General features: G+C 72.9%; 39 protein-coding genes, 2 pseudogenes and 5 riboswitches. Of the genes and pseudogenes, 16 read left to right on the forward strand and 25 right to left on the reverse strand.

All coding sequences use genetic code 11. The features are described from left to right. A pseudogene (locus ACIO9K_RS33685) lies at window positions 1–293 on the forward strand (hypothetical protein); the annotation flags it as partial. 36 nt (window positions 294–329) lie between these two features. Here ACIO9K_RS33685 and asnB read toward each other — a convergent pair. Together asnB and ACIO9K_RS33695 are read right to left on the reverse strand one after the other, a co-directional pair. Continuing rightward, the gene (asnB, locus tag ACIO9K_RS33690; protein WP_400335495.1) at window positions 330–2,177 is read right to left on the reverse strand and encodes an asparagine synthase (glutamine-hydrolyzing); all 1,848 of its coding nucleotides are present in this window, start codon (window positions 2,175–2,177) and stop codon (window positions 330–332) included. Window positions 2,178–2,405: 228 nt separating this feature from the next. Beyond that, complete coding sequence (locus tag ACIO9K_RS33695) at window positions 2,406–3,845, reverse strand: short-chain fatty acyl-CoA regulator family protein (protein WP_400335589.1); 1,440 nt, start codon at window positions 3,843–3,845, stop codon at window positions 2,406–2,408. A gap of 60 nt (window positions 3,846–3,905) precedes the next feature. On the opposite strand from ACIO9K_RS33695, the gene ACIO9K_RS33700 reads away from it, so the two are divergent. The 4 genes and pseudogenes from ACIO9K_RS33700 to ACIO9K_RS33715 form a co-directional block, all read left to right on the forward strand. Beyond that, window positions 3,906–5,132: a hypothetical protein gene (locus ACIO9K_RS33700; protein WP_400335497.1), complete on the forward strand. Its 1,227-nt coding sequence runs from the start codon at window positions 3,906–3,908 to the stop codon at window positions 5,130–5,132. 277 nt (window positions 5,133–5,409) lie between these two features. Beyond that, the gene (locus tag ACIO9K_RS33705; RefSeq protein WP_363619710.1) at window positions 5,410–6,915 is read left to right on the forward strand and encodes an MmgE/PrpD family protein; all 1,506 of its coding nucleotides are present in this window, start codon (window positions 5,410–5,412) and stop codon (window positions 6,913–6,915) included. Further along, complete coding sequence (prpB, locus tag ACIO9K_RS33710; protein WP_400335499.1) at window positions 6,915–7,820, forward strand: methylisocitrate lyase; 906 nt, start codon at window positions 6,915–6,917, stop codon at window positions 7,818–7,820. The genes ACIO9K_RS33705 and prpB overlap by 1 nt, the downstream gene beginning before the upstream one ends. Before the next feature lie 20 nt (window positions 7,821–7,840). Then, window positions 7,841–8,334: pseudogene (locus tag ACIO9K_RS33715) on the forward strand (citrate/2-methylcitrate synthase); the annotation flags it as partial. Here the strand turns inward: ACIO9K_RS33715 and ACIO9K_RS33720 are convergent. Together ACIO9K_RS33720 and folP are read right to left on the reverse strand one after the other, a co-directional pair. Beyond that, window positions 8,301–9,767, reverse strand: coding sequence for a short-chain fatty acyl-CoA regulator family protein (locus ACIO9K_RS33720; protein ID WP_400335501.1), 1,467 nt, complete (start codon window positions 9,765–9,767; stop codon window positions 8,301–8,303). The pseudogene ACIO9K_RS33715 and the gene ACIO9K_RS33720 overlap by 34 nt on opposite strands. Before the next feature lie 17 nt (window positions 9,768–9,784). Then, window positions 9,785–10,645: a dihydropteroate synthase gene (folP, locus tag ACIO9K_RS33725; RefSeq protein ID WP_363619702.1), complete on the reverse strand. Its 861-nt coding sequence runs from the start codon at window positions 10,643–10,645 to the stop codon at window positions 9,785–9,787. 114 nt (window positions 10,646–10,759) lie between these two features. On the opposite strand from folP, the gene metF reads away from it, so the two are divergent. Beyond that, window positions 10,760–11,677 (forward strand): methylenetetrahydrofolate reductase [NAD(P)H], encoded by a 918-nt coding sequence (gene metF, locus ACIO9K_RS33730; protein WP_400335505.1) that lies wholly within the window; start codon window positions 10,760–10,762, stop codon window positions 11,675–11,677. Between the two features lie 107 nt (window positions 11,678–11,784). Here the strand turns inward: metF and metE are convergent, their stop codons facing one another. From metE to ACIO9K_RS33760, 6 genes are all read right to left on the reverse strand, one after another. Beyond that, complete coding sequence (metE, locus tag ACIO9K_RS33735; protein WP_400335508.1) at window positions 11,785–14,100, reverse strand: 5-methyltetrahydropteroyltriglutamate--homocysteine S-methyltransferase; 2,316 nt, start codon at window positions 14,098–14,100, stop codon at window positions 11,785–11,787. Window positions 14,101–14,264: 164 nt separating this feature from the next. Next, a riboswitch (cobalamin riboswitch) is annotated at window positions 14,265–14,487 on the reverse strand. 29 nt (window positions 14,488–14,516) lie between these two features. Continuing rightward, window positions 14,517–15,398, reverse strand: coding sequence for an ECF transporter S component (locus ACIO9K_RS33740; protein ID WP_400335511.1), 882 nt, complete (start codon window positions 15,396–15,398; stop codon window positions 14,517–14,519). After that, a complete protein-coding gene (locus ACIO9K_RS33745) occupies window positions 15,395–17,068 on the reverse strand; it encodes an ABC transporter ATP-binding protein (RefSeq protein WP_400335514.1) in 1,674 nt (557 codons plus the stop codon). Before ACIO9K_RS33745 ends, ACIO9K_RS33740 begins: the two co-directional genes overlap by 4 nt. After that, a complete protein-coding gene (locus ACIO9K_RS33750; RefSeq protein ID WP_400335517.1) occupies window positions 17,065–18,294 on the reverse strand; it encodes a CbiQ family ECF transporter T component in 1,230 nt (409 codons plus the stop codon). The genes ACIO9K_RS33745 and ACIO9K_RS33750 overlap by 4 nt, the downstream gene beginning before the upstream one ends. 10 nt (window positions 18,295–18,304) lie before the next feature. Beyond that, complete coding sequence (locus ACIO9K_RS33755; protein WP_400335520.1) at window positions 18,305–19,480, reverse strand: hypothetical protein; 1,176 nt, start codon at window positions 19,478–19,480, stop codon at window positions 18,305–18,307. Then, entirely contained in the window at window positions 19,477–22,455 is a 2,979-nt protein-coding gene (locus ACIO9K_RS33760; RefSeq protein WP_400335522.1) for a prenyltransferase/squalene oxidase repeat-containing protein, read from the reverse strand. The genes ACIO9K_RS33755 and ACIO9K_RS33760 overlap by 4 nt, the downstream gene beginning before the upstream one ends. 103 nt (window positions 22,456–22,558) lie before the next feature. Further along, window positions 22,559–22,702: riboswitch (cobalamin riboswitch) on the reverse strand. 77 nt (window positions 22,703–22,779) lie between these two features. Beyond that, window positions 22,780–22,856: riboswitch (cobalamin riboswitch) on the forward strand. Between the two features lie 133 nt (window positions 22,857–22,989). On the opposite strand from ACIO9K_RS33760, the gene ACIO9K_RS33765 reads away from it, so the two are divergent. Next, window positions 22,990–24,417, forward strand: coding sequence for a hypothetical protein (locus tag ACIO9K_RS33765; RefSeq protein WP_400335524.1), 1,428 nt, complete (start codon window positions 22,990–22,992; stop codon window positions 24,415–24,417). 108 nt (window positions 24,418–24,525) lie between these two features. Then, on the forward strand, window positions 24,526–24,873 hold the full coding sequence (locus tag ACIO9K_RS33770) for a hypothetical protein (protein WP_400335527.1): 348 nt from the start codon (window positions 24,526–24,528) through the stop codon (window positions 24,871–24,873). Between the two features lie 66 nt (window positions 24,874–24,939). Here ACIO9K_RS33770 and ACIO9K_RS33775 read toward each other — a convergent pair whose 3' ends face one another. After that, on the reverse strand, window positions 24,940–25,419 hold the full coding sequence (locus ACIO9K_RS33775; protein WP_350875822.1) for a flagellar hook-length control protein FliK: 480 nt from the start codon (window positions 25,417–25,419) through the stop codon (window positions 24,940–24,942). A 41-nt stretch (window positions 25,420–25,460) separates the two neighbouring features. Beyond that, window positions 25,461–26,534, reverse strand: coding sequence for a prenyltransferase/squalene oxidase repeat-containing protein (locus ACIO9K_RS33780; protein WP_400335531.1), 1,074 nt, complete (start codon window positions 26,532–26,534; stop codon window positions 25,461–25,463). 99 nt (window positions 26,535–26,633) lie between these two features. Continuing rightward, a riboswitch (cobalamin riboswitch) is annotated at window positions 26,634–26,773 on the reverse strand. 136 nt (window positions 26,774–26,909) lie between these two features. On the opposite strand from ACIO9K_RS33780, the gene cobF reads away from it, so the two are divergent. Next, window positions 26,910–27,668, forward strand: coding sequence for a precorrin-6A synthase (deacetylating) (gene cobF / locus ACIO9K_RS33785; RefSeq protein WP_400335534.1), 759 nt, complete (start codon window positions 26,910–26,912; stop codon window positions 27,666–27,668). A 46-nt stretch (window positions 27,669–27,714) separates the two neighbouring features. On the opposite strand, the gene ACIO9K_RS33790 is transcribed toward cobF, so the two are convergent. The 5 genes from ACIO9K_RS33790 to ACIO9K_RS33810 are packed head-to-tail and all read right to left on the reverse strand — an operon-like array spanning window position 27,715 to window position 33,121. Further along, a complete protein-coding gene (locus tag ACIO9K_RS33790; RefSeq protein ID WP_400335536.1) occupies window positions 27,715–28,491 on the reverse strand; it encodes an enoyl-CoA hydratase in 777 nt (258 codons plus the stop codon). Further along, window positions 28,488–29,405 carry a 3-hydroxyisobutyrate dehydrogenase gene (mmsB, locus tag ACIO9K_RS33795; protein WP_400335538.1) on the reverse strand — a complete coding sequence of 306 codons (918 nt, stop codon included), beginning with the start codon at window positions 29,403–29,405 and terminating at the stop codon, window positions 28,488–28,490. Before mmsB ends, ACIO9K_RS33790 begins: the two co-directional genes overlap by 4 nt. Continuing rightward, window positions 29,402–30,475: an enoyl-CoA hydratase/isomerase family protein gene (locus tag ACIO9K_RS33800; RefSeq protein ID WP_400335540.1), complete on the reverse strand. Its 1,074-nt coding sequence runs from the start codon at window positions 30,473–30,475 to the stop codon at window positions 29,402–29,404. Before ACIO9K_RS33800 ends, mmsB begins: the two co-directional genes overlap by 4 nt. Next, window positions 30,475–31,614, reverse strand: a complete 1,140-nt coding sequence (locus tag ACIO9K_RS33805) for an acyl-CoA dehydrogenase family protein (protein WP_400335543.1) — start codon at window positions 31,612–31,614, stop codon at window positions 30,475–30,477. The genes ACIO9K_RS33800 and ACIO9K_RS33805 overlap by 1 nt, the downstream gene beginning before the upstream one ends. Window positions 31,615–31,621: 7 nt before the next feature. Continuing rightward, complete coding sequence (locus tag ACIO9K_RS33810) at window positions 31,622–33,121, reverse strand: CoA-acylating methylmalonate-semialdehyde dehydrogenase (RefSeq protein ID WP_400335545.1); 1,500 nt, start codon at window positions 33,119–33,121, stop codon at window positions 31,622–31,624. A gap of 215 nt (window positions 33,122–33,336) precedes the next feature. Beyond that, window positions 33,337–33,528, reverse strand: a riboswitch (cobalamin riboswitch). A 254-nt stretch (window positions 33,529–33,782) separates the two neighbouring features. Here ACIO9K_RS33810 and ACIO9K_RS33815 point away from each other — a divergent pair. Then, a complete protein-coding gene (locus ACIO9K_RS33815) occupies window positions 33,783–34,727 on the forward strand; it encodes a nitrilase-related carbon-nitrogen hydrolase (protein WP_400335547.1) in 945 nt (314 codons plus the stop codon). Window positions 34,728–34,841: 114 nt separating this feature from the next. Here the strand turns inward: ACIO9K_RS33815 and ACIO9K_RS33820 are convergent, their stop codons facing one another. Beyond that, a complete protein-coding gene (locus ACIO9K_RS33820) occupies window positions 34,842–35,168 on the reverse strand; it encodes a hypothetical protein (protein ID WP_400335549.1) in 327 nt (108 codons plus the stop codon). Between the two features lie 675 nt (window positions 35,169–35,843). Here ACIO9K_RS33820 and ACIO9K_RS33825 point away from each other — a divergent pair. After that, window positions 35,844–36,557: a TNT domain-containing protein gene (locus tag ACIO9K_RS33825; RefSeq protein WP_400335551.1), complete on the forward strand. Its 714-nt coding sequence runs from the start codon at window positions 35,844–35,846 to the stop codon at window positions 36,555–36,557. A gap of 134 nt (window positions 36,558–36,691) precedes the next feature. Here the strand turns inward: ACIO9K_RS33825 and ACIO9K_RS33830 are convergent, their stop codons facing one another. Continuing rightward, window positions 36,692–43,030 (reverse strand): AAA family ATPase, encoded by a 6,339-nt coding sequence (locus tag ACIO9K_RS33830; RefSeq protein ID WP_400335553.1) that lies wholly within the window; start codon window positions 43,028–43,030, stop codon window positions 36,692–36,694. Continuing rightward, a complete protein-coding gene (locus tag ACIO9K_RS33835) occupies window positions 43,027–43,962 on the reverse strand; it encodes a hypothetical protein (protein WP_400335555.1) in 936 nt (311 codons plus the stop codon). Before ACIO9K_RS33835 ends, ACIO9K_RS33830 begins: the two co-directional genes overlap by 4 nt. Window positions 43,963–44,153: 191 nt before the next feature. Here ACIO9K_RS33835 and ACIO9K_RS33840 point away from each other — a divergent pair, with 191 nt between their 5' ends. The 3 genes from ACIO9K_RS33840 to ACIO9K_RS33850 all read left to right on the forward strand — a co-directional run bounded on the left by ACIO9K_RS33840 (window position 44,154) and on the right by ACIO9K_RS33850 (window position 48,849). Further along, window positions 44,154–46,253, forward strand: coding sequence for a hypothetical protein (locus ACIO9K_RS33840; protein ID WP_400335557.1), 2,100 nt, complete (start codon window positions 44,154–44,156; stop codon window positions 46,251–46,253). 521 nt (window positions 46,254–46,774) lie between these two features. Then, window positions 46,775–48,019: a serine hydrolase domain-containing protein gene (locus tag ACIO9K_RS33845; RefSeq protein WP_400335559.1), complete on the forward strand. Its 1,245-nt coding sequence runs from the start codon at window positions 46,775–46,777 to the stop codon at window positions 48,017–48,019. A 47-nt stretch (window positions 48,020–48,066) separates the two neighbouring features. After that, on the forward strand, window positions 48,067–48,849 hold the full coding sequence (locus ACIO9K_RS33850; RefSeq protein WP_363619673.1) for a MerR family transcriptional regulator: 783 nt from the start codon (window positions 48,067–48,069) through the stop codon (window positions 48,847–48,849). A gap of 19 nt (window positions 48,850–48,868) precedes the next feature. Here ACIO9K_RS33850 and ACIO9K_RS33855 read toward each other — a convergent pair whose 3' ends face one another. Continuing rightward, window positions 48,869–50,350: a CoA transferase gene (locus tag ACIO9K_RS33855; RefSeq protein WP_400335561.1), complete on the reverse strand. Its 1,482-nt coding sequence runs from the start codon at window positions 50,348–50,350 to the stop codon at window positions 48,869–48,871. Continuing rightward, a complete protein-coding gene (locus tag ACIO9K_RS33860; RefSeq protein WP_363619669.1) occupies window positions 50,337–52,154 on the reverse strand; it encodes an acyclic terpene utilization AtuA family protein in 1,818 nt (605 codons plus the stop codon). The genes ACIO9K_RS33855 and ACIO9K_RS33860 overlap by 14 nt, the downstream gene beginning before the upstream one ends. 142 nt (window positions 52,155–52,296) lie before the next feature. On the opposite strand from ACIO9K_RS33860, the gene ACIO9K_RS33865 reads away from it, so the two are divergent. Further along, window positions 52,297–53,214 (forward strand): LysR substrate-binding domain-containing protein, encoded by a 918-nt coding sequence (locus ACIO9K_RS33865; protein ID WP_400335591.1) that lies wholly within the window; start codon window positions 52,297–52,299, stop codon window positions 53,212–53,214. Between the two features lie 110 nt (window positions 53,215–53,324). Here ACIO9K_RS33865 and ACIO9K_RS33870 read toward each other — a convergent pair whose 3' ends face one another. Next, on the reverse strand, window positions 53,325–54,917 hold the full coding sequence (locus ACIO9K_RS33870) for an FAD-dependent monooxygenase (protein ID WP_400335563.1): 1,593 nt from the start codon (window positions 54,915–54,917) through the stop codon (window positions 53,325–53,327). Between the two features lie 98 nt (window positions 54,918–55,015). Here ACIO9K_RS33870 and ACIO9K_RS33875 point away from each other — a divergent pair, with 98 nt between their 5' ends. Further along, the gene (locus ACIO9K_RS33875; RefSeq protein WP_363619665.1) at window positions 55,016–55,738 is read left to right on the forward strand and encodes a TetR/AcrR family transcriptional regulator; all 723 of its coding nucleotides are present in this window, start codon (window positions 55,016–55,018) and stop codon (window positions 55,736–55,738) included. A 140-nt stretch (window positions 55,739–55,878) separates the two neighbouring features. Here ACIO9K_RS33875 and ACIO9K_RS33880 read toward each other — a convergent pair whose 3' ends face one another. Then, window positions 55,879–56,940, reverse strand: coding sequence for a CU044_5270 family protein (locus tag ACIO9K_RS33880; RefSeq protein ID WP_400335566.1), 1,062 nt, complete (start codon window positions 56,938–56,940; stop codon window positions 55,879–55,881). Next, window positions 56,937–57,578 (reverse strand): RNA polymerase sigma factor, encoded by a 642-nt coding sequence (locus ACIO9K_RS33885; protein ID WP_400335569.1) that lies wholly within the window; start codon window positions 57,576–57,578, stop codon window positions 56,937–56,939. Before ACIO9K_RS33885 ends, ACIO9K_RS33880 begins: the two co-directional genes overlap by 4 nt. Window positions 57,579–57,671 lie beyond the last annotated feature (93 nt).

The following is a 57,671-nucleotide window of genomic DNA, read 5'->3' on the forward strand; positions in this document are numbered from 1 at the left end:
AGAGCAACAACATCCGGCCCGTACTCGCCAGCGGCACCCAGCGCTTCCCCCTCCCCGCCGGCCAGAACGCCTACGCCGTCATCGACCTCAACCCCAGCGGCGCCACCACCGGCACCACCCCCGACATCAACGAACTCAACGTCCTCGCCGACCAGGACGACACCAACATGCCCCTCGCCGCCACCCACAACTTCCCACTCCCCAACGACACCCGCGTCCTCAACCCCCACATGGGCAACTACCGCGCCACCATCACCGACGCCGTCACCTCCATGACAGCCGCCGGCAAGTAACCCCGACACCCTCGGCGAGGCGGCGAGGCCGCGAGGTCAGAAGGCCAGGGCGGGGCGGTGGTGGTCGAGCCACAGCGCGAGGTCGACGACCCGCTCCAGGCGGAGCCGGTGGCCCCACGGCAACTGCTCGGCAGGCGTGTCGAGGGCGGCCCCGACGACCGTCTCGTCGGCGATGTCCCGGACGTGCGGTGCGTCCAGCGCCTCGCGGGCCAGCCGCTGCAGACCCGCGTTGTAGTCGGGGTGGTGGGTGGCCGGGTAGTGGTTCTTCGGCCGCCACAGCACCGACTCGGGGGCGATGCCCCGACCGAGGTCGCGCAGCAGGCTCTTCTCCCGGCCGTCGTGGTTCTTCATCGCCCAGGGGGTGTTGAAGGCGTATTCGACGAGGCGGTGGTCGCAGTAGGGCACGCGCACCTCCAGGCCCTGGGCCATGGAGAGGCGGTCCTTGCGGTGCAGGAGTTGGCGCAGCCAGCGGGTGAGCGAGAGGTGCTGCATCTCGCGCAGGCGGTGTTCGGCGGCGCTCTCGGAGTCGAGGCGGGGGACGGCGGCCACGGCGGTGCGGTAGGTGTCGGCGCGGAACTCGGGGATGCGCAGCCGGGCGGCGAGGTCGGGGTGGAGCGGCATGGCGGCCTGGTCCCCGGTCACCAGGAGCCAGGGGAAGGCGCGAGCGGCGAGCGCCTTCGGGTGGTGGAACCACGGGTAGCCTCCGAAGACCTCGTCGGCGGCCTCGCCGGAGAGGGCGACGGTGGAGTGCTTGCGGATCTCTCCGAACAGCAGGTAGAGCGAGGTGTCCATGTCGCCGACGCCGATCGGCGAGTCCCGGGCGGCGACCACGGCGCGCCGGTTGTCCGGGTCGAGCAGGGCGCGGGGGTCGAGGACGACGGTGGAGTGCTCGGTGCCGATGAACGCGCCGGCCTCGGCGGCGAAGGGGGTGTCGTGGCCGGTGCGCAGCACGTCGCCGGTGAACCGTTCGGCCTGGTCGCTGTAGTCGACGGCGTAGGAGCGCAGGGTGGCCTGCGGCCCTTCGCGGAGCCGGAGTTCGTCGGCGATCAGGGCGGTGACGACGGTGGAGTCGAGGCCGCCCGAGAGCAGGCTGCACAGCGGGACGTCGGCCTCAAGCTGGGTGCGGGCGGCGCGGTCGACCAGGCCGCCGATCAGCTCGGTGGTGGTCTGCGGGTCGTCGGTGTGCGGGCGGGCGGTCAGCTCCCAGTAGCGCCGTTCGCGGATGCCGTCGCGGTCGAGGACGAGCAGGCTGCCGGGGTGGACCTCGCGGACGCCGGCCCAGACGGTGGGGCCGGTGTTGAACAGGAGGCTGTAGGCCTCGCGCAGGCCGTCGGCGTCCACGGTGGGGGTCACCTCGGGGTGGGCGAACAGGGCCTTGGGTTCGGAGCCGAAGGCGAGGCCGCCGTCGGTTTCGGCCCAGAACAGCGGCTTGACCCCGAGCCGGTCGCGGACCAGCAGCAGGCGCTGCTCGCGGTCGTCCCAGACGGCGAAGGCGTACATGCCCTCCAGGTGGTCGACCAGGGCGTCTCCCCACTCCTGGTAGGCGCGCAGGACCACCTCGGTGTCGCTCCGGGTCTCGAACCGGTGGCCCTTGGAGGCGAGTTCGGATCTCAGCCGGTGGTGGTTGTAGACCTCGCCGCTGTAGGTGAGCACCACCTGCGGGTGTTCGGGGCGGTCGGTCATGGGCTGGGTGCCGCCCTCGATGTCGATGACGGCGAGGCGGCGGTGGCCGAGCGCGGCGTGGCGGCCGAGCCAGACCCCGCCGGCGTCGGGTCCGCGCCGGGCCATGGTGTCGGTCATCGCCTGGATGACGGAGGCGGCGCCGTGGCCGATGTCCTGGTGGAAGGACTGGTGGAAGGACACCCAGCCGGTGATCCCGCACATGCTCGCGCTCCTGGGGTGAAGGGGTGTGCTCTGCCGGACGCTGTCGGCGACGGCGCCCGGCCCAGAAGTCGGGCCGGACGTCCGGGAAGTTCCGGGCAACCGCAGGATTCCCGGGGCGGGTCGGGCGGTGCCCGCGCGAAGCCCGTCGGGGGTGAACCGTTGGGCGTCGGGCTCGGACGGAGGGGCGTCGGGCTCGGTCGGCCGGGTCGGTACGCCGGCCGGCGGCGTTCAGTTCCGGGGATCGGGCAGCGCGGGGTAGGGGATGAAGGTGCTGGTGTGCTCGTCGAGCGCCAGCGGCCGGCCGATGGCGGGCGCGGCGCGCTGCGGGCACGCCGGGCGTTCGCACACCTTGCAGCCGAGCCCGATCGGGGTGGCGGCCGCCACGTCGCCGAGGTCCAGTCCCGCCGAGTACACGAGCCGTGCGGCGTGGCGGAGTTCGCAGCCGAGGCCGATGGCGAAGGTCTTGCCGGGGCGGCCCCAGCCGCCGGGTGAGCGGGTGACGGCGCGGGCGGTCCAGAGGTAGCGCCGGCCGTCGGGCATGGCGGCGACCTGGACGTGGACCCGGCCGGGGGCGGCGAAGGATTCGTAGACGTTCCACAGCGGGCAGGTGCCGCCGGTGCGGGAGAAGTGGAAGTCGGTCGCGGACTGGCGCTTGGAGACGTTGCCGGCCCGGTCGACCCGGACGAAGGAGAACGGCACGCCGCGCAGCCGGGGCCGCTGGAGGGTGCTGAGCCGGTGGCAGACCGTCTCGTAGCCGACGCCGAAGTGGTCGGCGAGGTGCTCGATGTCGTAGCGCGCCGATTCGGCCTCGGCGTGGAAGGCGGCGTACGGCAGCACGAGGGCGGCGGCGAAGTAGTTGGCCAGGCCGATCCGGGTGAGCGACCAGGCGGTGGAGCCTTCCGGGCTTTCCTGGGCCGCGAGTTCGGACAGCAGCGGATCGTGTTCCAGGTAGGCGAGTTGGGTGGCCATCCGGAACGCCTGCTGGCCCGGGCGCAGCCGGTCCGACAGGCTCAGGACCCTGCTGCGCGGGTCGTACCGGTGCAGGTGCTCGCCTCCGGCGACGGTCCGTACACCGTGGCCGGAGGCGAGCCGGTCGGCCAGCACCGCCCTGACCTCGCCGCGCCGCAGGCCGATGGATCTCGCCAACTCCTCGGCTGCGGTGTCGAGTTCGTGGAGGTAGTTCTGGCGGCGGTAGAAGAACTCGCGGACCTGTTCGTGCGGGGTGAGGGTGTCGGGCGCCGGGCCGCGGTCCCCGGCGAGGACGGCGAGCTGCTCGGCGACCGCCCGTCGGCCGCGGCCCAGGTCCATGAGCAGCCGCGCCACGGCGGGCAGGCGCGCGGCCACCTCGTCGAGGTCCCCGGCGGTGACCCGTCCGGCCGCGAGCTCCTCGCCGAGCGCGTCGCGCAGTTCGGCGGTGAGCCGGGCGCTGTCGGGCGGGGCGAAGTACCCGGCCTCGACGCCGAAGGCCTCGGTGAGGCGCAGCAGGACGGGCACGGTGAGCGGGCGGGCGTCGTGCTCCAGCTGGCACGAGGTGGCGGGCGTAGGCCGCGAGCGCCTGAGCCGCCGGGCCCTGCTGAACCGGACGCCCGGGGCGACGCGTTGTAGCCCGTAAGTGCGTGTACACGAGAAGCGCAATCGTCCCGACAGGCAGGAAAGTTGATGACACATCATGGACGACGGCTGGCCGCGTTGCTCAGCGGGGTTTCCTTGGCCCTCTCTGCGCCGTTGATGTCGGGGCCGGCCTTCGCCGCGTCGGCCGATCCGGCGACCGGCTCCACCGCCGAGGCCTTCGCCGAGGCCCAGGAGCGGATAGTCGAGGCCGCGGACGAGGTCAACCGGCAGGCTCACCTGGACCCGGCCACCGGGTACGGCAACATCGTCGTGTCCGTGAAGGACGAGGGGTACACCCTCTACTGGAAGGGGGAGGTTCCCCAGGACATCGGTGGTCTGGTCGCCGCCCAGCGTGCCCGAGGCGTCGCCGTCTCGGTCGTTCCCTCGCGCTACAACGCCGAGGAGCTGAAGGAACGGGCGCACGCGATCATCACGTCCGACCTCCGCGTCAACGGCGCGGAGATCATCAGCGCGGGGCCGAGCAACGACAGCAACTCACTGAACATCGGCGTCGACGCCGCACAGCTCGCAGCCCAGGACAACGCTCGGGCCTCCCTGCAGAGCACGGCCTCGATCCCGGACAGCCTCACCCACGGCATCCCCGTCACCGTCGCGCCGGAGGAAGCCGCCCACAACACGGGTCTGCGGGAGGCGGACGGCTCCCCCTGGTTCGGCGGATCCCTCATCAAGACCACCGTGGGGGGTCTGAACGCGACCTGCACGTCCGCCTTCGGCGCCAAGTGGCCCAAGGAGCACAACCCCGCGGGATACGACCAGTACTACCTGATCACCGCCGAGCACTGCGTGTCGTCCGGCACCACGGTCAAGAGCGGCAACGGCCTGGTGATCGGCAAGGTGGCGGACGAGATCGTCCGTCACGACAGTGCGTTCATCTCGGTGGACAAGGCCTCGCCGTGGTTCTACACCGGCGGGCCGGTCAAGTCGACGACCCAGACCACGTCGAAGTTCACCGGCCCCGGCACCCTCTACGCCGGCATGGAGTTCTGCGTGAGCGGCGCGCTCATGGGGGAGGTCTGCGGCGGAAGGGCCGTCAGCACGGACCAGGAGAAGAAGATCGAGGGATCCACGCGCGTGGTGAGCGAGCTCGACCAGGTCGCCGGCAAGAACATGGCGGGGAAGGGGGACAGCGGCGGCCCCGTGTACTCGTACGGCACGCAGGGGAACAAGTTCGCCGCGGGAATCCTGTCCGCGAGCATCAAGGGAGAGAACTGCAAGAATCCGCTCGGTGGGACACGCCCGTCCTGTTCGCCCAACATCTACGTGACGGACCTCGCGTCGACCCTGCGCCTGTACAACGGCATGGTGATCGGCAACTTCGTGTAGCCGGATTCCTCCCGCCTGCGTGCGCAGGCCGGTGATCGGGGCGGCGCCGGCACGAAGTCGGCGTCGCCCCTGATCCTCTGGTGCAGGGGCGACGCCTGCCTGGTGCTCCCCTCAGCACCGCCCGGCGTTCCTGCGTTTCGCAGGTTTCGCAGGTTTCGCAGGTTCGCAGGAATCCGCCGTACGGATTCCACCGGTTGGCATGCTGGATCATCGGCCGTCCGACGAGCAGGCTCGGTCATGCAAGACCGAGAGCCGTCGAGCGCCCCCGAGGAGTCCCGTGATCGAGCACCACGTCCGCGTCCACCCCAGCGCCGACCGGCTGCCGCCTGAGGAGCAGCTCGCCTGGAAGCTGGCCGCCGTCGCCACCGGCACCGAGGAGCTGGACCCGGCCGGCGCGGGCATGGCCGTCAACCGGGTGATCGACAACGCGGCGGTGGCCGTCGCGTCGCTGCTGCGCCGGCCCGTGGCGGTGGCCCGGTCCCAGGCGCTCGCCCACCACGGCGCGCCGGGCGCCCGGGTGTTCGGCAGCACCGCCCGGGTCTCGCCGGAGTGGGCGGCCTGGGCCAACGGCACGGCCGTGCGCGAGCTGGACTTCCACGACACCTACCTCGCCGCCGACTACTCCCACCCCGGCGACAACATCCCGCCGCTGCTGGCCGTCGCCCAGCACACCGGCCGCAGCGGGTCCGACCTGCTGCGCGGCATCGTCGCCGCCTACGAGGTCCACGTCGCCCTGGTGCGGGGCATCTGCCTGCACGCCCACCGGATCGACCACGTCGCGCACCTGAGCGCGGCCACCGCCTGCGGGCTCGGCGCGCTGCTGCGGCTGCCGACCGAGACCGTGTACCAGGCGGTGCAGCAGGCCGTGCACACCACCACGGCCACCCGGCAGTCCCGCAAGGGCGAGATCTCCAGCTGGAAGGCCTTCGCCCCCGCCTTCGCCGGCAAGGCCGCGATCGAGGCGGTGGACCGGGCTATGCGCGGTGAGACCTCCCCGTCCCCCGTCTACGAGGGCGAGGACGGCTTCCTCGCCTGGATGCTCGACGGCCCGCGGTCCGACTACACCGTGCCGCTGCCCGCGCCCGGCGAGCCGAGGCGGGCGATCCTGGACACCTACACCAAGGAGCACTCCGCCGAGTACCAGGCCCAGGCGATCATCGACCTGGCCCGGCGGTTGCGCGAGAGGACCGGGCCCCTGGACGGCGTCCGCTCGGTCGTCCTGCACACCAGCCACCACACCCACCACGTCATCGGCTCCGGCTCGGGCGACCCGCAGAAGTACGACCCGACTGCGAGCCGGGAGACCCTCGACCACTCGATCCCGTACATCCTCGCCGTCGCCCTGGAGGACGGTGCCTGGCACCACGAGCGCTCCTACGCCCCCGAGCGGGCCCAACGCCCGGAGACCGTGGCGCTCTGGCAGAAGATCACCACGGTCGAGGACCCGGAGTGGACCGCCCGCTACCACGACCCCGATCCGCAACGCCGGGCCTTCGGCGGGCGCGTGGTGATCACCCTGGACGACGGCACGGTGATCGAGGACGAGCTGGCCGTCGCCGACGCCCACCCGGCCGGCGCCCGCCCCTTCGACCGCCCCGCCTACCAGCGGAAGTTCCGCACCCTGGCCGAGGGCATCGTCTCCCCCGCCGACCAGGACCGCTTCCTGGCAGCCGCCGCCGATCTCGCCGAGCTGAAGGCCGCAGACCTGGACGAGCTCTTCCCGGCCGTCGACACCGAGGCCGTGCGCGCGTTCGACGCACTCCTCCCGAAGGGCCTGCTCTGATGCTGCACACCCGCACCACCCCCGCCCAGCGCCGCCGCGCCCTGCGCGAACGCCTCGCCACCGGGCGGCTGTTGACGATGCCCGGCGCGCTCAACCCGCTCTCCGCCCGGCTCATCCAGGACCTCGGCTTCGAGGCCGCCTACCTCTCCGGCGCCGTCCTCGCCGCCGACCTCGGCCTGCCCGACATCGGCCTCACCACCGCCACCGAGGTCGCCGCCCGCGCCCAGCAGACCACCCGGGTCACCGACCTCCCGGTGCTGATCGACGCCAACACCGGCTTCGGCGAACCCATGAACGCCGCCCGCACCGTCCAGCTGATGGAGGACGCCGGCCTCGCCGGCCTGCACCTGGAGGACCAGGTCAACCCCAAGCGCTGCGGCCACCTCGACGGCAAGGCGGTCGTCCCCCGCGAGGACATGACCCGCCGCCTGCGGGCCGCCGTCGACGCCCGGCGCGACCCCGACTTCCTGCTGATGGCCCGCACCGACGCCCGCTCCGTCGAGGGACTGCGCGCGGCGATCGACCGGGCCAAGGCCTACGTCGACGCCGGAGCCGACGCGGTCTTCCCCGAAGCCCTCGCCGACGAGGCCGAGTTCGAGGCCTTCCGCAAGGCCGTCGACGTCCCGCTGCTCGCCAACATGACCGAGTTCGGCAAGTCCCCGCTGCTCGACGCCCGCACCCTCCAGGACCTCGGGTACGAGATCGCGCTCTACCCCGTCACCCTGCTGCGCCTGGCCATGGGCGCGGTGGAGGAGGGTCTGCGCACCCTCGCCGCCGAGGGCACCCAGGAGTCGCTGCTGCCGCGCATGCAGCCGCGCTCCCGGCTGTACGAACTCCTCGGCTACGAGCAGTACGCGGCCTTCGACTCGGCCGTCTTCGACTTCACCCTCCCGCCCGGCGCCTGACCCCGCATCGGAGACCAGCCATGCCCACCACCGCACCCGGGATCCACCGCGGACTCGCCGGTGTCGTCGTCGACACCACCGGGATCTCCACCGTCATCCAGGAGACCAACTCCCTCACCTACCGCGGCTACCCCGTCCAGGACCTCGCCGCCCAGCGCTCCTTCGAGGAGGTCGCCTACCTGCTGTGGCACGGCGACTCCCGCGTCCCGATCATGCAGGCCGCCCTGGACGCCCTGGTAGCCCGCAGCGCCGACCCCCGGACGGCCCGGCTGGCCGCCCTGCACGCCGCACTGCGCGAGGCGATGCTGGAACGCAAGGGCATCCACCCCAACCTCGACTACCCCGCCGGCCTCGCCTACCACCTGATGGGCTTCGACACCCCGTCTTCACACCCGTCTTCGTGATGAGCCGCATCACCGGCTGGACCGCCCACATCACCGAACAGCTCGCCCACAACTCCCTGATCCGCCCGCTCGCCTGCTACGACGGCCCCGGCCAGCGCCCGGTGCCGGGGCTGTCACCGAGCACGGCGTAGGGAACGCGGCTACGGCGGTCCGGCTCGACCGCCAGGCGCCCGCCCGCCGGCGGGCGGGCGCGCTGGGCGCAGTCGCGGCGCTCGCAGATCCGGCAGCCCAGCCCGATCGGGGCGGCCGCTCCCGGAGCGTCGAGCGCGACGCCCTCGGCATGGACGAGGCGGTGGGCGTGGCGCAGCTCGCAGCCGAGCGCGACGGCGAACTCGCTGCGCGGTGCGCGGTGCCCGAAGCCGCCGTGGGAGACGGTGCGGGCGATCCAGAAGTAGCGCTTCCCGTCCGGCATCTCGGCGACCTGGGTCAGGATCCGGCCGGGTGCGGAGAAGGCCTCGTAGACCGTCCAGAGCGGGCAGGTGCCGCCGAGGCGGGAGAAGTGGAAGTCGGTCGCGGACTGGCGCTTGGAGATGTTGCCCGCCCGGTCGGCGCGCAGGAAGGAGAACGGGACGCCGCGTCGGCCCGGACGCTGGAGGGTGCTCAGCCGGTGGCAGACCGTCTCGAACCCGACCCCGAAGCGGGCCTGGAGCAGCTCGACGTCGTACCGCAGCTCCTCGGCGGCCGTGTGGAAGGCGGTGTACGGCATCAGCAGGGCGCCGGCGAAGTAGTTGGCCAGGCCGATCCTGGCCAGGTCGGCGGCCTGGGGTGAGGTGAGGCCGGGCCCGGCCGCCGCCACGAGCGTGTCGAGCAGCGGCCGGTGCTCCAGCAGGGCCAGTTGGGTGGCGAGTTGGAAGGCACGCCGGCCGTCGGCCAGCCACGGTGAGAGCCGCAGCGTGCCGGCCGCCGGGTCGTAGCGCCGCAGGTCGCCGGGCCGCCGGTGGTCGGCGTCCAGCACCCGCACCCCGTGCCGCTCGCCGAGGCGGGCGGCCAGCGCGGCGGCGGTGCGGCCCGCGGTCGTCGTCGCCAGGCACCGCGCGGTCCGCTCCGCCGCCTCGTCCAGGGCGGCGATGTGGTTGTGATGGGTGTAGAAGAAGTCCCTGACCTCGTCATGGGGTTCGGCCGGGCGGATGCCCGCCCCGGTGCCGGGCTCACCGAGGTCGACGACGCGCGCGAGCGCCTCGCGGTAGCCGCGGTGCAGCGCGACCAGGGCCCGTGCCACCTCCGGGTGGTTCCGGCTCACCTCCGCGATCTCCTCCGTCGGCACGGCTCCGCCACAGGCCTCGTCCGCGAGCGCGGTGCGCAGGTCGGTGCCGAGGCGTTCCTCCTCGGCCTCGGAGAAGAACTCCGGGTCGACCCCGAGCACCTCGGCGATCCGCAGCAGCACGGCGGCGGTCAGCGGGCGCTGGCTGTGCTCGATCTGGTTGAGGTAGCTGGTCGAGATGCCGAGCTCGCGCGCCAGCTCGACCTGGTTCATGCCGTGCTCGCGGCGCAGTCGGCGCAGCTTGGCGTGGGCGTAGATCTTCCGCCCGGTCGGACGTGGCATGGCCCGCACTTCCTCTCTCAGACCCGGTTGGTTCGGATCGCGGCCTCGACCCGGACGGCGTCGGCGGTGTCCCGGACCTCGTGCACCCGCACCGCCCACGCGCCCTGCGCGGCGGCCAGGACGCTGGCCGCCGCGGTGGCCGCGTCGCGTTCACGGGCCGGACGGGCCTCGCCCGTCCGCGGGTCGGCCAGCAGCTCGCCCAGGAAGCGCTTGCGCGAGGCCGCCACCAGGAGCGGGCGCCCCAGCACGCGCCAGGCGTCCAGCGACGCCAGCAGCGCCCAGTCGTCCTGCCGGCGTTTGGCGAAGCCGAGGCCCGGGTCCACGATGACCTGGGCGGGGTCGACCCCGGCCGACACCACCGTGTCCATCTGCCGTGCGACCTCACGGATCACCTCGGCCGCGACGTCCTCGTACGCGGCCAGTTCGTCCATGTGGGCGGACTGCCCGCGCCAGTGCATGACGACGAAGGGCACTCCGGCCCTGGCCGCGGCGCGGGCCATGCCCGCGTCGGCCCGGCCCCCGCTGACGTCGTTGATGATCCGGGCTCCGGCCTCCACCGCCGCTTCGGCGACCCGGGCCCGCATCGTGTCGATACTGACCAGGACGCCCTTGTCGGTGAGCGAGCGCACCACCGGCAGGACCCGGCGCAGTTCCTCCTCCTCGGACACCCTGGTCGCTCCCGGCCGGGTCGACTCCCCGCCGACGTCCACGATGTCCGCGCCCTGCTCGGCCAGCAGCAGTCCACGGTCCACCGCGCGCCCCGGGTCCAGCCAGCGGCCGCCGTCCGAGAACGAGTCGGGGGTCACGTTCACGACTCCCATCACCGCGCACCGATCCCATCCGGGCAGTCCCGACAATACCTGCGAAGGTCTTTTCATGAACTCATTGTGCCGCCCGCCCCACCCGTCTCCCAACTCGCACCCCCGAGAGAATTCGTATCACAGAGTGGACACTTGAGGACTACCGCGAGCCCGGCTGGTTAACCTCCTGCCATGACACTCGGAATTCCCTCCACGCGGACGGATCGGGCGACCTCCATCCGCGAACTCCTCGCGACCGGCAGGCTTTCCTATTCGTTCGAATTCATGCCGCCCCGGAGCGCCGAAGCGGAGGTCGGCCTGTGGAATGCGATCCGGCGCCTGGAAGCGCTGTCCCCCACCTTCGTCTCCGTGACCTACGGTGCCGGCGGGTCCACACGGGAGCGGACGGTGAACGTCACCGGCCGCATCGCGCAGGAGACCACCCTCACGCCGACCGCCCACCTGACCGCGGTCGGCCACAGCGTCGCCGAACTGCGGAACATTCTCGGCCACTACGCCGACCAGGGCGTTCGCAACATCCTGGCGCTGCGCGGCGACCCGCCGGGCGATCCGCTGGGCACCTGGCACCGCCACCCCGACGGAGTGGAGTACGCCGCCGACCTGGTGCGGCTGATCAAGGAGTCCGGCGACTTCTGCGTCGGTGTGGCCGCCTTCCCGGACCTGCACCCGAGGTCCCCCGACTGGGATTTCGAGATCAGGCACTTCATCGAGAAGTGCCGGGCGGGAGCCGACTACGCCATCACCCAGATGTTCTTCGACGTGGACAGCTACCTCCGTTTCCGGGATCGACTGGAATCGGCCGGCTGCACCGTTCCGGTCATTCCGGAGATCATGCCGGTGACCAGTATCCGGTCACTTCGGAGGATTCCGACACTGACCACCGCCGCCATTCCCGACGAGCTTTCCGAAAGCATGCTGAAGCAGCAGGACAATCCGAAGGCCGTCCGGTCGATCGGTATCGATCACGCCACCGGAATGTGCCGACGCCTGCTCTCCGAGGGAGTTCCCGGGCTGCATTTCATGACCATGAACTTCTCCACGGTGACGACGGAGATCTACCAGAACCTCGGGCTTCCCGGGTCCGGGTGAAACGGGCCGGGCCGCCGTTGCGGCAGCCCGCCCGGGGACGGTCCCGGGCCCACCCGGCCGGGCGCCGCACGGCGTGCGGGGCCCGGCCGGGTCGCGTCACCGGGGGGTCAGCCGGCGAGCTCCGCGCGCAGGTGGCGGGCGGCGCCGACGAGGCTGTCGAGCGAGGCGCGGGTCTCGGTCCAGCCGCGGGTCTTCAGGCCGCAGTCGGGGTTGACCCAGAGCCGCTCGGCGGGGATGGCCGCGAGGCCCGCGCGCAGCAGGGCGATGGCCTCGTCGGTGCTCGGGACGCGCGGGGAGTGGATGTCCCAGACGCCCGGGCCGACCTCGCGCGGGTAGCCGGCCCCGGCGAGTTCGCCGGCGACCTCCATGTGCGAGCGGGTGGCCTCCAGCGAGATGACGTCCGCGTCGAGTTCGTCGATCGCCGTCATGATCGCGCCGAACTCGGCGTAGCACATGTGGGTGTGGACCTGGGTGTCCGCGCGGACGCCTGAGGTGGCCAGGCGGAAGGACTCGGTGGCCCACGCCAGGTACGCCGGGCGGTCGGCGGCGCGCAGCGGCAGGGTCTCGCGCAGCGCCGGCTCGTCGACCTGGACGACGGCCGCGCCGGCGGCCTCCAGGTCGGTGACCTCGTCGCGCAGGGCGAGGGCGACCTGGCGGGCGGTGTCGCCGAGCGGCTGGTCGTCGCGGACGAAGGACCAGGCGAGCATCGTGACGGGGCCGGTGAGCATGCCCTTGACCGGGCGGTCGGTGAGGCCCTGCGCGTAGCCGAACCAGTCGACGGTCATCGGGTGCGGGCGGGAGATGTCCCCGGCCAGGACCGGCGGGCGCACGTACCGGGTGCCGTAGGACTGCACCCAGCCGTGCCGGGTGGCGAGGTAGCCGGTGAGCTGTTCGGCGAAGTACTGGACCATGTCGTTGCGCTCGGGCTCGCCGTGCACCAGGACGTCCAGTCCGGCCTTCTCCTGGAAGGCGATGACCTCCCGGACCTCCGCCTCGATGCGCTCCCGGTAGGCCGGGGCGTCGATCCGGCCCGCCGTGAGGTCGGCCCGCGCGACCCGCAGTTCGGAGGTCTGCGGGAACGAGCCGATCGTGGTGGTCGGCAGCAGCGGCAGGCCGAGCCGGGCGCGCTGGGCCTCGGCCCGCTGCGGGTAGGCCTGGGCGCGGCGGGTGTCGTCGGCGGTGACGGCGGCGGTACGGGCGCGCACCGCCGGATCGTGGGTGATCGGCGAGTTGGCGCGCGAGGCGAGGTCGGCGCGGTTGGCGGCCAGGTCGGCGGCGATCGCCCCCGTGCCCTCGCGCAGGCCCCGGGCCAGCAGCGCCACCTCCCTGGCCTTCTGCTTGGCGAAGGCGAGCCAGCGCAGGATCTGCGGGTCGACGTCGCGTTCGGCGGCGGCGTCCAACGGCACGTGCAGGAGGGAGCAGGACGGCGCGACGTCGACCCGCTCGGCGAGGCCCAGCAGGGTCGCCAGGGTGGCCAGCGACTTCTCCAGGTCGTTGATCCAGATGTTGCGCCCGTCGACCACCCCGGCGACCAGCCGCTTGCCGGGCAGCCCGCCGACGGCGGCCAGATCGTCCAGGTTCGCCGCGGCGGGCCCCGTGAAGTCCAGCGCCAGGCCCTCGACCGGGGCCTTGGCCAGCACCGGCAGGGCCTCACCCAGGCGGTCGAAGTAGCTCGCGACCAGCAGCTTCGGACGGTCCGCCAGGCCGCCCAGGTCACGGTAGGCGCGGGCGGCGGCGTTCAGCTCGGCCGGGGTGCGGTCCTGCACCAGCGCGGGCTCGTCCAGCTGCACCCACTCGGCGCCGGCCGCCTTCAGGTCCGCCAGCAGCTGCGCGTAGACGGGCAGCAGCCGGTCCAGCAGGGTGATCGGCTGGAAGTCGTCGGCGACACCGGGGGCGGGCTTGGCGAGCAGCAGGTAGGTGAGGGGGCCGACCAGCACGGGGCGTGCGGTGTGGCCGAGCGCCAGCGCCTCCCGGAACTCCCCGACGGCCTTGGCCGGGTCCGCGGTGAAGACGGTGTCCGGGCCGAGTTCGGGCACCAGGTAGTGGTAGTTGGTGTCGAACCACTTGGTCATCTCCAGCGGCGCGACCTCCTGGGTGCCGCGCGCCATGGCGAAGTAGCCGTCCAGCGCGTCCGCCTCGACGGCCGCCCGGTGGCGGGCCGGGATCGCGCCGACGGCGACCGTGGTGTCCAGTACGTGGTCGTAGAGCGAGAAGTCGCCGGTGGGCACTTCCGAGGCCCCGGCCTGGGCGAGCTGCGCCCAGTTCTCCCGGCGCAGGCCGACCGCCGCCTCCCGCAGGGCGTCGGCGGTGACCGTGCCCTTCCAGTAGCCCTCGATGGCCTTCTTCAGCTCCCGGCCCTGGCCCTGCCGGGGGTAGCCGTACACGGTGGCCCTGGTTGCCGCGGCTGCGGACTTCGTGGTCAAGGGACTCTCCTTCGCGAGTCTGGCTCCTCAAGTACCCGGGGACGGGACGAGAGCGCGAAGGGATGACGAACCGGGCGGCGGCTCACGTCGATGCACGTGCCGGACCCGCCTGGTATGGTCGCCGACCCGCCCGCGAGGTCACCGGGATATCCGCACGCGGAACGGTCCGCGGGCGGGCAACGGGCAGGTCTTCGGACTCGTGGGCGCACCGGGCCTGTCGGCGTCCGGTACCTACTGGCCATCGCTTCCCAGACCCGTCCCGGGTCCAGTGCGTATGACGGCGGTCGTTCCCACTCACCGCTGCGGGGCAGTCCCGGATTCCCACCGGGTTCCCTCTTGCGACGTCCTGCCTGGCGGGCAGGACGAACCAGCTGCGTCGCCAGCTTAGGGGCAAACCGCCGGGGCCGACGCGGAATTCACGGAAGCCGTCCGCATGGTGAGACTCCCTCGCCGCTCGCGGAGCCGTTCGTGGTGCTGCTGGCGGTGCCGTTCGTGGTGACTCGTCGACCGTCCGGGGCTTCGAAGCGCACCACGGGCTCGAAGTTGGCGCGGCGGGCCGCGCGGCGGAGGACGGTGAGGACGGCCGGGCCGACGACGAGCACGGCCGTGAAGGTGGTGACGGCCCGGCCGGTGTCCCAGCCGAGCGAGGTCGCGAGGTCGAAGAGCAGGTAGCGGTGCCACTGCTCGGTGAACGGCAGCCCCGGCAGGTAGGCGATGGAACTGTTCGGGTCGGTGGAGAACGGCCAGAAGGAGAGGTTGAGAAGGAAGCCGAAGAGGTACCCGGAGAAGGCCCCGTACGCCGCCAGCATCGCCACCTCCCAGCGCCGCCGCCGGGTTCTCGGCAGGAGCCCGGCGAGCATGCCGACGAACGCGCAGCCGAACATCTGGTACGGCATCCAGGGGCCGACGCCGCCGGTGAGCAGCGCGGAGGCGAACAGCGAGGTGCAGCCGAGGGTGAACCCGAAGCCCGGGCCGAAGACCCGGCCGGCCAGGACGAGGATGAAGAAGACCGTCTCCACTCCTGCGGTGCCGGCGCCGAGCGGGCGCAGCCCGGCGTTGACGGCGGACAGGACGCCGAGCATGGCGAGGGCCTTGGCGTCGATGCCGCCGGCCGCGATCTCCGCGATGACGACGGCGAGCACCAGGATCAGCAGGGCGCCGAAGATCAGCGGCGGGGCGTAGGAGGAGCCGAACTTTCCCGGGGCGACGACGAACGGCCAGGTGAAGGCGACCAAGCCGATGAAGGCGGCCAGGGCCGCGACGACGCGGGCCCGGCCGGGGATCCGGACGGCGCTCACCGGGCGGTCTCGGCGGGCGCCAGGGCCTCGGCCACCTGCCGGGTAGTCAGGTAGGGCAGCGGGGCGAGGATCTTGGCGGTCTGGGGGGCGAAGGTGGGCGAGGCGACGATGACCTCGGCGGTGGGGCCGTCGGCGACGATCTCGCCCTCGGCCATCACCACCACCCGGTCGGCGGTGGCGGCGACGAACTCGACGTCGTGGGTGGAGACGACGACCGTACGGCCTTCGGCGGCGAGGGCGTCCACGATGCCGGTGAGCGCCTCCTTCGCGTGGTAGTCGAGCCCTCGGGTGGGTTCGTCCAGCAGCACCACCCTTGGTGCGGCGGCCAGTTGGATCGCCAGGACCAGGGACAGCTTCTGGCCCTCGGAGAGGTCCCGGGGGTGGGTGCCGTCGGGGATCCCGGGGGCGAGCCGGTCGAGGATCTGCCGCGCGGTCGGGCCGGCCGTGGTCCGGCCTGCTGCGGTCGGGCCGGCGGCGCCACGGGCCTCCAGGTCGCTCTGGGCGAGTTCCTGGGCGACCGTCTCCAGGTACAGCAGGTCGGTCGGGGTCTGCGGGACGAGCCCGACGAGCTGCCGGGCCCTGGTCGCGGAGAGCCGCTTGGGGTCCGCGGCCGGCCCGCCGTCGGCCCCGAGGACCCGCACGCTGCCGCCCTGTCGCGGGCCCGAGCCCTGGAGGGCCCACAGGAGCGAGGACTTGCCCGAGCCGTTGCGCCCCATCAGCGCCGTGACCTCACCGGCCCGCAGGTCCAGCCCGACCTCCCGGACGGCGGCCACCGGCCCGTACCGGACGACCACCCCCCGGGCGTCCAGCACCCGATCCCCCACCACCGCTGCCCGGCGCGGCGGAGGAACGGGCACGTCGGTGAGCCGCTCCCGCAGCGGGGCGGCGGCGCGCCGGGCGTCCCGGACGGAGAGCGGCAGCGGCCGCCACCCGGCCAGCCGCCCGAGGTCGACGACGGGCGGCGCGATCGCGGTGTGCCGGAAGACCTCGGCGGGCGGCCCGTGCACGACCGTGCCGTCGCCGGGCAGGTAGGCGACGCGGTCGGCGTACTGGACGACCCGCTCCAGGCGGTGCTCGGCGAGCAGGACGGTGACGCCGAGGTCGTGGACCAGGCGGGTGATGGCGGCGAGCACCTCCTCGGCGGCCGTCGGGTCGAGCGCCGAGGTCGGTTCGTCCAGGACCAGGACGCGGGGGTGCGCGGTGAGCACCGAGCCGATGGCGACGCGCTGCTGCTGGCCGCCGGAGAGCTCGTGCAGGGCGCGGTGGCGCAGGTCGGCGAGGCCGAGCAGGTCGAGGGTCTCCTCGACGCGCTTGCGCATCACCTCCGGCGGGACGGCCAACTGCTCCATGACGTAGGCCAGTTCCTCCTCCACCGTGTCGGTGGTGAAGCCGGCCAGCGGGTCCTGCCCCACCACACCCACCACGTCGGCCAGTTCGCGCGGCGGGTGGTGCGCGGTGTCCCGGCCGTCCACGGTGACCCTGCCTCGCAGGGTGCCGCCGGTGAAGTGCGGCACGAGGCCGTTGACGGCGCCGAGCAGGGTCGACTTGCCGACGCCGGTACGGCCGACCACCAGGCAGAGCTCGCCCTCCGGGATGTGCAGGTCGACGTCGCGCAGGACGGGGGTGGTCTCGCCGTCGTACACCACACCGACCTGGTCGAATCGGATCACGTGCTCACCTCGGGGGTCGTACGGTCGGTACCGGTACGGCGGGTACCGGTGTCGGGCTCCGGGGTACGGCCCGGCGGCGGCGCGATCACCCCGGCGGCGCCGGCCAGCAGCAGGGCGAGCACCGGGACGAGCGGCAGGCTCGGCCAACTGAGCGGGTAGAGCGACGGGTTGAGATCCGTGGCGTCGTAGCCGACGGTGGCGAACAGCAGGACGGCGGCGGTCACCCCGCAGCCCGCGACGGCCCACTCGGCGGCCCGCCAGCGGTCCGGCCGGTAGGTGGTGCGCCGTACGCGCCGGCCGCCGAGGACCAGCCCCGCCACGCAGAGCAGGGCGCCCGCGAGGAAGGCCGGAAGCCCCAGGGCAGCGGGGGCGGTCCCGTCCAGGAGCCCGTACACCCCGGCACACAGGCCGCACATGCCGAGCAACATCAGGGCGCCGGTGACGCGACGGGAGCGGCGGGTCGCGGTGCCGGAGCGGCCGTAGCCACGCGAGTCCATCGCGGCGGCCAGGTGCAGCGAACGCTCCAACGCGTCCTCCAGCACCGGGACGACGATGCTGCGCAGCGCGCGGACGCCCTTCCGCTGACCGGCGCGCAACCGCCGTGCCCGGGCGACGCGTTGGACGCTCTGCACCAGCTGCGGGGCGACGCTCAGCGACACCGTCACGGCCACACCCAGCTCGTACAGGGCGCCGGGCAGGACGCGCAGGGCGCGCTTGGGGTTGGCGAGGGTGTTGGCGGCGCCGATGCAGCAGATCAGGCAGGCCAGGCGCAGCCCGTCGAAGGCGGCGGAGAGGGTCGCCTCCAGGGAGACCGGCCCGCCGATCCGGATGCCCGTGTACCAGGCGGGGGTGGGCAGGTGTGGGAGCGAGAAGAGCAGATGGTCGTGCGGGGTGATACCGGTGGCGAAGACGCACCGGAACACCACCCGGATCGCCACCACGGTCAGGGCCAGCCACAGATAGTAGGTGAACCCGCGCGCCCACGGGGCCTCGGTCCGGCGGGCGGTGACCACGTAGCCGAGCACGGCGAGGACGAGCAGGAGCAGCAGCGGGTTGGTGGTGCGGCTGGCCGCCGTCGCCAGGGCCAGCGCCCAGGTCCACCAGGCCAGCGGGTGCAGGTTCCGGGGGCCGCGCCGGCTCCCGGCGTCGCGTCCGGGGGCCGGCTTCGGCTTCGGGTCGGGCTTCGGGTCGGGCTTCGGGGGGACGGCGGCGTGCTGGTCGGGCATGGTCACCGGATCACTCGGCCCGGCGGCGGCGCCGTCGCGCGACGACCACGGTGGCCGCGCCCAGCACCCCCACGAGGGCGGTCGCGATGACGGCGGGGGCCATCGACCCGGAGTCGTGCGGGGCGTCGGCCACCGGGTTGGCGTCCACCACGCCGCCGGGCACGGCGGGGGTGGACATCGGCGCGGCCGCTGCCTCGACCGTCTGCGGGGTCGGCTGATCGCTCGGGGCGTCCGCCGGCGGAGCGGTGGACGGTTCGACCGGCACCGGCGCGGCGGGCACGGGCGTCGGCGCGGGCGCTCCAGGCGGCGTGATGCCCTCCTCGGGGGTGGCGGCGGCGCCGGGCCCCGGGGTGGTGGCGGGCGCGGGCGGACGGGCTCCGCCCGCCGAGGGCTTGGCGGGTGCCGGGGCCCGGCCCGATCCGGTGCCACCGGCCGTGCCGGCGCCGCTGGTGCCGGCGGTTCCGCCGCTGCTGCCGGTTCCGCTCGCGTTTCCGGTGCCGCCGCTCGAACCGGTGCCGCTGCCGCCGGTCGTCCCCGTGGCACCCGTCGACCCGCCGCCGGAACCGTTGGAGCCGCCGGAGCCGCCCGTGGTGCCCTGGCCGGGGTCGGCGGGCTGCCCACCGGGGCTGGAGTTGTTCGCGCGAACGCTGTCCGGTGAGAAGCCCGGCCGCCCCTCGGTGCCCTCGACGTTGGTGCCACCGAAGATCCAGAGGTCGACGCTGCCGGGCTTCGGCTGGTAGCTCATCGCGCCGAGCTGGCTGTAGGACCACTCGTTCTGGCCCGGATCGGCGTGCCAGTACGACCAGTAGGCCGTGGCCGGGGGCGTCAGAACGCACTTCTCCTGGTCCGGGGCCGGGAACTGCTTGCCGCCCTGGAAGCCGCTGTAGCCGATCCGGCAGATGAACGCCGGACCGTCGTGCCCGGTCCCGGTGGTCTGCCAGCCGCCCTGGTTGAGCAGGGTGAAGCCGGTGGTCGGGGTGGTCCCGCAGGAGCGCAGCAGCGGGCCGCCCCACTTGCTGAAGTCCACGGCGAGCACCACGCCGGAGGTGGTGGTGCACTGGTCGATCGGCAGCGGCGCCGCGGACGCAGGGGCGGTGCCCGCGGCGACGCCGCCGAACGCGAGGGCGAAGGTCAGGGCCGCCGCCCCGGACAGCCGGCCGAGCCGCCCGCCGAGTCCCCGGCTCACCGGTGCCGCCCCGGGGCGGCCGCGGCGCGGCGTCGGGCGACGTGGACCGCCGCCGCACCGAGCGCGGTCAGCACACCCGCACCCGCCGTCAGCGTCAGGGCCTGGGTTCCGGTCCCGGCCAGGCTGCCGGAGCCGGTCTGCGCCGCCGCGCCACCGGCGGGCGCGCCCCTGCCATCGGCCGGGGCGTCGATGCCGCCGGCCGACCAGGTGGCCGAACCGTCGCCGGTCGAGGGAGCGGCGGTGTCCGAGGGCCCAGCCGTGGCGGGCAAGCCCGTCGGGCCCGGCGTGTTCGTGGGAATGTTCGTAGGTGTGCCGGTCGGTGTGCCCGTGGGCGTGCCGGTCGGGGTGCTGGTCGGCGAACCCGTCGGGGTCGCCGTCGGGGTCGCCGTCCCGGTGGAAGTCGGAGTGGGCGTCGGCGTCGACGTTCCCCCGAGCTCCCGGAACAGCGTGCCGAACGAGATCCCGGTGGCACCGCCGAGCACCTGCGTGGACGCGCGGACGTCCGATCCCGGCTGCCCGGCGGAGGCCACGTTGAACCCGCCGTCGCCGTTCTGCTGGCCCGACAGGAAGTCGCGCGCCTTGGCGATCTGGGCGCCGTACGTGGACTGGCGCAGTGTCATGCCCTGGATGGCTAGCGCGGCCGAGTTGGTCGAGTCGCCGGCCGCTCCCGGGAAGCCGCCGTCGGGCAGTTGCCGCGCGGCGAGCCAGCCGAGGCCCTGGTCGACGGCCCGCGCGGCTTCGTCGCCCGGCACGAGGGCGAGGGCCATGACGGCCATCGCCGTGCTGTCCACGTCGGAGTCACCGGTGACGGGGATCAGGCTCGGCCACGATCCGTCCTGGTGCTGGAGGCCCTTCAGGTAGGCGATCGCGGGAGCCGCGTTCGTCGAGTCCCCGGCCCGGAGCTGGGCCATGATGCCGAGCGCCTGGGAGAACACCGAGGTCGCGTAGGTGTAGTTGCCGGGCGCCGCGCAGCCGGTGCTCTGGTCGGCCTTGGTGCACACGAGGGCGGCCAGGGCGGCGATCAGGTCGTGGCCGCCGAAGGCGCGCGGGTTGCGGCCGACCGCCTCGGCGAGCAGCGCCTCCTTTCCGATCGAGCCGCCGCCTGCGTACTCGGTGCCGATGCCGGTCCAGTCGTTGACGGTGCGCTCGCTGGCGTCCTTGCCCGGCTGGTCCAGGAAGTCGACGATCCTGCGCAGCGCGGCGTCGTCGGTGCCGGTGGCCGCGAGGGCGTAGGCGCCGTCGATGGTGAGGCCGAAGTCGGCGAAGGCCGGGAAGCCCTCGTAGTAGCGGCCGTTGATCAGGCGGGACGGGTCGGTGAGGTAGGCGCTGCCCTTGGCGGCGTCGGGGGTTCTCCCGGCGGGCGGCGTGGTCGCGGGCGAGGTCGGCGGCGTGCTGGCGGGTGTCGTCGGCGGGGTGGTGGCGTCCGGGTTGTGCCGGACGCTGGTGAGGTCGGTGCCGGTCAGGGCCAGGATCGCCTGCTCGGTGGCCGCCGGGTCCGGGTCGGTGGTCGACGCGTCGGGGCCGAAGCCGCCGTCCGTTCCCTGCCGGGCGGCGAGCCAGGCCGTGGCGGCAGCCCGGCGGGTGTCCTGTCCGGTGGCCCTGAACGCCTGGGCCGCGCTCGCGGTGCTGATGGTGTCACCGGGGGCGCCGAGGTACGGGAGGAGGGAACCGTCGGCCTGCTGTCCGGCCGCGAGCTGGTCCGACGCCTTCTTCGCGGCCGTCTCGTACCCGGGGGCCGTGCGCAGGGCGAGGACCGCGAGGCCGGTGGTGAGCGGGTCGGACTCGCAGTGGTCGCCGGCGACGATCATCGATCCGGCCACCCCGCCGTCGGCGCACTGGAGCACCGTGAAGCGGGCGAGCGCCGGGGCGGGTGGCGTGACGCCGGCGCGCTGGAGGGCGATGACGCCGAGGGACTGGACCCAGGGCGAGGCCGCGCCGAGGAAGTCCCCGGCGGCGGTGCACTTGCCGTTCTCCCCCGCCGCCGTGCAGACGTGGCCGGTGAGCGCGGCGATCAGGTCCCGGCCGCCGAAGGCCCGGGGATCGCCACCGGTGCTCTCGGCGACGAGGGCCAGCAGTGCAGCGGCCTTCGCATCGGGCCGGCCGGCCGGTCCGTCGGGATACAGGAAGGCGTCGGCGTGGGCGGAGAGGAAGGCGGTCGTCCGGCGCAGCGCCGGGTCCTGCGTGCCGGCGGCGGCGAGGGCGATGGCGGTGAGGGCGGTCCGGGGGTAGTCCGGGCCCTCGACGGCCCAGTTCTCCATGTGGTCGCCGCCGACGAGTTGACGGGCCAGCCAGGCCGCGGCGGCCACCGGATCACCGGTGGCGGACGGCCCGGTCGAAGTCGAGGTCGGAGTCGGGCTCGGGGTCGCCGAGGGTGACAGCGAGGCGGACGGCGAAGCCGACGAGCCGCCGCTCTTCGCCCGGACGGAGTCCGGCGTGAAGCCCGGCGCCCCGCTGGTGCCGCCGATGTCGGTGCCGCCGTACACCCAGGCCTCGACCTCGCCGGGCTTGGGCTTCTGCGTCCCGGCGCCGAACCGGCTGTAGGACCACGCCTGTTGGCCGGGTTCGGCGATCCAGTACGACCAGTACGCGGTGGCCTGCGGGGTGTTGACGCAGGGTTCCTCGGCCGGCGTCGGGTACTGGGTGCCGCTGTTGAAGGTCCCGGTTCCGAGTCGGCAGATGAAGGCGGGTCCGTCGTGCTCGGTTCCGGCGGTGGTGAAGCCGGCGGCGTGCAGCAGGTTCATCCCGGTCGTGGGGTGGGCGTCGCAGCCCCGGACGACGCCGCCGCCCCAGTGGGTGAAGTCGACGGCGACGATCGCGCCCGTCGTCGCCGTGCACTGCTCGATCGGGTCGGCGGCCGCGGTACCGGGGCGCCCGAACAGGACGCTTCCGCAGGCGGCGACCGCGACAGCACCGGCGACCACCAAGGAGGCGAGGTCCCGGTTCCTGTGACGTGTGCGACTGCTGCTGACCCTCACGACGACTCCCTGGTCGGTCGACGCAGGACGCAACGGCGCAGCCCACGGTCTCCTGGGCAGGGACCGTCCGGACCGCGTCGTAGTCCGCGACGACGCAAGTGCTCTGTGAACAGGCCCCCGGTCCAGGCATTCCGGCTCACCCACCACAGGTGGGTCCACGGTTGCGGGTCAGCGCCGGAGTTGGACCGGCTTCCCCTGAATGCCGAGGGCAAAAAATCGGTTCATCAGACCACGCCGGTCGAACGGGAGTCAACGGGTCGTCATATCGACTACGTCACCTCGTAGGCCGGTGCGCCGTGCGGTAGCGTCCGCGGTGGCCGAGCGGGGGAACCCGGTGCGAATCCGGGGCTGACGCGCAGCGGTGTGGGGTGGCGATCGCGCCGCCCTGAGCCCGAATGCCCGCCCGGCCACGCACCATGGCGAAAGCCGGCCCACGCGATCCGGGCGGCGACCGCTCCGGCAGTCGCGCGCCCTCCAACGGACGCCGGAACTCCGGGGCAGGGTCGGCGCCCGCCACCCCAAGGAGCCTGTCCCATGTCCCTCCTCGCCCCCTCGCGGACCACACCTTCCCGCGCCGCCTCCGCCGTCACCGTCGCCCTGACGGCCGGCGCGCTCCTGCTCTCCGCCGTCCCCGCCCACGCGACGGCCAGCCCGACCCAGATAGCCACCTCGAAGAGCACCGGCGTCACCTACCTGAAGTCGCTCCAGGCCGCCGACGGCAGCTACGTCACCGGCGGCGGGCTCTCCAACGAGTGGGCGTTCAGCGCACTCGCGGCCGCCGGCACGGCCGCCGCGGACGTCACCCCCGGCGGCGACCCCACCAAGAACGCCCGCCTGGTCTACCGCGGCCAGCTCGCCGCCCCCGGCTGGCCGAGCGCCTCGCCGGTCGTCACGGACTACGAGCGCGGCATCCTCAACGCCTACGCCGCCGGCATCGACCCCGCCCGGGTCGGCCCGGGCCGCAACCTCGTCGCCGACCTCGCCGCCTACTGGCAGACCGCCGAACCCGGCTACTACGGCCCGTCCGCCAACTTCAACGGCACCGTCTTCGGCCTCCTCGCCCTCGCGGGCGCCAAAACCCAGGCCGGCAGCCCTCGCGTCCCGCAGCCGCTGCTCGACGCCTCCGTCACCGCGGTGCGCGCCAACCAGCACAACGATGGCGGCTGGAACTTCAGCAAGGCCGCGGGCGACCCGAACGCCCTCGCCCAGGGCAGCGACATCGACATGACCGGCGCCGCCATGGCCTCGCTCTGCACCGGGGGCGTCGCCGCCACCGACCCGGCGATCGTCGCCGCCAAGAACTTCCTCAAGGGCAAGCTCACCGCCTCCGGCGCCTTCAACGCCATGTTCGGCGTCAACACCGACTCCAACGGCTGGGCCGTCTCCGGCCTCAACGCCTGCGGCATCAACCCCCAGGGCACCGACTTCACCAGCGGCACCGGCAAGAGCCCCGTCGACTTCCTGATCGCCCAGCAGTTCAAGCCCGGCGGCGGCTTCAAGTACCTGCCCACCGACACCACCCCCTCCCCCTACGCCTCCGTCGACGGCCTGCGCGCCGTCGCCGGCGCCGGCTTCACCGCCACCCCGCCGACCCCGACCACCACCGGCGAGCCCGCCTGGGCCGCCACCACCGGCTTCACCGCCGGCACCGCCGCCAGGCTCGCCCTGGTCGTCGACGACGGCACGGGCACGCCCAAGGTCTGCGCCGTCACCCTCACCCCGACCGGCACCACCGCAACCCTCGGCGACGTCCTCGACGCGGCAGGCAGCGCCACCCCGGGCGGCTGCGTCACCTCCGTCACGCCGTCCACCGGCGGCGGCACCGTCACCGCGCTCAACGGCACGGCCAACAGCGGCTCGTCCACCTGGCAGGTCGGCCTGGACGGCGGCGCCGCGACCGGCGCCACCCGGGCCACCACGGTCCACCTCGGCGACACCGTCTCGCTGCGCTACGGCAGCTGACCGCACTGCGCCGGAGGGGAGCCGACCACGGATCGCCTCCCCTCCGGCGGGACAGAACCACGATGGCCCGACGGATCCGCCGCCGGACCGACAGGACGGGGGGAACGGATGCCGACGGGTGTTTCCAGATGGGTGGCGGGCGGCTATGTGGCCTTGGTCGGCGGACTGGCCGTCCTGGGCGGGCTGACGGAGAACGGGCGTTACTACCTCGCGTCGATCGTCCTCACCCTTCCCGTCGGCCTTGCTGCGCTGGCCGCCGTCTACCTCGCACGAGGGGTGCTGACCGGCATCGGCGGGCTGTTCACCGACACCACGCTGCCTAACGGCGAGGAACCCGGCTGGCTGGCCACGGGCGGCATCGTGGCCAACACGCTGCTGTTCACCGTGGCGGCCGTCGCCACCGTACTGCTGGTCGAGCGCTTCGTCCGCCGCCGGAGGGCATCTCACGGCAGCTGAGCCACGGGTACGCGGTGCCCCGGCCCCCCTTCCGGAGGGGCCGGGGCACCGGGGTGTCCCCGGGGGTCAGGGCGCGGTGACGCCTGGCTGGGCGCCGGCGCCGAAGGACCAGCCCTCGACGTCGCCGGGTGCCGGGTTGTAGCTGCCCGCGCCCAGGTTGCTGTAGGACCAGGGGCCACCGTGCTGGGCGTGCCAGTACGACCAGTAGGCGCTGCCGGTGGGGTTGGTGCAGGTCGTCGGCAGGGCGTTGATGGTGCAGACGAAGCCCGGGTAGCGCGGGTGGAAGGTGTACGCGAACCCGGCGCCGGTCAGCGCGGCCAGGCCGCTGGCCGGGTCGCCGGGTGCGCAGCCGGTCTGGATGCCGCCGCCGACGGCGGTGAAGTCGACCACGACGGTGACGCCGGTGGTGCCGTCACAGGCGGCGGCCCGCGCCTGCGGGGCCTGGACGGCGGAGACGCCGAGCAGGCCTGCGGTCAGAGCGGCGGCGGCGGCGATCGAGCCGAGGGTACGGCGGGCCGGGCGCGCGGGCGCCAGGGTGTCGGTCATCGGAGCTCTCCTTTCGGGGTCAGCGAGTGGTCAGCGGGTGGTCAGCGGGTGGTCGCCGGGCAGGCCGGCACGGGCGCGTCCGGGCGGGCACCGGCGGCGGAGAGGGCGGCCAGCGGGGTGCCGGCCAGGCCGAGGACGGCCTGTGCCGTGGCCCGGGCACCGGTGGCCGCGTTGAAGCCGTTCGCGTCGTAGGCGACGGCCCCGCGCACCGCCGGGTCGGCGGAGCAGCCCTGCTGGAGCTTGACGAGACTGCTCCAGCCCTTGAGACCGGCCCCGAAGCGCCCGCCGGCCAGCAGCGCCTGCGTGGCGAGGCCGGTGGTGTTGGCGTTGGACGCGGCGGCCCCGGCAGCCGAGAAGCCGCCGTCGGCGTTCTGGTGGGCGGTCAGCCAGCCGAGCCCGGTGTTCGCCTTGGCGGTGCGGCCGGTCGCGGCGAGGGCCTGGGCGGCGAGCGCGGTGGCGTCCGGGTCGCTGGTGCAGGTGGCCTGGCCGAAGGACAGCGGGTAACCGCCGTCCGCGCACTGGCTGTTGGCGAGGAAGTCGACAGCCGCCGCCGGGGCGCCACCGGCCGTGCGGTGCAGGGCGATCACGGCCAGGGACTGGCCGAAGGCGTTGCTGTAGTCGCCCCACTGCGAGCGGTCGGAGAACCGGCCGTCGGCGGTCTGGAGCGAGCGCAGCCGGGCGGGCAGGTCGACGCCGCCGAAGGCCGTCGGGTTCCCGCCGCGCACCTCGACGGCGAGCAGCAGCTTGGCGGTCGCGCCCGCGTAGGCCTCGGTGGTGCCGTCGCCGAGGTAGCCGGTGATGATCTCGGGCTTGGCCAGCCAGGCGGTGGCCTTCGCGGCGGCCTGGTCGGAGCTGTGCGAGGCGGCGAAGGCCAGCACGGCGTCGATGGTCAGGCCCTGGTCGGGGTAGGCGGTCCCGTTGAAGACGGACTCGAAGTGGTCGCCGTCGACGAGCTGGCGGGCGAGCCAGCCGCCGGCGGCGGCGTCGGGGCGGAGCGTCGGGGACGAGGTCGCGGCAGCAGGCGCGGCCTGGGCGGCGGCGGCCGCCGGGAGGACGGTGGCGAGGGCGAGCGCGGGTATCGCGAAGAGGCGCAGGGGGCGTCGGAACGAGGACACGGTGGGCCTTTCCGGGCCCGCACGCAGGGGCCCGGAGGACGGCGGCGACAAGCCGGGCAGCCCTCGGAGCTCCGGCCCGCAGACCACGACGGGAGGAGGGGACGACACACCTCCGCCGCCGGGTACTCGGGCTCGCCGCCGACGTGAATCGGCGGCCTACCGTTGCGGGTCAGCGCCGGATTCGGACCGGACTTCCCCCGGCGGCGGAGTCACAACATGACGGCCCATCATGGCGATACGGAAAAGATCCGGTCAAGGGTTCGTGCGTCACATCACGGTGGTCCGCACCGGGCTTCGCGACGCGCTCCTCCCGGCTGCCGGCGTGATCAGGGTGTCCTGGACGGCAGAATTCCTCCCATGCGGAACATGCGGAACATGCGGAGCATTCTCGTCATCGGCATCGGCGCGGGCGACCCCGACCACCTCACCCTCCAGGCGGTCAAGGCACTCGCCCGCACGGACGTCTTCTTCATCCTCGACAAGAACGAGGAACGGCAGGACCTGATCCAGCTACGGCGCCGGATGCTGACCGAGCACGGGCGACCCGGGCACCGCGTGGTGGAGGTGCCGGACGCGGAGCGGGACCGCACCACCCCGGCGTACGCGGCCGCCGTGGACGACTGGCGCGTCCGCCGTGCCGATCTGGTCGAGCGGTTGGCGGTCGAGCACCTCGGTGAGGGCGAGACGGGCGCGTTCCTGGTCTGGGGGGATCCGAGCCTCTACGACAGTGTCATCGCCGTGGTGGAGGACGTACGGGTCCGCGGCACCGTCGTCTTCGACTACGAGGTGGTCCCGGGCATCAGCAGCGTCTCCGCACTCGCCGCCCGCCACCGCACCACGCTGACCCGGGTGGGCCGCCCTGTGCAGATCACCACCGGCCGCCGTCTGGCCGAGGGCTTCCCCGAGGGCGTGGACGACGTCGTGGTGATGCTCGACGGCCGGGCCGCCTTCGCCGAGATCGACCCGGAGGGGCTGGAGATCCACTACGGCGCCTACCTCGGCACCCCCGACGAGATCCTCGTCGCCGGCCCGCTTGCCGAAGCCGCCCCGCGGATCCGCGAGCTGCGCGAGTCGGCCCGCGAGAGCAAGGGCTGGATCATGGACACCTACCTGCTGCGGCGCTCCGAGAGCTGACCGACGTGCGCCGCCCCGGACGAGGGGCGGCGAACCGCTCGGACCGTCAGCGGTGAAGGAACTCCGGCGGGCGCTTCTCGGCGAAGGCCGCCATGCCCTCCTTCTGGTCCGCCGTCGCGAAGGTGGCGTGGAACAGGCGCCGTTCGAAGCGCACGCCCTCGGCGAGCGTGGTCTCGTACGAGCGGTTGACGCTCTCCTTGAGCATGACCGCTGCCGGGGTGGACATCGCCGCGATCGTCCCGGCCACCGTCAGCGCCTCGGCCAGCAGTTGGCCCGCCGGGACGATCCGGGAGACCAGGCCGGCCCGCTCGGCCTCCTCGGCGCCCATCATCCGGCCGGTCAGGCACAGTTCCATCGCCTTCGCCTTGCCGACCGCCCGGGTCAGCCGCTGCGAGCCGCCGATGCCCGGGATCACGCCGAGCTTGATCTCCGGCTGCCCGAACTTCGCGGTGTCCGCCGCCAGGAGGACGTCGCACAGCATCGCCAGCTCGCAGCCGCCGCCCAGCGCGAACCCGGCCACGGCCGCCACGACCGGCTTGCGCAGCGCGCCGAGCCGGTCCCAGGGGCCCAGCCAGTCGTCCAGGTAGACGTCCGGGAACCGGTTGCCCTGCATCTCCTTGATGTCGGCGCCGGCCGCGAACGCCTTCTCCGAGCCGGTGATCACCAGACAGCCGATCTCCGGGGCACGGTCGAACTCCGTTGCCGCCTGCACGACTTCGTTCATCAGCTGGGTGTTGAGCGCGTTGAGCGCCTTGGGCCGGTCGAGCGTGATCAGCCCCACCCGGCCCTTGCGCTCGACCAGGATCGTCTCGTAGTCGGTCACTTGCCGTCCTCCCGCAGGGTGGTGATGATCGCCGAGAAGTCCAGGCCGGCGCCGCCGTCGGCCTGCGCGAAGTCCGCGTACAGCTGTGCCGCCCTGCGTCCGAGGTTCGTGGGCAGGCCCGCGGCGTCGGCGGCCCCGGCGGCGAGTCCGAGGTCCTTGGCCATCAGGGCGGCGGCGAACCCGGCCGCGTAGTCGCGGTTGGCCGGGCTGGTCGGCACCGGCCCGGGGACGGGGCAGTTGGTGGTGAGCGCCCAGCACTGGCCGGAGGCGGTCGAGGCGACGTCGTAGAGGGCCTGGTGGCTGAGTCCGAGGCTCTCTCCGAGCACGAAGGCCTCGCTGACCGCGATCATCGAGATGCCCAGGATCATGTTGTTGCAGATCTTCGCGGCCTGCCCCGCTCCGGGGGATCCGCAGTGCACGACCTTGCGGCCCATCGCCTCCAGCACCGGTCGGACCGCCTCGAAGTCCGGCTCGGCGGCTCCGACCATGAAGGTGAGGCTCGCGGCCGTGGCACCGACCACCCCGCCGGAGACCGGCGCGTCCACCGCCCGGTGCCCGGCGGTCACGGCCAGGTCGTGCGCCGCCCGGGCGTCCGCGACGTCGATCGTGGAGCAGTCGACGAAGAGCGTTCCCGGGCGGGCGGCGGGCAGCAGGTCCGCGTAGGCGGCCAGCACGTGCCGGCCGGCCGGCAGCATGCTGATGACGACGTCGGCCTCCCGCACCGCCTCGGTCGCGGACCGCGCCGGACGGACGCCGCCCTCCTCCGCCCGCCGCAGCGCCTCGGGTGCCAGGTCGTAGCCGGTCACGGTGTGCCCGGCCTCGGCGAGGTTGGCGGCCATCGGGCCGCCCATGTTGCCGAGTCCGATGAATCCGATGACTCCGTTGAATCCGTTGACTCCGTTGCGGTGGGTCACCAGCGCTCCAGGGGTGTGGTGGGGGCCAGGCCGAGTTCCCGGTCGCCGAGCGGGGCGAAGTAGCGGGCCACCGCGGCGGGCCCGACGGCGCTCAGCGTCGACGGGCTCCACCGCGGGGAACGGTCCTTGTCGATCACCTGGGCGCGGATCCCCTCGGCCAGGTCCGGTGTGGAGAGCGCCGCGCAGGAGGTCCGGTACTCCTGGTCGAGGACGGCCTCCAGCGGGCCGAGGGTGCGGGCCCGGCGCAGGGCGGCGAGGGTGGCCTTCACGGCGGCGGGCGAGTTGGCGGCGATCCGGTCCGCGGCCTTCTTGGCCTCCGGTTCGCCGCTGTCCCGCAGGCGGTCGAGGATCTCCTCCACGGTGTCGGCCCCGTAGCAGTGGTCGATCCAGGCCCGCCGGCCGTCCAGCACGCCGGCCGGTGCGGGCCCGACGTTGCGTTCGAGGGCGTCGTGCACGGGGAGTTCGGCCAGGTCGTCCAGCAGCGCGGGCAGCCGCTCGGCCGGGACGAAGTGGTCGGCGAGGCCGCACAGCAGCGCGTCACCGGCCTCGACGGAACCTGCGGTCAGGGCCAGGTGGGTGCCCGACTCGCCGGGCGCGAGGGCGAGCAGGTAGGTGCCGCCGACGTCGGGGACGAAGCCGATGCCGGCCTCGGGCATGGCGACGCGCGTGGTCTCGGTGACGATCCGGACGCTGCCGTGGGCGGAGACCCCGACCCCGCCGCCCATCACGATGCCGCTCATGAGCGCGACGTAGGGCTTGGGGTAGCGGGCGATGCGGGCGTTGAGGCGGTACTCGTCGCGCCAGAACTCCTCGACGGCGCCCGGGTCCGCGCCGGTGGCGGCGCGGTGGATGGCGACGATGTCGCCGCCGGCGCAGAAGGCCCGCTCACCGGCGCCGGTGATGACCACGGTTTCGACCCGCTCGTCCTCCTCCCACGCGTCCAGGGCGTCGGAGATGCTCCGCACCATGCCGTGGGTGAGGGCGTTCAGGGCCGCGGGGCGGTTGAGGACGATCAGGCCCGCCCGGCCCTCGCGGTGGACCAGGACCTCGTCGAGGTCGTTCCCGGCCATCACGCGGCCCCGATCAGGCCGCGGGCGACGATGACGCGCATGATCTCGTTGGTTCCTTCCAGGATCTGGTGCACCCGCAGGTCGCGGACGATCTTCTCGATGCCGTACTCGGCCAGGTAGCCGTAGCCGCCGTGCAGTTGGAGCGCCTGGTTGGCGACCTCGAAGCCGGTGTCGGTGGCGTGCCGCTTGGCCATCGCGCACAGCTCCGGGGCCCTCGGGTCCCCCCGGTCCAGGGCCGAGGCGGCCCGCCAGAGCAGCGATCTGGCCGCCTCCAGCTCCGTGGCCATGTCGGCGAGCCGGAACTGCAGCGCCTGGGCGTGCAGGAGCCGGGCGCCGAACGCCTCGCGGTCCGCCAGGTAGCCGGTGGCCCGCTCCAGGGCGTCCTGCGCTCCGCCGAGGGAGCAGGCGGCGATGCCGAGCCGGCCTCCGTTCAGCCCGTTCATGGCGATCCGGAAGCCCTCGCCCTCGGCTCCGAGGAGGCGGTCGGCCGGGAGCCGGACGCCGTCCAGGAGCACCTGGCGGGTGGGCTGGGCGTTCCACCCCATCTTCTTCTCGTCGGGACCGAACGAGACACCGGCGTCCTCGCGTTCGACGACGAACGCGGACACCCCGCCGGCCCCCGGCCCGCCGGTGCGGGCCATCACCAGGTAGACCCGGGAGACGCCGGCGCCCGAGATGAACTGCTTGACGCCGTCGAGGACCCAGTGGTCCCCGTCCCGGCGGGCCCGGGTGGTCAGTGCCGCCGCGTCCGAGCCCGCGCCGGGCTCGGTGAGGCAGTAGCTGGCGGGGGTCGCCATGGCGCTGAGACCCGGCAGCCACCGGACGCGCTGGGCGTCGTCGCCGTAGCGGTCGATCATCCAGGCGACCATGTTGTGGATGGACAGGTAGGCGGCGATGGACGGGCAGCCGGTGGCCAGCGCCTCGAACACGAGCACGCCGTCGGCGCGGGTGAGTCCGGAGCCGCCGGACTCCTCGCGGACGTAGACACCGGCCAGGCCGACGTCCGCCGCCTTGCGCAGCACGTCCACCGGGAAGTGCTTGGCCTGGTCCCACGCGACCGCGTTCGGCGCCAGGTGTTCGCGGGCGAAGGCCCGGGTGGTCGCGGCGATGGCGAGCTGGTCCTCTGTGAGGTCGTGCACGGCGCCCTCAGCCCATCGTCGGGATGGTGAAGCTCGCGCCCTCCTTGACCCCGGAGGGCCAGCGCGAGGTGACGGTGCGGGTGCGGGTGTAGAAGCGGATCGAGTCCGGCCCGTGCTGGTTGAGGTCGCCGAACCCGGAGCGCTTCCAGCCGCCGAAGGTGTGGTACGCGACCGGCACGGGGATCGGCACGTTGACGCCGACCATGCCGGTGTTCACCCGGCGCGCGAAGTCCCGTGCCGTGTCGCCGTCCCGGGTGTAGATGGCCACGCCGTTGCCGAACTCGTGCTCGCTGGGCAGGCGCAGCGCCTCCTCGTAGTCGGCGGCGCGGAGCACGGTCAGGACGGGGCCGAAGATCTCCTCCCGGTAGATCCGCATGTCCGCCGTGACGCGGTCGAACAGCGAGGCGCCGAGGAAGTAGCCGCCCTCGTGCCCCTCCAGCCGGAAGTCCCGCCCGTCGACCACGAGTTCGGCGCCCTCCTCGACCCCGAGGTCCAGGTAGCCGCGGACCCGCTCCAGCGCGTCGGCGCCGACCAGCGGGCCGAAGTCCGCCGCCGGGTCGTCCGAGCGCCCGACCTTCAACGCGGCGATCCGCTCGACCAGTTTGGCCACCAGGGCGTCGGCGGTCTCCTCCCCCACCGGGACGGCCACCGAGATCGCCATGCAGCGCTCGCCGGCCGAGCCGTAGCCGGCGCCGATCAGCGCGTCCGCGGCCTGGTCGAGGTCGGCGTCCGGCATCACGACCAGGTGGTTCTTGGCACCGCCGAAGCACTGTGCCCGCTTCCCGTGCGCGGCGGCGGTGGCGTACACGTACTGGGCGATCGGCGTGGAGCCGACGAACCCGACCGCCTGCACCCGCGGGTCCTCCAGCAGGGTGTCCACGGCATCCTTGCCGCCGTGGACCACGTTCAGCACGCCCGGCGGCAGCCCGGCCTCCAGGAACAGTTCGGCGAGGCGCAGCGGCACCGAGGGGTCGCGCTCCGAGGGCTTGAGGACGAAGGCGTTGCCGCAGGCGATGGCGGGTGCGGCCTTCCAGAGCGGGATCATCGCCGGGAAGTTGAACGGCGTGATGCCCGCGACCACGCCGAGCGGCTGGCGCATCGAGTACACGTCGATGCCGGTGCCCGCGTTGTCGCTGAACTCGCCCTTCAGCAGGTGCGGGATGCCGGCGGCGAACTCCACGACCTCCAGGCCGCGCTGGACGTCCCCGTGGGCATCGGCCACGGTCTTGCCGTGCTCGGCGGACAGCAGCCGGGCCAGTTCCTCCTTCTCCTGCTCGACGAGTTGGAGGAAGCGCAGCAGGACGCGGGCGCGTCGCTGCGGGTTCCACCCGGCCCACCCGGGCTGGGCCTGCGCGGCGTCGGCGATCACCGCCTCGACCTCGGCCCGGCTCGCCAGCGGCACCCGGGCCTGCACCCGGCCGGTGTTGGGGTCGTACACGTCGCCGAAGCGACCGGAGGTGCCGGCGGTGGGCTTGCCGGCGACGAAGTGGGTCAGTTCTCGGACCATCGGGTTCCTTCTCTCGACAGGGTGGGGAGAGGAGGAGGATCGGAGGCCGCCGCGGGTCGGCGGGCGCACGGTGGTGCGCCCCGCGGCACGGGCGTGCGGCGGCGGAACGGAACGTCAGGGCGTGGACGCCCCGGCGGCCGTGGGCACGGGACGACCAGGAGCGGCAGTGGAGCGGGAGCAGCCCGGGGTCATGCGTGTCGTCTCCATCCTCGTGGAAAACACGGAACACCCGCGGCCGGTATCCTGACTCCCGGATCACCGCACGCCCCCAGGCCTTCCCGGCTGGCTGCCAGTGGCCTTCGTCTGCGAGGACGAACTCCCCGGTCACAGTGGCGGGACCGTGCCGGACTCACACCGGCTTCCCTGACACCGCGGACCTGCCGTCGACCATATAGTTGGACGTCCTAGTAAGTCCAGAGGCCCGCACGCGCGTTGCGCCATCGGGTTTCCACCGCGCCGATCTCCTGCCCGACGCGGTCGCCGCACAGCCGCACAGCCGCACAGCCGCACAGCCGCACACCATTCGCTGGCCACCCCTTGCCGGAACGTTCCGGCATGGCTACATTTTCACCACGCCAGCAAAGCTGACTGAACTTTCAGTTATATCGCAGGGCCTTCACCGGCACCTCCGTATCAGCGCCAGAGAACAGAAGGAACACCCGTGACCTCGTACGCCGTCCTCACCTCCTTCGGCTCCCCGCTCGGCTCCCCCGGCCGCACCAGGCCGGCCGAACGCGCGCCGCTGCGCGTCGGGCTCGTGCAGATGCGCTGGTACGCCGACCCGGCCGAGCACGACGCCCGACTGCGCGAGGGCGTGGCACTCGCCGCCGCGCAGGGCGCGACGATGGTGTGCCTGCCCGAGCTGACCCGCAGTCCCTACTTCTGCAACACCGACGACCCGATGGGAGAAGGCGCCGCCCGCCACCTGGAGGACGTCGAGACGGGGCCCACCACCCGCCTCGCCGCCGAACTCGCCGCCGAACTCGGCATCAGCGTCCACGCCTCCCTGTACGAGCGCGCCGAGGACGGCGGCCTCGGCTACAACACGGCCGTCTGCGTGGACCGCGACGGCACCCTCGTCGCCAGGACCCGGAAGAACCACATCCCGGCCTTCCCCGGCTACCGCGAGGACCTGTGCTTCCGCCCCGGCGACAGCGGGTTCCCCGTCCTGGCCCACCAGGGCGCCGCCTTCGGCTTCCCCACCTGCTGGGACGAGTGGTTCCCCGAACTCGCCCGCGCCTACGCGCTCGGCGGCGCCGAAGTCCTCGTCCACCCCACCGCCATCGGCTCCGAGGTGGACCTCCCGGACTTCGACACCCGGCCCATGTGGGAGCACGCCATCAGCGCCAACGGCCTCGCCAACGCGCTGTTCATGATCGTGCCCAACCGGATCGGGACGGAGGGCCGATCCACCTTCTACGGCTCGTCGTTCATCTCCGACCCGTACGGCCGGATCCTGCTCCGCGCCCCGCGCGACCGGCCCGCCGTCCTCGTCGCCGACCTCGACCTCGACCAGTGCCGGGACTGGCGGGAGTTCGGCCTGCTGCGCACCCGCCGCCCCGAGCTGTACGCCCCGCTGACCGCGGCGAGCCGCACCGACGCCTGACCGGACGCCCCGGCGCACCCACGCCGGGGCGTCCCGCCGCCCCGAGTCGACGTGCCGGGACTGACGCCAACCACCTTTTCCAGTAGCGTAGTTGACGTAACCGCCGCGCCGACCTCAGGTGGTGGCCGTCGGAGCGGGCGAAGCCGCACCGGCGGACGGCGGGGCCTGGCAGGGCAGGACGACCATCACACTCACACCCTGGCCGGGCTTCGACGCGCCCGCCGAAACGGTGTAGCCGTCGGACTCGTGGACGGCATCGAACTCCCAGGTGGGCGGGGTGGACTGAGCGTCCGCACCGGACGCCGACGAGGTGATCTTGAAGCCCTCGCCCGCCAGCTTCTCCCGCAGCGCCCGCAGCACCTCGGGACGCTGGTCGTCCGTGGCCTTCAACAGGTTCCCCGAACTGAGCTGGTACGCCTCGCCCTCATCGGCGATACCCAACCCCCGCCCCTTGCACCTGTAGTAGCCGATGAGCTTGCCCCACGGATCCCGCTCGAGGCCCGTCAGCTCGCGCACGTGGTCCTGGACCCGATCCGCCCGGGCCAGCGCCTCCTCCCGGGACTCGACACGTGTGGGCTCGCTCGGCGTTTCCCGCCCTCCACCCGGCGACCCCGCGGATGAGCACGAGCCGAGCACCAGGGCGCCCGACACCATCAGCACGGCCGCGCAGGCCGCCCGTGCGGCCGCCCCGGCCGGCACGGCCGTCGATCTCTTGAACAAGTGCAGTACTCTCCCCCGCTAAAAAGTGTGCATTTTGCCATCCGGATGCTACGGCACCACCGGAGAGGCTCCGCATGTGCCGAAGCGTGACAGCCGCCACCAAGGCGCGCGGGGTCGCCTGCCAAGCGCTACCCCGGTGAAGGCGGAGGGCTGGATGAGGGCGAGGGAGCCGGACGGGGCGGGACAGGTCCGGCTCCCGCGAGCCGAGCATCCGTCAGCGGCATCGGCCGAACGGGTGGGCACCAGTGGCGTCGGGCATCTTGTGCGTGCACGACGGCAAATCGCCGTGCGTAACTGTGCGCGGGTCCGGCGGCCACACGGTCCGCCGTACGCGCCGACGGCCGCAACCCGCCCAGCCCCCTCCCCGCCCCGCACCCCGAACGGAGCCGCCCGCCCATGCGCACCCCCACTCTCGCCGCCCTCTCACTGGCGATCGCCCTACCCCTGACGGGGCTGGCCGCCACCGGCACCGCCGCCGCCCAGTCCTCCGCCTCCCGAGGGGTTCCGATCACGGAGTGCGAGGGCGTCCCCAAGGTCCGCGATGCCGGCGCCGAGAACTACCTCTGCACCCGGAAGGAACTCGGCCCGGTCACCCTGCCGACGGACTCCGTGCTGACCAAGCTGCTGGCGGGCTACGACCGGCTGGGCGGAGTGACGCCGGTGCGCTTCCTGGACTGGTACCGGGACTGGAGGGGGTGGAAGTACCCGGACCACAACGGCTTCACCGACAACAACGGCACCCTCGACATGGCCGTACAGAGCATGACGGAGCACCAGAAGCTGGACCGCTTCGGGAACAGCGCCTACGGCTCGTTCCTCGCCCCCGGCGGCACGCCGTTCCCCCAGCGAGCCCTTCCGCCGGACTCCCTCAACGGGGGCGAGGACAACTACCACTGCTTCGAGGTGCAGAGGCCGTTCAACGTCCAGCAGGGGCACATCGCGGGCGCGTTCTCCCAGCCGGGCAACGGACTCCAGCAGTGGCTCGACCCGGCCCTGAAGCCGGGCGACATCCCGGGCACGTACGACGTCGCCGGCCTCATCACCGCCGGGTACCTGACCGAGCACACCGCCGACAAGGACTTCTGCCAGTCGAGCCAGAACGACGCCTGACCCCCACCCGGCCGGACCTGGCTGCGCACGCCCGGCAACCGGCAACCGGCCCGCCCCGCCCTGCTACGCGCTCGGCGGGGCTGCCGCGGCAGTCGGCACGGGCCTGTGGCCTGCGGCGACACCGGGAAGAACGGCTAGTCGAAGGATGGGCTGACCGAATCGGAGAGTCCGACCGCATCGAGGTCCTTCGCCAGCCAGTTGTAGGCGAGAGCCGTAGCCGGAGTGTCCCCGAACACCCACAGGGCCTCACGGACGACGCTCCGGCTGGACCATGCGGCCGATTCGGGGCGGAGGTGGCGAAAGTCGGCCTGGCCGTCGACGGAGCCGGACCACGGCCAGGAGTCGGGCTCGGCACGGACGTCCTCCACCCGTGTGACGTCGACGTGCGACGAGGAACCGAGCGGCAACGGGACAACGACACGCGAGAACGTGGGCCCGAAACCCCAGCCACGGTCGGTCCCGGCGGGGGGCCAGCTGATCTTGCAGGCGAACCGCACCGGCAGCGCACCACCGAGGAACAAGGTCCGCCGGACGGGAGACAGGTACTGCGCGACGATGTCCTCGTAGATGGAGAGGGCGCCGGAGTAGACCTGTCCGACCAGGTCGATCAGCACCTCCTCGCTGTACGCACTCGAAATGTCGCCCGACATCTGCTCCAGCGGGACGTCCGGTACCGGGTAGGGGCGGTGGATCAATCCGTCACGCGTGATCGGGAGGCTCTGTTCGACGCACTGGTCGCGGAGTTCCGCCAACTGCGACCTCGACACGACCTCGCCGCGCCGGAACCGCAGCAGGACGGCGTCCGGCGCGTGGCGGAAGATCTCGTCGATCGTGGAGACGACGTCGGGGATCGGAACGGGACGGTGCGCCCATGTGCCACGCTGGTCGGTCAGCAGCCGGGCGAGGCTCCAAACCTCTTCCAGACGCGCGGCCGGGTTGTCCGGCAGTGGAAAGGCCCTGTGCTCCAGCACCTGTGCCATGCTGCTCTTCACCCAGGACAGGGAAAGCCGCCACGGCCAGGCGGGGACATCGGACGCGACGGTCACCGAACGGAGCGAGGTGATCCTCAGCCCGTCCACTTCGCCTCGTTGCAGGTCCGGCGGGGCAGTGGTCTCGAAGAAGCGCTCACGGCCGTCGAAGGCTGCGGGGTCGGCGAACACGAGGCCGAGACTGCTGGAACTCTCGGTGCCTGATCCGACCCCGATGGGGACCCCTCGGCCGGTTCCGTCCGAGCAGCTGAGCAGGGCGCTCGCGCGGCCGACTCCGCCGAGCCAGGCGTCGAGCGTCCCGGACAGGCGCCGGGCGCATTCGAGGGCCTCGGGGTGCGCGACCGTCGATCCGTGCCCGAAGCTCGGGACGGCCTTTTCGGTGATCCATGCGGCCAACCCGGGGTCAACGGCCGTCAGATCGCTCAGCAGCGACGTCACGCGGTCCCAGGGGCCGCTGGAGACGACGAAGGTCAGAGCGTCCCGCCACCGGTCCCGGCGCTGTGGGGAGAACTCCACGAGCTCCGGCAGTCCGTTGTCCAGGACGTACTGGCCTCCGAAGTACTGTCCCAGCACCGGGAGGGCGAAGGTGAGCGTGCGCTGCCGGTGGACGACCAGCCTGGTCCGGACGAGTCGGAGCTGTTCCTCCCTGGTCCCGGCCTCGCCTGCCGGGACGGCGCCACCGGAGTCCAGGGTGAGCCGGCCGAGCCGGCCGAGCAGGGTGTACGTGTCGTCACCGAGCCCGGGGGCCCGCGCGAGCGCCCGTTCGACGAGGGCGGCGAGGAACTCCCCTCGTGAGTGGGGTACATCGGAGCCGGCCTTCCGGCAGTCGGCGGCGATCAGCGCGAAGAGCGGCCGGTGCAGTGCGTCGCGGATCTCGGGGTTGGAGTGCCACGCCAGCGCCCGTGGTGCCCCCACCCTGTCGAGGAGGTCGCGGAGTTCGGTGTCCGAGAGTGCGGGCAGGGTGAGACAGTCAGTGCTCTGAAGGAGGCTGTCGGGGCGGCTGGTGGCCAGGACCTTCCGGCCGGACGCGCTGTAGACCCAGGCCCGGAGGTCGTCGAGGATCTCCGCCGAGCGCCCGGCACCGAACTCGTCCAGGCCGTCGAGGAAGACCGTCACCTGGTCGTGGTCGCCGGGGAACCGCGCAAGCTGTTCGTCGAGCGCTCGCAGCAGGTCGGGCCCACTCGACTTCACGGTGAGGTGGACCGGCAGCGGCGCGCGGAGGTCGTCGATGGCCCGCAGCGCCGACGTCCGGTACTCGCGTTCCAGGGCAACGGTCTTCCCCGAGCCGAAGTCGCCCGTCAGAACGGCGATCCTGCGTCCGCTGTGGAATCGCCCGAACTCCCGGCACACGCCGACGGCACCGTCGTCGGCCAGTTCCTCCGCCTGTTCGGGTGCCAGCCCCACGGCGATCCAGCGCGTCACCAGCCGTCCCCGGCTGGCGGACAGACCGGCGAGGAGCGCGTCCCTCCTGGCCGGCCCACTCGGCGGGTCGTCGCCGGAGGCCGCCCGCCGAACGTGGCGCGCGGCGGCGGCAGCCTCGCGATCGAGGCCGATCGGGCGAGCGAACCCGTCCTCGGACGAAGGGAGTTCGGACCCTCCGTTCAGCTGTCCGATGACATTCGTGTCGATGTAATGACCGTTGAACTCGTAGTGGTCCCCCAGGACGATCGTTCCCCCCTGTTCGGGGAGCGACAGGATGCCGACCAGTTCGTCGAGGGGAACTCCCGACCATCCGGCCGCGGCATAGCCGTTCTGTGCGGCGACGAGCGCGGACTTCAGACCCAGTCGCCAAGGGAATTCCGCGACCAGTGACTTGAGGACACGGAGCGCTTCCGGGGTGCATCTGCGAGTCAGCGTCCGGGGGATGGCGTCCCGCCACTCCACGACCTGCTGCGCAGCATCGACGAAATTGCCTCCCACGGGGTAGGCGGTTTCGGCGGCGGCGGACAAGGAGTGCAGCCAGCGGTAGAGCTCGGCCAGTTCGGCCTCGGCCAGCGGTGCTTCGATCCGCTGCCGCGCCGCCTCCGCGGTACAGGCCTCCGCCAGGCCGCGGCTGAACGACTCCGATCTACCGGTCAGCGTCCGAAGGCGCGGCCACGCCCCGGGAGAGTCCGTGGTCAGCAGCGCCTTGGCCGCTCTTACCGCCAGCTCCGCTCGGACGGGCTCCTGGAAGTCCGCCACCCCCTTCAGCACCTCGGCCACGAGAGCGTGTGCCGGCTCGCTTCCCACCGGCAGCAAGGCTTCGAGCAACACCGACCAGGTGTCCAGGATCGCCCTGTCGTCACCCGCTGCCTGCCCGATCTCCTCGGCCACTGACCGGGCCAGGCCCTCCATCACGAGTGCCAGCGGCGCGGACCACTGCGGTTCCAGGAGTCGCAGGTTGCAAGGGTGCCGCCCGTGCTCCAGGTCTGCTCGGACACATCGTTCGACGGTTTCCGCGAAATCGTCCGGCGCGTGCTCTCCGGCGAGGCGCAGCAGCGCCGCCTGCACCTCACGAAGCACCCCCTCGGGCGCAGTCGGCGGACTGCACGCGACTGCCGCTGTCCAACGCGGCCAGATGTGTTCGGGAACCTCGCCGATTCGGCCGACCCGGTGCAGGAGGACGAGCGACTGATGGCCCGCCCAGGCTCGCAGGTCCTGCTTGTCCGTCCCGAGCCAGGAATCACGGTGGTCGTGCTCGGCCCGGAGGTAGTGCAGCGCGCAGTCCGGAAGCACGGCCAGCTGCTCGGCGGAGAACAACGCGGCGCCCGGCCAGTCCTTGATGTCACCGCTGTCGCACGCCTTGGTCCTGCCGCCCTCGAGAGGCACTTGGAGGTTCCACAGCAATTTCCAGAAGCTGTCGGTGTCACCGTTTCGGGCACCGGCGAGGGCCGCATGCTGAAAACCGGACAGTTCGGCGGATGCGCCGGCCGCCTCGGACGCATTCCGTTCGGCTTCGGAATGCATGCGCAGGAAGTTCGCCATCTCCAGCGGAACTCCCTCGAAGATCCACCTCAACCGCGCCCAGGTCGGATCCTCCCGCCGCTCCCAGAGGAGTTCGAAAGCCTCCTGGTCGTCGTGGCGGTAGAGATGGAACGCGAGGGTCACGTAGGCTTCCGCGACCTCCGGCTCGCCGGCCCGCACTGCCCGATCCCCCTGGTCCAGGACCCACCCGAAGTCCTCCGCCTTCGCCAGACTGCACAGGGAGCGACGATCCGGTGTCGCCCACCGCAGGCGGGTGAGCTCCCACAGCACCGCCACGGACGATTGGCCGTCGCTGAGGCTCTCCCTGACCAGCGCGTCCACGAACGCCAACCGACCGGACCGGGCCGCAGCGGCATCGCAGGCGCCCGGCCCGGTGTCGTCCATGCCGCTCGGACAGGAAACCCGCGCATGCCGCCGGAGGCGCCCGGCGACGATCACCGCCGCCTGCGGATAGAGCGCCGCGGCGCGCTCGGAGCTCAGCACGCGATCGACGACCGCGTCGACGAACTGCTCCACCGCCGGATCGCCCGAACCGGGGAACCCGGAGTCCCGGGCGACCAGCCGGCCCAGCAGACCGGCCGCCTGCTCCTCGTCGCAGTCGGCCACCAGAACTCGGAGGAACGCGCGATAGCTGCCGTACAGATGGGTGTTCCGCGGCGGTCGCAGCACCCTCAGCACCGTCGCGAGGTCGAGATGACCGGGCCAGAGCCCGGTCAGCAGGACGCCTCGGAGCTCATCGTCCGGATCGACGCGAGCGGCGTACTCGTCGTCCTCCAGGGAGCAGAGCAGGGGCCGCAGTTCGTTCGCGGCCGTCTCGGGGGCGCAGGCGAACGCCGCGCTCATGGCGAGCCTGCGCTCGGTCGCCGGCCAGCGGTCGTCTCGGCACAGGGCGAGCAGCGGGGCCACCAGGGCGGGCTCGGCGCAGCCCCGGGCGAGCTGCAGAGCCACCCGTACCCGCGCCCGCATCGGCCAGTCGTCGTCCAGCGCGGTCGGGTCGCCCACCAGGGCCGCACCGAGTTGCTCCCCCACCCGTGGGTGGAACAGGCTCCAACGGGTGAGCTGCCACCGGTTGGGGCTCAACTCCACCTCGGCCGCGTCCTCCAGGAGCCGGGCGACGATCAACTCGCGCATCGCGTCGGACCGCACCAGCGAGCTGTGGACGGTCACGCTCTCGGGATCCGCGTCGGCCAGCCATCCGACGTGCTCCGGATCGAGGGCGACCAGCCAGGCCGCCGTCTCACGCAGGGGCGGAGGGATGCGGGCCGCGCTCGCCCCCGGGATGTCGACCAGGAAGAGCGCCTTCAGCTGCCGGCGCGTCAACCGTCGACGAACCAGGTACGAGGCGGCGAGATAGGCCGACAGCGACGAATGCCGGAACGCGCTGCGTTCACGGTTGGTCGCGGTGAACAGGGCGGTGTGAAGCACCTCGCGCACCGCCGGCGGGGTGACGTGGAAGCGGTCTCCCGGCGCGGTCTCCTCCTCTCCCCCGGCCACGTCGTCGATCTCCAGGTCGAGCCGGTGCCGCTGATCGCGGTGCGCGGGCTCGTGCCAGAGCGTCCGTCGTCCCGACAGCAGCATCCGGGCGGCGATCCGGCCGGCGATCTCCACGCGCTGCCTGGGCAACGTCTGCGGTGGGCCCGGGGTGTTGCGTCCGGGATCGTGTTCGGCGGCCAGCAGCCGGGCACCGCTCGCGAAGAGCCCGTGGGGATCACCGCTCAGGCCGTCGTTCTCCCGGCAGGAACGAACGAGCAGTTCCAGCGTCAGCGGCGCGCTGGCCAGGGCGCCCGCGCCGACCGACACCGCGGCGGTCACGAGGCCCTCGCCGTCCGTACCGGTGCTGTCGACCAGGCGCACGGCCTCGGCACGGGACAGTGGCGCGAGGTCGACGAACAGGCAGTCGCGGAAGTGTTCGGTGAGTACGTCGGTCAGCCGCGGGGGCCAGTCTGCGGTTCGACAGGCCAGCAGCATCCGCAGGCCCGTGGTGTCCCTGCCGTTCAGCGACCTCGCCAGGGCGCCGTGCAGGGGGAGCAGCCGGGGGCTCTCGTCCAGCTGGTCCAGCACGATGGTCACGCGGCGGGCAGCTGCCGCACCCGATGCCGCCTGCCGCGGCTCCGACGCCGTGGTGTCCCCGCTCCGCCGGGGCTTGCGGGGCAGGCCGTCCAGAAACCGTCCGATCAGCTGCTGGTAGGAGTACTCGGTCAGCTCGGAGCCGTCGACCCAGACGTAGCTGTCCGAGGTCTCCGGATTCGCCGGGTCCAGCGGTGTCAAGTCCTCGACCAGACGCCGCAGCACCGTCGTCTTCCCGCCGCCGGGCTCGCCCAGCAACACCATGACCCCGGCTCCCGCCACTTCCTCCGGCCTCAGCAGGGCCCCCGGGAGCACCTGTCCGTCCACCGGCCGATATCCCGCCTCCTCGTCCAGGAAGCCGTCGTACCCGAGCGGAAACAAGTCCTCGACCGGATCACTGCCCGCCCGGACCCGGCACAGCCGTTCGGCCTGGACCTGGAACAGATTCCTCAACGATCACCACCCGAGTGGGGCCGCTCCGCACGGCAACCTGCTTGTCTGCCCGTCACCGTCGAGCCCGTGAAGACTCCGTTGAACTCGTAGTGGTCACCGCCGTAGCGGCGATCACCGCCGGTCCTGCTGGCAGGTCGCTCCCGTGCTGTGGCGAACGTGGTGGCGAACGTGCCGCCACCTGGACCGGCCGACTGCCTCAGGGGGAGGCCGGCGATCACGGACGACACCGCGGCGGCAGCAGAAGCCGCCGCTCTCGATCGCGATCCGTCGGCGTCGATGGCCTGTCCGGCGTCCTGCGCACGACCGTCCACCCCGCACACCACCAACGCCTGGCGAGCACGGCGAAGGTACACCACTGCGGACCCAGCGCTCCCGTCGTCGACCGCCACCGCGTCCTGGTGGTCGTTGCTCAACCGTTCGGCCACCTCCCCGGCCACCTCCCCGGCCGTCACGTCGACCGGAACACCTCCGGAAACGATCGGCTTGAAGTGGACGGCCGGCCTCCCGGTCAGGAGCACCCCCGGAGCGATCCGGTCGCGCCATCGCCCGTCGGCGAGAGCTGCCGAGGCATCCTGAACCAGGGACACCGGTGGCTGCCACGGCCGTGGAGAGCCGCCAAGCCCCTCGGAGTACGGGCCCGCCAGTTCGTGATGCACCTCGGTGGCGACCACGACGTCGCCGAGCGCGATGTCGTCCTCCAGGCAGTTCACGACATCGACGAAGAACAGCACGGCGGGTTCGGTTTCACCGATACGTTCGGCAATCACCGCAGCGGCCCGGTCGTACCCGCTGACGAGGACGGGCGCGACCCGCCACGAACTCCCGGTCAGCCGGCCGCACGCCACGAACTTCCGTTCCCCGACCGGCCATCGCTCCACCCCATCCAGCTGGCGCAGAAGCGCCTGGTACATCACCGGTAGGGTCGTCAGCACGGTCGCCGCTCCCGACTGCCCACCCACCCGTGCACTCTTCATCACCCTTCCTCCCTTCACCGCAGCGGTCCAGAGCGACCGCACGGACGACTTTCGAGCTGCCAACTTCCTTGTATACCAGTCTTGTTGATCATCACTATCGAATCCAGGCGTTTACCCATCGCCGCCTCGAAACCCGCTAGCGTCCTGCCATGGCCAACCACCCGGACGCACCTCCCGACGAGACGGCAGACGAGGAGTGCGGTGCCGGCACCGGTACCTCGTTCGAGGACCTGGCCGACTTCCTGAGAACCGGCGATCGGACCGGCCCGGTCATCTACGCGCCACACGGAAACATCAACACCGGTGCGGTACACGGCGACCAGCGCATCCTCAACGAACATGCGGCTCATCATGAGGACCGTCACGGACACGTCCACAGCGGCCCGATCCCACCGGCGGAACTCGCCGATGCGCAATCGGGCTTCGCGGAACCGGACTGGTTCGCCGGCGCCCTGGCGTCACCTGGAGCGCGGCTGTTCTTCCTCGCCGGGCGGCCGGGGACAGGACGGCGCACCGCGGCCGTCAATCTGCTGCTCCGCCTGCTTCTCCGCCGCAGTCGGCCGGGCAGCACGCTGTGGGCCGTCGACGGCGATACGGACCTGTCGTCGTGGCGGCCCCGCCGAGGAGCGGCCGGCGGCTACCTGCTGGACGACCGGCAGGCCCCGCGCCCCTTGAGGCTCAGCACCGTGCACCATCTCCAGCAGTCGCTGGACAGCGCCGACGCCTACCTGGTGATCGTCGCACCCGACAGCCCCGAACTCGTCCGGGCTCTGGAACACCAGCTCCACGTCAGTCCGCTGAGACACCAACCACCAATCCCCGAAGTCGTGTTCGCGACCCGCTTCGCGGCCGCGGTACCGGACCCGAACGAACGCGACCGGCTGCTCGGAGGCCTGGCGCCCGGTCTGCTGGACGCACTGCTCGTCCCGGAACTGGTGCCCGCCGAAGTCGCCGAGTTGGCGACGGCGGTGGCCACCTCGGCCGGGAAGTCCCTGACACTCGGCAGTCTGCAGGAGCGACTGGTCCTCCTCGCCGACAGCGAAGCTCCGCGCATCGTCGCCGAGTTGCGCGCGAACCCGCACGCCTTGGCGTTCCTGCTGGCCGTCTGCGTCTTCGAGGGCCTCGACCACCGGGTCGTCCAGGAACAGGCAGAACGGCTCCTCGGCATCGTCGACGGCACTCTTCGGACCGTACCCGGGAACGGCGATGACGGAAGCCCACAGCTCTGCGCCAATCCTCGATTCGTCCTCGCGTGGCCGTGGGAAGAGCTGCTGCACATCGTCCGCGCGGAGCGAACGCCGCCGGAGATCCGTACCGGGCCACCTCACCCCCAGAGGCTGGAGCCGGTGCGATTCACGCGACACCGGCAGGCGGAAGCGGTCCTACGACATGTCTGGCGCGAGTACAGCGACCTCGCCGCGGCGCTGACCACATGGCTCGAACACGTCGCCGACACTGCTGAACTGACCGCGGCGGCCGGCCGCGCCCTGGGCCTGGCCGCGGGTTGCGGCGTCGGCTCCCGGACGTTCCGGCGGATCGAGGTCCTCGCCGCGTCGGGACGCGGTGCCGACCGGGCGATCGCGGCCCATGCCCTGAGTGCAGCGGCCACCGATCCGGCTCTGGCAGGACGAGTCGAGTCCTTTCTGAACCAGTTGAGCTGGAGCCATGACCCGCGACTTCGCGGCACCGTGGCCCACGTCTGCGGCACCTCCTTCGGACGCTCTCGACCGGATCGTGCCATGGAGCTACTCCTCCGGGTCGCCCAAGGGCCCGGCGGTGAACCGAGCCTGCTGGTCCAACGCGCCGTCCGGCCCTCCGTGGTGAGCCTGTTCACCTCGGGCAGCCAGCCGACGGTTGTGCGGCACCTGTCGAGCTGGCTGCGGCGGAGCGAGGCCGCCGCCGAATTGGCCCTGCGCCTCTTTCCGCATCTCCTGGCGGATCTCCTCACCGAGGCGTCCTGGTTCCACCGTGAAATCCTCGCCGAGGGCGAGTGCATGCAGCCGGTCGTCGAACTGATCCGCCGCAGCCTGGACCACGACGGGGTCTTCGACCTGACCTGTCGGCACCTGGTCCGATGGTGTCGCCTCGCTCCGACCGGTCCCCGGAACGGGGCCGTGGAAATCCTGTTCCGCGAGCTGGCCCGGCACCAAGGACGCGGGACACGACGACTGTCCACCGTCCTCGCCCCGGGCAGCGGCCTCCTGCCGGCCGATCGCCGGAGCGAATCCGGGACGACCCGGGGCACATGACGGCCGTCACCTGCCGTACGCGGCCGGCCGGCGCACGGGAATCCGGACCATCCGGACCCGACCGCAGCCTGGTCAAGGCGGCTCGGAACCACTGATCCGCCGCGAGGGTGACGGCCGGCCCTCGGCTCGTTCAGTGGGGGAGGCGGGCGTGTGTGCGGCCGGGAACGTCGCACCGGTGGCGTGCGCGTTTCACGGCCGTGGACCCGTCGTACCCGAAGCGGCGGCCGCCGTCACGGGCGACGCGCGGCGGTCCGCCCCGGTGGCGGCGGGCACCACGCGGAAACCCGCGGTTCTCGCCACTTCGCTCATCGAGAACTGCCGGGCTGCCACTGGTCCGTGGCGGCCTCCCGGTGGCGGGTGGCGTGGAGACTGCCGAGCAGCGAGGGCGCCTGCCCGCCGGGGCTTACCCCACTCGCCTGTGAGCGAGATCACCATTGAGGTTGACCTTGGGTCAGGGCTCAAGCTCCTCGCAACGGCACGACGCCGACCCGGGCGTCACCGATGTGAAGGAGCACACCACCATGCCACTCCCCCTTTCCGGCCTTTCCGGCCCTTCCGGCCCCTCCGGCCCTTCCGGCCCCTCCGGCCCTTCCCGCCCTTCCGGCCAGGACGAGAGCACCCTGCGGACCGTCGCCCCCGACGCCGCCGGGCAGGACCGCCCGGAACTGCGGAAGGCGATCGAGGAGATCGTCGACTCCGGTTTCACCGGGGTGTCGCTGCGCGTGCACGACGAGCGGGGCGCGTGGGTCGGCAGCGCCGGGGCGGCCGAACTGGGCGGGGCCGCGAAGCCGCCGACGGACGGGCGGGTCCGGATCGGCAGCAGCACCAAGACCTTCACCGCGACCCTGGTGCTGCAACTGGTGGCCGAGGGCAAGATCGGGCTGGACACCCCCGCGGCGCACTACCTGCCCGAGTTCGGGCTGGACGGGCGGATCACGGTGCGGATGCTGTTGCAGCACACCAGCGGGGTGTTCAACCACACCGGCGAGGTCTACGCCGACGGGACGGTCGCGCCGGGCGTCCCCATCCCCTACGGCACCACGGGCAGGGAGTGGATGGACAACCGGTTCAAGACCTACCGGCCGCAGGAGCTGGTGCGGCTGGCGCTGTCCAGGCCGGCCCGGTTCGAGCCGGGGGCGGGCTGGAGCTACTCCAACACCAACTACGTGCTGGCCCGGCTGCTGATCGAGAAGGTCACCGGCCGCCCGGTCGCCGAGGAGATGCGGCGGCTGGTCCTGGGGCCGCTCGGACTGTCGGGCACCGTGGTGCCGGGCGCCTCGCCGGAGATCCCCGAGCCGCACGCCCACGCCTACTACCGGTACGAGGACGCCGGCGGGCGGAGGACGATCGACATCACCCGCCAGAACCCCTCCTGGATCTCCAGCGGCGGCGACATGATCTCCACCACCCGGGACCTCCACACGTTCATCTCCGCGCTCCTGGGCGGCAGGCTCCTGCCGGCCCCGCTGCTGGCCGAGATGTGTACCCCGCACCCGACGGGCATCCCGAACATGGACTACGGCCTGGGCGTGTTCGTGGTGACGACGGACGACGGCGCCACCGTCATCTCCCACAACGGCGCCGCCGTGGGCCACGCGGCGCTGATGTACGGCACGCCCGACGGCAGCAGGACCCTGACCGCCGCGCTGAACTGCGTGGACGACGCCGGCCTGTCCGTCGGCGGGGCGTTCCAGCAGGCGATGCACAGGCTCGTCGGCGAGGTGTTCCGCGGCGGGCAGGCCGATCCGGCCCGGCCGACGGACTGATGTGCTGCGCGTAGCCACCGAGTTCGAACCCGAGGCAGGATTGGCGGATGAACGGAGTCACGATCGGGCAGGCGGCGGCGTTCGTCGGCGTCACGGTGAAGACGGTGCGGCACTACCACAAGCTCGGCCTGGCCGAGGAGCCGGAACGCGACAGCTCCGGATACCGGCGGTACGGATCGGCCGACCTGTTGCGGCTGGTGCAGGTCCGGACCCTGGCCGCCGCCGGGGTGCCGCTGGCCGAGACCGGGCCCCTGCTCGACGCCGACGCCGCGCTGTTCACCGCCAAGCTCGCCGACGTCGAACGTCAACTCACCGAACGGATCGAGGAGTTGACCGCACGGCGCGACATGCTGCACCGGCTCGCCGACGGCGACCGGGCGCTGCTGCCCGACCGCGCCGTGGCACTGCTGGAGCGGATGGCCGGCCTCGGCTTCACCCCGGACGAGGCGGCGGCCACCAGGGAGGGCTGGGTGCTGGCCAGGGCCCTGGTCCCGGAAGGCTTCGACGACTACCTCACCCATGTCGAACACGCCCTGCTGGACAGCCGGTTCGTCGCCTTGCTCAAGCGCGGCGCCGAAGCCGCGGCCTGGGAGCCGGACGACCCGCGCATCGCCGAACTCGCGACCGCCGCGGCCGACCACTTCCTCGCCAACCCCGCCCAGCTGAAGATCGTGACCGGCCTCCAAGCCCGCGCCGAAGCCGCGCGCCGGTACCAGCTGATCGCCCACCACGGCGAAGAACAGGGATCGGGCGGGGCCCGGCTGGTCGCACTGGTCGAGACCGAGCTCCGCTCCGCCGGCGTCCGCATCCCCGGGCCGGACTCCCCCTGACCGGCCCGGGGTCGCGGCGTCACCGCTCCCATTGCGGGCGGCAGGAGCCCCGGGGCACGAGGACGGTGCGGTACCGGCCGGGGGTGCGGGACATGGCCACCTGGTCGGTGACGCCCTGGTAGCGGCCCAGCGGGGTGTCGGCGGTGAAGGTCCGTGGGGGCAGGTAGGCGTGCTGCTCGCCGTGTCCGGCGGTCTCGTGGGCATAGGCGTGGTCGAACACCCCCATGGCGAGGATCCACAGGGCGGCGCGGGTCAGCGAGACGTGGACCCGGTAGCTGCCGCCGTGGGTGGCCCGGCGGGTCAGGGCCTCGACGACGCCGGCGGCCATCAGCCAGGAGACGATGTAGTCGTTGACCACGAGGATCGGCGGCAGTGCGGGGCGTTGGCCGCCGCCTTCCAGCAGCATCATGCCGGTCAGGCTTCCGGCGCTCTGGTCGAAGCCCACGCGCTCCGCCCAGGGGCCTCGTTCACCGTTGAGCGAGGCGGTGGCGTGGACGATGCCGGGGCGCAGGTGCGCGGCCTCCTGCGCGGTGAGGCCGATCCGTTCCAGGTATCCCGGCCTGCGGTTGGCGTAGAAGACGTCGGCCGAGGCGAGCAGTTCTCTGATCCGCCGGGCGCCTTCGCCCTGGTAGGGGTCCACGGTGACCGACCGTACGCCGACGTTGGCGCTGGCGTAGGTGAGGTCGTGTTCGAACTCGTCCGGGCGCCAGAGGTTGAGGACGTCGGCGCCGTGCAGGGCGAGGGCCCGGCCGAGGCCGGCGCCGGCGATCACGTGGCCCATGCCGAGCGCGCGCGTCCCGGACAGGGGCTGGTCGGCGCCGTGGGGGAACGGCTCGGGCTCGCTGTCGGCGATCTTGGTGATCTCGATCAGCGGAAGGTCGGCGAGGACGTCGCGGTAGTGCCGCTCGGCGAGCAGTTCGCCGGTGGTGCGCAGCATCGGCAGGACCACTCCGGCCGCCCCGGCGGCTTCCTCCAGCTCGCGCGCGTCGCGGCGGGCGATGGCGGCGGCCACGCGGTCGGGGTCGTCCGGGACGTCGAGCAGCCGCTGGGCGGCGATCTTGATCTTGGGGTAGGGGTTGAGGGGCATGACCCAGCGGTCGTCCGCCGTGCGGTAGAAGCGGAATCCCAGGGCCTGGGAGGGGTTCGACGAGGCGGTGGGCGGGTGGCCGTTCAGCAGTTCCCATCTGCGGTCGTAGAAGGGGCAGAGCCGGTGCGGGGTGACCCGCAGGTCCACCGCGATGTCCTGTCCGGGACCGCCGCGCAGCCGCCAGAGCTTGGCGATGGCGGCGGACTTGGCGGCCAGCGCGATGGCGGAGGCGGCCCCGAGGCGCAGGGTGCTGGGCACCACCGGGTCCGCGCCGTGGAAGGCGATGGCACCCCCGGTGTCGGCGGGGCTCATCCCGATCCCGGCCAGGACCTGGACGAGGTGGGCGTGCGGGTCGAAGGCGTCGTGGGTCAGCGGGTCGGCGACCGCTTCGGCGAGTTGGTCAGTGAGCGTCATCGGGGCCCTCCGCGCCGGTCAGCAGTGCTTCGGGGACCAGGACGTGCTTGGCGCGCAGGTATTCGCCGACCGCCTTGCCGACCTGGTCGACCCGCAGATTGGACGACCCACCGGTTCCCAGCAGTCCGCGCAGGACGAAGTGCACGGCGCGCAGGTGCTCGAACTCGTGGCGGACCACGTCGAGGTCCTTCGCCTCCGGCAGCAGGCGCCGCAGCTGCGCCGTGGTCAGCGTCCGGCGCAGCCACGGCCACACGGCGGGGTCGTGGGCCCAGATCCCCACGTTGCTGTTGCCGCCCTTGTCGCCGCTGCGGGCGTAGGTGACCGTGCCCAGCGGCACGCGGCGCACCCGGGTGGCCTCCACGGCTTCCTCGACGGCTTCCTCTACGGCTTCCTCGGGCTCGGGGTGGACGGGCTGACGGACCGTCGCCGTCCGGGAGGGGGGTGCGATGTCGAGGGTGCGGCCTTCGGCGAGGACCACCCGGTGGGCCACGGCGGTGATGTCCAGCAGGGCGGGCCAGTAGTCGATCCTGGGTTTCGGGCTGGTCTGCGGGACGGCCTGGCCGTCCAGGAAGAAGCCCGGGATGCTCTGCAGGTACAGGCTGCCCAGCCGGCCCGCGAGGTCGAGGCGCTCCAGCGGCTCGCGCTCGCGGGCGGCGGCCATGACCCGCAGCGCGACCGTCGCGTCCCACTGCGTCTCGGGGTCGGTGGCCGCGGTCCCGATCCTGGTGATGTCCAGCTCGTCCACGCCCGCGGGCAGGTCCCTGCCGATCTGGGCGCGCAGCAGGTCCACCTTCTCCTCGACCTCGGGCGCGGTCACGTAGACGGTGTTCACGACCGTGTGGCCGATGGGCGCGAAGAGCGCGACCTTGGTCGTCGGCGACGGAGGCGAACCCGCCGCCCCGGACACCCGGACCCGGTCGGGACCGGCCGGATGGAGCCGGACGCCGTCCAGGTGGACGGTGACGTCGGGATTGAGGTAGCGCGGCCCCTGGATCTCGTACACGAGCTGGGCGGTGACGGTGTCGACCGTGACGGCCCCGCCGTCCCGCCGGTGCTTGGTGATCACGCTGGTGCCGTCCTCGGCGATCTCGGCGATCGGGAAGCCGGGGGTGAGCATGCCCGGGATGCGGGTGAAGCCGGAGAAGTTGCCGCCGACGGCCTGCGGGCCGCATTCGATGATGTGCCCGGCGACGACCGCACCGGCCAGCCGGTCCCAGTCCGTGCCGTCCCAGCCGTGCCACCACGCCGCCGGGCCCAGGGCCAGGGACGCGTCCGTGACCCGGCCGCACACGACGATGTCCGCGCCCTCGGCCAGCGCCCGCGCGATGCCCCAACCGCCGAGGTAGGCGTTGGCAGACACGGGCTCCGCGCCCCACGACGCCAGCGGCCGGCCGGTGTCGAGGTGCTCCAACCGGTGCCCTGCCCGCGCCAGTTCGGGCAGCCGGGGCAGCAGGTCGTCGCCCTCGACGTGGGCCACCGAGACCTCGGCGCCCGCCCGGGCGGCCGCCGCGCGCACGGCCTCGGCCAGGGCGGCGGGCCGGAAACCGCCCGCGTTGGTCACCACCTTGACCCGCCGCCGGGCCAGCGTGGCCAGGTGCGGCCGCAGCTGGTCGAGGAAGTACTCGACGTAGCCCCGCGCCGGATCCTCCTGGTACTGCGCCGACAGGCCGGCGAGGGTGATCTCCGCCAGGTAGTCACCGACCAGCACGTCGACCGGGTCACCGGCCACGGCCTCGTCGATGGCGGTGTACCGGTCTCCCAGGTAGCCGGAGAAGTTGGCGATGCGAACGGGTCGGCCGCTCATGGTCAACACCTTCCCTCGATGGGGTGAGCCCTTCCCGTCCGACGTTAGGAGGCGACCGTCCCCGGCGGCCACGACCAATCCCCGCACGCGCACGTGACCGCACCGGTCACGTGGAAGACGGGCGTATGTTGTGGCGGTGGACATGCTGCACCTGCGGTACTTCGTGGCCGTCGCCGAGGAGTTGAACTTCACCCGCGCCGCCGCGCGCCTGCACATGGCGACCTCCCCGCTGAGCCAGCGCATCAGGGACCTGGAACGCGAACTCGCCACCCCCCTGTTCGTCCGCACCCACCACAAGGTCGAACTCACCCCCGCCGGCGAGACGCTGCTACCGGCGGCCCGCGACACGATCCGACGGTTCGACGCCCTCCCCGGCCTCGTCCGCACGGCGGCCGGCACCACCGCGCGCACCGTCGTCATCGGCATCGCACCCGATGTGTCCACCGAACTGCGGACCGGCTTCCTGAACACCGTCGCGGCCCGGCACCCCGATCTCCTCTTGCGGCTGCGCCCCGCCAGCACCGAGCCCCTGGTGCGCTCCCTGCTCACCGGCGAGATCGACATGGGCTTCCTCCACGGCCCCGTCACCGGCCCCGGCATCCGCACCCTCGACCTGGAGACGGCCCCGGTGGCCGTGGTGGTCGGACGCGGGACCGGCTTCGACGCCCGCACGACCGTCCGGCTGGAAGAGCTCGCGCACCTGCCGTTCGCCTCGATCGGCTACGACGCCGCACCGGAGATCTACCGCAGACTGGACGACGCCCTGAACCGGGTCGCGGTCCGCAAGCGCATCAGGCTCGAAGGGGACAACTTCGGTGGCCTGGCCCACCTGGTCGCCGCCGGCCAGGCTTTCACCCTCATCGCCCTGGGCGGTGGCACCACGGGCAAGGCCTTCACCGGCGAGCCCGTCGTGACCCTCGCCATCGAAGGCGGCGAGCTCACCCTCACCACCGTCGCGGCCTGGCACCAGGACCGGCCCGGCCCCGGCGAGATGCTGGCCGAACTGGCCGCCGCCCTCGCCAAAGGTCTGCCCACCACCCACGGCCCCTCGCCGGGGTGACGCCGCGGGAGCGGGCGGGGAGTCGGCACCACGGCTGAACGGCCGCCCCCGCGGAGCGGGGGGCAACGCCGTGCGGCAGGACACCCGCCGAGGTCGACGCGCACCGGGGTTCAGCGCACCGGCTCGGGCTCCGGCGAGGGGGACGGCGTGCCCGCCCAGCGGTGCAGGGCGGCTTCGAGGCCGGCGGCGGCGTCGGCGGTGGTGTCGGCGGCGGTGTCGGTGGTGTCGCAGGCCCAGGCGACCACTCCGTCCGGGCGGACGAGGACTCCGGTCGGCGTCGCGTGGTCGTCGGTCACGCTGGTCACGCTGCTCACCCGCCCGGTCCAGCCCGCGGCGAGACGGGTGAACGCGCCGTCCGCCGTGCGGTCGAGCAGCAGGAACCCGCCGCCGTGGCCGTGGTCGACCAGCCGGGAGCCGTCCCCCAGCCACAGGTCGGGGGCGTACCGCCCGACCAGCGGGTGGTCGCCGGGCAGGTCGACGCGCTGCGTCACCCCGGAGATCTTCTTGACCGCGTAGGTCGCGCCCGCCCCGGTGCCCAGCAGGTCGGCGACGACCTCCCGGAGCGCGGCCGACTTGGCGTCCCCGCGCATCACCCCGATCTGGGCCCTCGTCCAGTCCAGTACCCAGGCGCCGAGGGGGCGGCGCTCGGCGTCGTAGGTGTCGAGCAGCCCTTCGGCCGCCCACCCGGCGACCACGGCGCCGAGCTTCCAGCCGAGGTTCATCGCGTCGCCGACCCCGAGGTTGAGCCCCTGGCCGCCGAACGGCGAGTGCACGTGCGCGGCGTCGCCGGCCAGGAGCACCCGCCCCGAGCGGTAGGCCGCGGCCTGGCGGGCGTTGTCGCTCCAGCGGGTCGCGGGGCCACGCAGCGCGGTGAGCGTGACGTCGGTGCCCGAGACCCGGCGCAGGCTGCTCTGCACCTCTTCAAGGGTGACCGGCGCGGAGCGGTCGGCGGGGGCGCCGCCGAACTCCACGGTGACCACCCGCCCGGGCTGCGGCCCGCAACGGTAGGCGCCCTTGGACGACCACACCCATCCGTCCGCGAGCACCGTGGGGTCGGCGATGTCGACGACCGCCAGGTGTCCGGTGAGTTCGGGGTCGGTGCCGGGGAAGCCGATGCCCGCGAGGCGGCGCACGGTGCTGCGCCCGCCGTCGCACCCGACCAGCCATCCGGTGCGCACCGTACCGGCGGTGGTGGTGACGAGCACGCCGTCGCCGGTGTCTTCGAACGCGGTGACCTCCACCCCGCGACGCACCGCCACGCCCAGACGCGCGACCTGGCCGGCCAGCAGCGCCTCCAGCTCGCGCTGCGGCACCATCCGCGCTCCGTCGACGGCGGTGTGCGCGGCGAGGTCGGTATCGGACCAGTCCACGAGGTCGGCGTCGAGGACCATCCCGGCGAAGTGCCCGGTGAAGCGGGGTGCGCGCGCCGGCCGGCCACCGCCGGGCGGCCGGTCGACCGCGCGGGCGAACGACCCGACCCGTTCGAGCTGCTCCCGCTGCACCTGTTCGGCGGCCGGCAGCAGGCCGCGGCGGTCGAGCGCCTCGGCCGTCGGGACGTTGACCGCCCCCGCCTTCATCGACCGGTCCGGCTCGGCGAGCCGTTCGAGCACCTGCACCGTCGCCCCGGAGAGCGCCAGTTCGGCGGCGAGCACGAGGCCCACCGGCCCGGCGCCGACGACGGTCACGTCCACGTCCTGGTTCATGGTCTGGTTCGAATCCTGATGCGGATCCCGGTTCACATTCCTAGTCACGAACAGTGTTCTATAAACGAACGGCGTTCGTGTCAAGCTATGATGGTCCGGTGAACCCGAGAGAGCGACGCGCGGCACGCCACCAGCCGCCGAACCCCGACGCCGAAACCGACCCCAGGCCGCGACGCCGCAAGGCCCCCATCACCGTGGACCAGGTCATCGACACCGCGCTGGGCGTCATCGCCACCGAGGGCTACGAGGCACTGACCATGCGCCGCCTCGCCGGCGCCCTCGACACCGGGCCCGCCTCCCTCTACGCCCACGTCGTCAACAAGGCCGACCTCGACGAACTGCTCATCGGACGGCTGTGCGCCGCGCTCGCCCTGCCCGAGCCCGACCCCGCGGCCTGGCGGGACCAGATCCGCGGCGTCTGCACCCGGATCCGCGACCAGTACCTGGACTACCCCGGGATCTCCCGCGCCGCGCTCGCCATGGCCCCCACCGACCTCGAAACCATGCGCGTCAGCGAAGGGATGCTGGCGATCCTGCTCGCCGGCGGCGTCGCCCCACAGGCCGCCGCCTGGGCCGTCGACGCGCTCCTGCTGTACGTGGCCGCCTACTGCCTCGAAACCTCGATCGTGCGCCAGCGAGCAGCACACGACGACGACACGTGGGTCCTCGACCGCGACGAGTTGCTGCGCCGCCTCACCGCCCTGCCCGCCGAGACCTTCCCCCACACCACCCGCCACGCCGCCGAACTCACCGCCGGCACGGGCCACGACCGCTTCGACTTCACCGTCTCCCTGATGATCGACGGCCTCGCCCGCCGCTAGGGCGTGACGTTCCGAAGCCGGCCGGGTCCACTGTCAACTGCTGTTCACGCAGCTCCGCCCGTCTGCTCACACAGCTCCGCCCGTCGCCCCGGCCCGAGAACGGGGGCCGGAGCGACGGGCGGGGCGACGCGCGAGTGCGATCAGGCCTGGGCGTTGCCCGGCTGGCGGCCGGGGGCGTCGGCGGCGGCGCGCTTGAGGACGGCGGTGTTCGCGGTGACGGTGCCGGGCTCGACCCCGGAGGCCGCGGTGACCTGGACGCTGCGCTCGCCCAGGAAGGCGTAGGAGCTGCGGTCGAAGATGATCTCGTCGCGGGAGCCGGTGACGGTGTTGGTCCGGGCGATGGCGATGCCGGTGCGCCCGGCGGCGTCGGTGGCGCTGTCGAGGAGGACGACGCCGGGGATGCGGGCCGCGGCCTGGTAGAGCGCGGCGGCGAGCTTGCCGGGGACGGCCTGCTCGCGGATCAGGTCGGCGATGGTGACGAACGCCTCCTGGTCCGGCCCGTTGCCGCTTCCCTTGGTCTCGGCGTAGATCTTCTGCAGCAGTTCCTGCGGGTCGGTGGGCAGGGTGCGCACGTAGTCGTAGGAGGGCGCGTTCAGGTAGGCACCACTGCCCGATTCGAGCGCCTTGCCGCCTTCCGGGGACTTGCCCTCTTCGGTGAGCCAGCCGGTGCGGCCGTCGGCCGAGTGCCAGACCTGCCGCTGGTGGGGCTTCTCGACCCACACCTTCGAGGTGCCGCTGGCGGCGTCGATGGTACCCGTGGGGTGGGAGACGGTGCTCTCGATGTAGACGTACTGCCCCGGGCGCAGGACGAGGTCCGGCGCGGCCGCGGCGGCCAGCGAGATCCGCTCCACCGCGCCGGCCAGGCCCGCGGTGTCGCCCGCCGAGACCTGGATGACGGGCGCGGCGACGCGCTCACTGCGCGCGGGGGTCGTTCCCGGGCTGCCGAGCGTGGTGGCCGCCACGGTGGCAGCGAGGGCGAAGGCCGCCACCGTGGTGGGCACGGCGATCAGCAGCCGCCGACGCCTCCTGGCCTCGGGGCGGACCGGCACTGCGGCTTCGGGGGTACGGGTGATCTCGTTCATCAGGAACTCCTCGATCTGGCGCTGTCGGCCGAGCGGGGCGGCCGGTGCTCCGGCCGCCGGCAGCAGGTGCCTCAGCTCCGCGTCCTCAAGCGGCTGCTGCCACTCCGGGGTGCTGGTCATCTGTTCCACTCCTTGTTCGACCGGGCCGGAACCATCCGGCCACCCTGTACTTGTCCGGCTGCCGGCAGGGGTTCCCGGCGGGTTTTCGAGGCCTGCCGCAGTTCCTTGTCGGCCAGAGCACGCAGCCGGGTCCGGGCCCTGGAGAGCCTGGAGCGCACGGTGCCGACCGGGATGCCGAGGGCCTCGGCGGCCTCGGGGTAGCTGAGGCCCGCCCACACGCACAGCGAGAACACCTCGCGCTCCCCGCGGCGCAGTTTCTCCAGCGCCGCCTTGGCAGCGAGCAGTTGATCGCGGTCGGCGAGCCGGCCGACCAACTCGTCGGCGAAGTCCGGGGCGGGTTCGGCGAGCGGCATGCGGGCGAGGGCGGCCGCATGCCGGCGGGCGGCCCTGGCCCGGTTGCGCAGCACGTTGACGGTGATGCCCATCAACCACGGGCGAGGAGTGGTCCCCTCGTCGCGGAGCTTGTCCCGCAGCCGCCAGGCCTCCAGGAAGACCACCGCCATGACGTCCTCGGCACCGGCGCGGTCCCCACTCACCCGGACGGCGTGTGCCAGAACCGCGTGCGAGTGCTCCTGGAACAACTGCCGGAAGGCGCCCGGGTCCCCGGCTCTGATCCGTTCGTGCAGCGAATAGTCCACACCTCTGGTTGTCCGGCCACCACGAAGCAGTTCCAGTGAGCTGCGTCACAGGTGTGCCGGCAACCGGCGGATGCCTTTCGCGCGGACGACGGG

The sequence above is a fragment of the Kitasatospora sp. NPDC087271 genome (assembly GCF_044744605.1).
Taxonomy (GTDB): domain Bacteria; phylum Actinomycetota; class Actinomycetes; order Streptomycetales; family Streptomycetaceae; genus Kitasatospora.

Bases quoted from the DNA above. Each gene is read 5' to 3' on its own strand.
- asnB (WP_400335495.1), bottom strand. From the start codon at position 2,177: ATGTGCGGGATCACCGGCTGGGTGTCCTTCCACCAGTCCTTCCACCAG.
- ACIO9K_RS33695 (WP_400335589.1), bottom strand. From the start codon at position 3,845: ATGTGTCATCAACTTTCCTGCCTGTCGGGACGATTGCGCTTCTCGTGT.
- ACIO9K_RS33700 (WP_400335497.1), top strand. From the start codon at position 3,906: ATGTCGGGGCCGGCCTTCGCCGCGTCGGCCGATCCGGCGACCGGCTCC.
- prpB (WP_400335499.1), top strand. From the start codon at position 6,915: ATGCTGCACACCCGCACCACCCCCGCCCAGCGCCGCCGCGCCCTGCGC.
- ACIO9K_RS33720 (WP_400335501.1), bottom strand. From the start codon at position 9,767: ATGCCACGTCCGACCGGGCGGAAGATCTACGCCCACGCCAAGCTGCGC.
- folP (WP_363619702.1), bottom strand. From the start codon at position 10,645: ATGAAAAGACCTTCGCAGGTATTGTCGGGACTGCCCGGATGGGATCGG.
- metF (WP_400335505.1), top strand. From the start codon at position 10,760: ATGACACTCGGAATTCCCTCCACGCGGACGGATCGGGCGACCTCCATC.
- ACIO9K_RS33750 (WP_400335517.1), bottom strand. From the start codon at position 18,294: ATGCCCGACCAGCACGCCGCCGTCCCCCCGAAGCCCGACCCGAAGCCC.
- ACIO9K_RS33765 (WP_400335524.1), top strand. From the start codon at position 22,990: ATGTCCCTCCTCGCCCCCTCGCGGACCACACCTTCCCGCGCCGCCTCC.
- ACIO9K_RS33770 (WP_400335527.1), top strand. From the start codon at position 24,526: ATGCCGACGGGTGTTTCCAGATGGGTGGCGGGCGGCTATGTGGCCTTG.
- ACIO9K_RS33775 (WP_350875822.1), bottom strand. From the start codon at position 25,419: ATGACCGACACCCTGGCGCCCGCGCGCCCGGCCCGCCGTACCCTCGGC.
- cobF (WP_400335534.1), top strand. From the start codon at position 26,910: ATGCGGAGCATTCTCGTCATCGGCATCGGCGCGGGCGACCCCGACCAC.
- ACIO9K_RS33800 (WP_400335540.1), bottom strand. From the start codon at position 30,475: ATGGCCGGGAACGACCTCGACGAGGTCCTGGTCCACCGCGAGGGCCGG.
- ACIO9K_RS33810 (WP_400335545.1), bottom strand. From the start codon at position 33,121: ATGGTCCGAGAACTGACCCACTTCGTCGCCGGCAAGCCCACCGCCGGC.
- ACIO9K_RS33825 (WP_400335551.1), top strand. From the start codon at position 35,844: ATGCGCACCCCCACTCTCGCCGCCCTCTCACTGGCGATCGCCCTACCC.
- ACIO9K_RS33840 (WP_400335557.1), top strand. From the start codon at position 44,154: ATGGCCAACCACCCGGACGCACCTCCCGACGAGACGGCAGACGAGGAG.
- ACIO9K_RS33845 (WP_400335559.1), top strand. From the start codon at position 46,775: ATGCCACTCCCCCTTTCCGGCCTTTCCGGCCCTTCCGGCCCCTCCGGC.
- ACIO9K_RS33850 (WP_363619673.1), top strand. From the start codon at position 48,067: ATGAACGGAGTCACGATCGGGCAGGCGGCGGCGTTCGTCGGCGTCACG.
- ACIO9K_RS33855 (WP_400335561.1), bottom strand. From the start codon at position 50,350: ATGACGCTCACTGACCAACTCGCCGAAGCGGTCGCCGACCCGCTGACC.
- ACIO9K_RS33860 (WP_363619669.1), bottom strand. From the start codon at position 52,154: ATGAGCGGCCGACCCGTTCGCATCGCCAACTTCTCCGGCTACCTGGGA.
- ACIO9K_RS33865 (WP_400335591.1), top strand. From the start codon at position 52,297: ATGCTGCACCTGCGGTACTTCGTGGCCGTCGCCGAGGAGTTGAACTTC.
- ACIO9K_RS33870 (WP_400335563.1), bottom strand. From the start codon at position 54,917: ATGAACCAGGACGTGGACGTGACCGTCGTCGGCGCCGGGCCGGTGGGC.
- ACIO9K_RS33880 (WP_400335566.1), bottom strand. From the start codon at position 56,940: ATGACCAGCACCCCGGAGTGGCAGCAGCCGCTTGAGGACGCGGAGCTG.